At 64.7% G+C, this 56,405-nt stretch carries 52 protein-coding genes and 1 pseudogene (2 of these 53 running past the window's edge); 23 read left to right on the top strand and 30 right to left on the bottom strand.

Annotated features, from left to right (window positions below; genetic code table 11):
• The 3 genes from QLQ85_RS08240 to QLQ85_RS08230 form a co-directional block, all read right to left on the bottom strand.
• On the bottom strand, positions 1–353 hold the 5' portion of the coding sequence (locus tag QLQ85_RS08240) for a pseudouridine synthase (RefSeq protein WP_282738550.1). Its footprint begins 421 nt before the window's first position; only the first 353 of its 774 coding nucleotides appear in the window; it begins with the start codon at positions 351–353; its stop codon lies beyond the left edge, outside the window.
• 56 nt (positions 354–409) lie between these two features.
• Positions 410–1,591, bottom strand: coding sequence for a glycosyltransferase (locus QLQ85_RS08235; RefSeq protein WP_282738549.1), 1,182 nt, complete (start codon positions 1,589–1,591; stop codon positions 410–412).
• A 65-nt stretch (positions 1,592–1,656) separates the two neighbouring features.
• Positions 1,657–3,048, bottom strand: coding sequence for a CHAD domain-containing protein (locus QLQ85_RS08230; protein ID WP_282738548.1), 1,392 nt, complete (start codon positions 3,046–3,048; stop codon positions 1,657–1,659).
• Between the two features lie 152 nt (positions 3,049–3,200).
• On the opposite strand from QLQ85_RS08230, the gene QLQ85_RS08225 reads away from it, so the two are divergent.
• Positions 3,201–3,620 carry a SpoIIAA family protein gene (locus tag QLQ85_RS08225; protein ID WP_282738547.1) on the top strand — a complete coding sequence of 140 codons (420 nt, stop codon included), beginning with the start codon at positions 3,201–3,203 and terminating at the stop codon, positions 3,618–3,620.
• A 75-nt stretch (positions 3,621–3,695) separates the two neighbouring features.
• On the opposite strand, the gene QLQ85_RS08220 is transcribed toward QLQ85_RS08225, so the two are convergent.
• A complete protein-coding gene (locus tag QLQ85_RS08220) occupies positions 3,696–4,037 on the bottom strand; it encodes a hypothetical protein (RefSeq protein WP_282738546.1) in 342 nt (113 codons plus the stop codon).
• A 750-nt stretch (positions 4,038–4,787) separates the two neighbouring features.
• On the opposite strand from QLQ85_RS08220, the gene QLQ85_RS08215 reads away from it, so the two are divergent.
• The 7 genes and pseudogenes from QLQ85_RS08215 (at position 4,788) to QLQ85_RS08185 (ending at position 16,111) form a co-directional block, all read left to right on the top strand.
• Positions 4,788–6,230, top strand: a complete 1,443-nt coding sequence (locus tag QLQ85_RS08215; RefSeq protein WP_282738545.1) for a DUF2971 domain-containing protein — start codon at positions 4,788–4,790, stop codon at positions 6,228–6,230.
• Between the two features lie 1,087 nt (positions 6,231–7,317).
• A complete protein-coding gene (locus tag QLQ85_RS08210) occupies positions 7,318–11,169 on the top strand; it encodes a hypothetical protein (protein ID WP_282738544.1) in 3,852 nt (1,283 codons plus the stop codon).
• Positions 11,170–12,583: 1,414 nt separating this feature from the next.
• Positions 12,584–12,877, top strand: coding sequence for a hypothetical protein (locus tag QLQ85_RS08205; RefSeq protein WP_282738543.1), 294 nt, complete (start codon positions 12,584–12,586; stop codon positions 12,875–12,877).
• A 589-nt stretch (positions 12,878–13,466) separates the two neighbouring features.
• Entirely contained in the window at positions 13,467–13,883 is a 417-nt protein-coding gene (locus QLQ85_RS08200; protein WP_282738542.1) for a phasin family protein, read from the top strand.
• Positions 13,884–14,196: 313 nt separating this feature from the next.
• Entirely contained in the window at positions 14,197–14,655 is a 459-nt protein-coding gene (locus QLQ85_RS08195) for a general glycosylation pathway protein (protein ID WP_282738541.1), read from the top strand.
• 110 nt (positions 14,656–14,765) lie between these two features.
• Positions 14,766–14,950, top strand: a pseudogene (locus QLQ85_RS08190) (hypothetical protein); the annotation flags it as partial.
• Positions 14,951–15,307: 357 nt separating this feature from the next.
• Positions 15,308–16,111: a class I SAM-dependent methyltransferase gene (locus tag QLQ85_RS08185; protein ID WP_282738540.1), complete on the top strand. Its 804-nt coding sequence runs from the start codon at positions 15,308–15,310 to the stop codon at positions 16,109–16,111.
• Between the two features lie 187 nt (positions 16,112–16,298).
• Here QLQ85_RS08185 and QLQ85_RS08180 read toward each other — a convergent pair whose 3' ends face one another.
• Entirely contained in the window at positions 16,299–18,158 is a 1,860-nt protein-coding gene (locus QLQ85_RS08180) for a PHA/PHB synthase family protein (protein ID WP_282738539.1), read from the bottom strand.
• 195 nt (positions 18,159–18,353) lie between these two features.
• Here QLQ85_RS08180 and QLQ85_RS08175 point away from each other — a divergent pair, with 195 nt between their 5' ends.
• The 4 genes from QLQ85_RS08175 (at position 18,354) to QLQ85_RS08160 (ending at position 21,533) form a co-directional block, all read left to right on the top strand.
• The gene (locus QLQ85_RS08175) at positions 18,354–18,623 is read left to right on the top strand and encodes a hypothetical protein (protein ID WP_282738538.1); all 270 of its coding nucleotides are present in this window, start codon (positions 18,354–18,356) and stop codon (positions 18,621–18,623) included.
• A gap of 49 nt (positions 18,624–18,672) precedes the next feature.
• Positions 18,673–19,446 carry an ADP-ribosylglycohydrolase family protein gene (locus QLQ85_RS08170; RefSeq protein WP_282738537.1) on the top strand — a complete coding sequence of 258 codons (774 nt, stop codon included), beginning with the start codon at positions 18,673–18,675 and terminating at the stop codon, positions 19,444–19,446.
• Positions 19,447–19,558: 112 nt separating this feature from the next.
• Complete coding sequence (locus QLQ85_RS08165; RefSeq protein WP_282738536.1) at positions 19,559–19,867, top strand: hypothetical protein; 309 nt, start codon at positions 19,559–19,561, stop codon at positions 19,865–19,867.
• Between the two features lie 541 nt (positions 19,868–20,408).
• Positions 20,409–21,533 carry a Fic family protein gene (locus tag QLQ85_RS08160; protein WP_282738535.1) on the top strand — a complete coding sequence of 375 codons (1,125 nt, stop codon included), beginning with the start codon at positions 20,409–20,411 and terminating at the stop codon, positions 21,531–21,533.
• Positions 21,534–21,634: 101 nt separating this feature from the next.
• Here the strand turns inward: QLQ85_RS08160 and QLQ85_RS08155 are convergent, their stop codons facing one another.
• The gene (locus QLQ85_RS08155; protein ID WP_282738534.1) at positions 21,635–22,825 is read right to left on the bottom strand and encodes a cation diffusion facilitator family transporter; all 1,191 of its coding nucleotides are present in this window, start codon (positions 22,823–22,825) and stop codon (positions 21,635–21,637) included.
• A 234-nt stretch (positions 22,826–23,059) separates the two neighbouring features.
• Here QLQ85_RS08155 and aceK point away from each other — a divergent pair, with 234 nt between their 5' ends.
• From aceK to QLQ85_RS08140, 3 genes are read left to right on the top strand one after another with little or no spacing between them, the layout of a single operon-like run.
• Positions 23,060–24,817, top strand: coding sequence for a bifunctional isocitrate dehydrogenase kinase/phosphatase (gene aceK / locus QLQ85_RS08150; RefSeq protein WP_282738533.1), 1,758 nt, complete (start codon positions 23,060–23,062; stop codon positions 24,815–24,817).
• Between the two features lie 20 nt (positions 24,818–24,837).
• Positions 24,838–25,587, top strand: a complete 750-nt coding sequence (locus QLQ85_RS08145) for an SIR2 family NAD-dependent protein deacylase (protein WP_282738532.1) — start codon at positions 24,838–24,840, stop codon at positions 25,585–25,587.
• Between the two features lie 53 nt (positions 25,588–25,640).
• Positions 25,641–26,390: a tRNA-uridine aminocarboxypropyltransferase gene (locus QLQ85_RS08140; protein WP_282738531.1), complete on the top strand. Its 750-nt coding sequence runs from the start codon at positions 25,641–25,643 to the stop codon at positions 26,388–26,390.
• Here QLQ85_RS08140 and QLQ85_RS08135 read toward each other — a convergent pair whose 3' ends face one another.
• From QLQ85_RS08135 to def, 7 genes are all read right to left on the bottom strand, one after another.
• Complete coding sequence (locus QLQ85_RS08135) at positions 26,391–27,635, bottom strand: TraB/GumN family protein (protein ID WP_282738530.1); 1,245 nt, start codon at positions 27,633–27,635, stop codon at positions 26,391–26,393.
• A 77-nt stretch (positions 27,636–27,712) separates the two neighbouring features.
• Positions 27,713–29,161 carry a TrkH family potassium uptake protein gene (locus QLQ85_RS08130; RefSeq protein ID WP_282738529.1) on the bottom strand — a complete coding sequence of 483 codons (1,449 nt, stop codon included), beginning with the start codon at positions 29,159–29,161 and terminating at the stop codon, positions 27,713–27,715.
• Between the two features lie 97 nt (positions 29,162–29,258).
• Positions 29,259–30,632: a Trk system potassium transporter TrkA gene (gene trkA, locus QLQ85_RS08125; RefSeq protein ID WP_282738528.1), complete on the bottom strand. Its 1,374-nt coding sequence runs from the start codon at positions 30,630–30,632 to the stop codon at positions 29,259–29,261.
• 111 nt (positions 30,633–30,743) lie between these two features.
• Positions 30,744–30,950 (bottom strand): dodecin, encoded by a 207-nt coding sequence (locus tag QLQ85_RS08120; RefSeq protein WP_282738527.1) that lies wholly within the window; start codon positions 30,948–30,950, stop codon positions 30,744–30,746.
• 37 nt (positions 30,951–30,987) lie between these two features.
• Complete coding sequence (gene rsmB / locus QLQ85_RS08115; protein WP_282738526.1) at positions 30,988–32,340, bottom strand: 16S rRNA (cytosine(967)-C(5))-methyltransferase RsmB; 1,353 nt, start codon at positions 32,338–32,340, stop codon at positions 30,988–30,990.
• Positions 32,337–33,326 carry a methionyl-tRNA formyltransferase gene (gene fmt / locus QLQ85_RS08110; RefSeq protein WP_282738525.1) on the bottom strand — a complete coding sequence of 330 codons (990 nt, stop codon included), beginning with the start codon at positions 33,324–33,326 and terminating at the stop codon, positions 32,337–32,339. The genes rsmB and fmt overlap by 4 nt, the downstream gene beginning before the upstream one ends.
• 126 nt (positions 33,327–33,452) lie before the next feature.
• Complete coding sequence (def, locus tag QLQ85_RS08105) at positions 33,453–33,965, bottom strand: peptide deformylase (RefSeq protein ID WP_282722778.1); 513 nt, start codon at positions 33,963–33,965, stop codon at positions 33,453–33,455.
• Between the two features lie 224 nt (positions 33,966–34,189).
• Between def and QLQ85_RS08100 the strand changes: the two genes are divergently transcribed.
• From QLQ85_RS08100 to aroE, 5 genes are all read left to right on the top strand, one after another.
• Positions 34,190–35,242 carry a LysM peptidoglycan-binding domain-containing protein gene (locus QLQ85_RS08100; protein WP_407650371.1) on the top strand — a complete coding sequence of 351 codons (1,053 nt, stop codon included), beginning with the start codon at positions 34,190–34,192 and terminating at the stop codon, positions 35,240–35,242.
• A gap of 12 nt (positions 35,243–35,254) precedes the next feature.
• Positions 35,255–36,370, top strand: a complete 1,116-nt coding sequence (gene dprA, locus QLQ85_RS08095) for a DNA-processing protein DprA (RefSeq protein ID WP_282738523.1) — start codon at positions 35,255–35,257, stop codon at positions 36,368–36,370.
• 63 nt (positions 36,371–36,433) lie between these two features.
• Positions 36,434–36,991, top strand: coding sequence for an L-threonylcarbamoyladenylate synthase (locus tag QLQ85_RS08090; RefSeq protein WP_282738522.1), 558 nt, complete (start codon positions 36,434–36,436; stop codon positions 36,989–36,991).
• Between the two features lie 47 nt (positions 36,992–37,038).
• Complete coding sequence (hemF, locus tag QLQ85_RS08085) at positions 37,039–37,962, top strand: oxygen-dependent coproporphyrinogen oxidase (protein WP_282738521.1); 924 nt, start codon at positions 37,039–37,041, stop codon at positions 37,960–37,962.
• A 28-nt stretch (positions 37,963–37,990) separates the two neighbouring features.
• The gene (aroE, locus tag QLQ85_RS08080) at positions 37,991–38,818 is read left to right on the top strand and encodes a shikimate dehydrogenase (protein ID WP_282738520.1); all 828 of its coding nucleotides are present in this window, start codon (positions 37,991–37,993) and stop codon (positions 38,816–38,818) included.
• A gap of 220 nt (positions 38,819–39,038) precedes the next feature.
• On the opposite strand, the gene QLQ85_RS08075 is transcribed toward aroE, so the two are convergent.
• Together QLQ85_RS08075 and QLQ85_RS08070 are read right to left on the bottom strand one after the other, a co-directional pair.
• The gene (locus QLQ85_RS08075) at positions 39,039–39,296 is read right to left on the bottom strand and encodes a hypothetical protein (protein ID WP_282738519.1); all 258 of its coding nucleotides are present in this window, start codon (positions 39,294–39,296) and stop codon (positions 39,039–39,041) included.
• 42 nt (positions 39,297–39,338) lie between these two features.
• Positions 39,339–40,139, bottom strand: a complete 801-nt coding sequence (locus QLQ85_RS08070) for a M48 family metallopeptidase (RefSeq protein WP_282738518.1) — start codon at positions 40,137–40,139, stop codon at positions 39,339–39,341.
• A 138-nt stretch (positions 40,140–40,277) separates the two neighbouring features.
• On the opposite strand from QLQ85_RS08070, the gene QLQ85_RS08065 reads away from it, so the two are divergent.
• The 3 genes from QLQ85_RS08065 (at position 40,278) to QLQ85_RS08055 (ending at position 42,841) form a co-directional block, all read left to right on the top strand.
• Entirely contained in the window at positions 40,278–41,165 is an 888-nt protein-coding gene (locus QLQ85_RS08065) for an ATP-binding protein (RefSeq protein ID WP_282738517.1), read from the top strand.
• 94 nt (positions 41,166–41,259) lie between these two features.
• Entirely contained in the window at positions 41,260–41,718 is a 459-nt protein-coding gene (locus QLQ85_RS08060; RefSeq protein WP_282738516.1) for a hypothetical protein, read from the top strand.
• Between the two features lie 19 nt (positions 41,719–41,737).
• Positions 41,738–42,841 carry a PQQ-dependent sugar dehydrogenase gene (locus tag QLQ85_RS08055; protein WP_282738515.1) on the top strand — a complete coding sequence of 368 codons (1,104 nt, stop codon included), beginning with the start codon at positions 41,738–41,740 and terminating at the stop codon, positions 42,839–42,841.
• Between the two features lie 15 nt (positions 42,842–42,856).
• On the opposite strand, the gene QLQ85_RS08050 is transcribed toward QLQ85_RS08055, so the two are convergent.
• The 15 genes from QLQ85_RS08050 to trmJ all read right to left on the bottom strand — a co-directional run.
• Positions 42,857–43,477 (bottom strand): hypothetical protein, encoded by a 621-nt coding sequence (locus QLQ85_RS08050; protein WP_282738514.1) that lies wholly within the window; start codon positions 43,475–43,477, stop codon positions 42,857–42,859.
• A 196-nt stretch (positions 43,478–43,673) separates the two neighbouring features.
• On the bottom strand, positions 43,674–45,077 hold the full coding sequence (gene der / locus QLQ85_RS08045) for a ribosome biogenesis GTPase Der (RefSeq protein ID WP_282738513.1): 1,404 nt from the start codon (positions 45,075–45,077) through the stop codon (positions 43,674–43,676).
• Positions 45,074–46,219: an outer membrane protein assembly factor BamB gene (gene bamB / locus QLQ85_RS08040; protein ID WP_282738512.1), complete on the bottom strand. Its 1,146-nt coding sequence runs from the start codon at positions 46,217–46,219 to the stop codon at positions 45,074–45,076. The genes der and bamB overlap by 4 nt, the downstream gene beginning before the upstream one ends.
• The gene (locus QLQ85_RS08035; RefSeq protein WP_282738511.1) at positions 46,216–46,875 is read right to left on the bottom strand and encodes a YfgM family protein; all 660 of its coding nucleotides are present in this window, start codon (positions 46,873–46,875) and stop codon (positions 46,216–46,218) included. Before QLQ85_RS08035 ends, bamB begins: the two co-directional genes overlap by 4 nt.
• Before the next feature lie 172 nt (positions 46,876–47,047).
• The gene (gene hisS, locus QLQ85_RS08030) at positions 47,048–48,340 is read right to left on the bottom strand and encodes a histidine--tRNA ligase (RefSeq protein ID WP_282738510.1); all 1,293 of its coding nucleotides are present in this window, start codon (positions 48,338–48,340) and stop codon (positions 47,048–47,050) included.
• 29 nt (positions 48,341–48,369) lie between these two features.
• Complete coding sequence (ispG, locus tag QLQ85_RS08025; protein WP_282722790.1) at positions 48,370–49,485, bottom strand: flavodoxin-dependent (E)-4-hydroxy-3-methylbut-2-enyl-diphosphate synthase; 1,116 nt, start codon at positions 49,483–49,485, stop codon at positions 48,370–48,372.
• Between the two features lie 10 nt (positions 49,486–49,495).
• A complete protein-coding gene (locus QLQ85_RS08020) occupies positions 49,496–50,482 on the bottom strand; it encodes a RodZ domain-containing protein (protein WP_282738509.1) in 987 nt (328 codons plus the stop codon).
• Between the two features lie 30 nt (positions 50,483–50,512).
• Positions 50,513–51,259 carry a type IV pilus biogenesis/stability protein PilW gene (gene pilW / locus QLQ85_RS08015; protein WP_282738508.1) on the bottom strand — a complete coding sequence of 249 codons (747 nt, stop codon included), beginning with the start codon at positions 51,257–51,259 and terminating at the stop codon, positions 50,513–50,515.
• Between the two features lie 123 nt (positions 51,260–51,382).
• On the bottom strand, positions 51,383–52,510 hold the full coding sequence (gene rlmN / locus QLQ85_RS08010; RefSeq protein ID WP_282722793.1) for a 23S rRNA (adenine(2503)-C(2))-methyltransferase RlmN: 1,128 nt from the start codon (positions 52,508–52,510) through the stop codon (positions 51,383–51,385).
• A gap of 91 nt (positions 52,511–52,601) precedes the next feature.
• The gene (ndk, locus tag QLQ85_RS08005) at positions 52,602–53,027 is read right to left on the bottom strand and encodes a nucleoside-diphosphate kinase (protein ID WP_102629143.1); all 426 of its coding nucleotides are present in this window, start codon (positions 53,025–53,027) and stop codon (positions 52,602–52,604) included.
• A 222-nt stretch (positions 53,028–53,249) separates the two neighbouring features.
• Positions 53,250–53,576, bottom strand: a complete 327-nt coding sequence (locus QLQ85_RS08000) for a HesB/IscA family protein (RefSeq protein WP_282722794.1) — start codon at positions 53,574–53,576, stop codon at positions 53,250–53,252.
• A gap of 27 nt (positions 53,577–53,603) precedes the next feature.
• Positions 53,604–54,761, bottom strand: coding sequence for an aminotransferase class V-fold PLP-dependent enzyme (locus tag QLQ85_RS07995; RefSeq protein ID WP_282738507.1), 1,158 nt, complete (start codon positions 54,759–54,761; stop codon positions 53,604–53,606).
• A 44-nt stretch (positions 54,762–54,805) separates the two neighbouring features.
• On the bottom strand, positions 54,806–55,276 hold the full coding sequence (gene iscR, locus QLQ85_RS07990) for a Fe-S cluster assembly transcriptional regulator IscR (RefSeq protein WP_282722796.1): 471 nt from the start codon (positions 55,274–55,276) through the stop codon (positions 54,806–54,808).
• 113 nt (positions 55,277–55,389) lie between these two features.
• Positions 55,390–56,277, bottom strand: coding sequence for a serine O-acetyltransferase (gene cysE, locus QLQ85_RS07985; RefSeq protein WP_282738506.1), 888 nt, complete (start codon positions 56,275–56,277; stop codon positions 55,390–55,392).
• A gap of 87 nt (positions 56,278–56,364) precedes the next feature.
• Positions 56,365–56,405: the final stretch of a tRNA (cytosine(32)/uridine(32)-2'-O)-methyltransferase TrmJ gene (gene trmJ, locus QLQ85_RS07980; protein WP_282738505.1), read on the bottom strand. It continues 736 nt past the right edge of the window; only the last 41 of its 777 coding nucleotides appear in the window; its start codon lies beyond the right edge, outside the window — the gene reads right to left on this strand; it ends in the stop codon at positions 56,365–56,367.

Here is a 56,405-nt window from a genome sequence, read left to right as displayed (position 1 = left end):
TCGGCCTTGGGGCGGCTGCCGTCCTCCTCGCGCAGGGGATAGTCGAGCCACTCGTGCTCGGGGCCGAGGCCGCGCACCACCGCCAGGTAGCGCTTCGCCACCCGGCGTTCGGCAAAGGCCTCGGCCAGCGGTGTGGCGATCTCCGGCGAGAGGGCGAATACCATGATCCCCGAGGTGGGGCGATCCAGCCGGTGGACCGGATAGACCCGCCGGCCGAGCTGGTCACGCAGCCGCTGCAGCAGGAACGCGCGCTCGCCCCGCGCCAGGGCGGTGCGGTGCACCAGCAGGCCCGCCGGCTTGTGCACGACGACCAGGTGGTCGTCCTGGTGAAGTATTGTCAGCGGTGGCGCCATCATGGTTCCGGCCGGTGGGGCGAGGCTGGCCATTGTCGCCGTACCGGGCGACGCTGTCACCCATGGTCGGGCAGCGGGTCGAGCAGGCAGGGGGCATGATGCCGGTAGAACGCCAGCAGTTCGCCGGCCTTGGCGTCCTCATCCCAGCCGCTGGCATAGAGCTGGGCGCGGTGGGCCAGTTCGGTGTGCAGCGCCGCGTCCCCCAGCAGCCGGTTCACCTGGGCGGCGAAGTCGTCAAGGGTCTCCTCGGCGATCAAACAGCCTTCGCCTTCCCGAAGCACGTCCCGGGTGCCCATCACCGCCGTTGAAACGACCGGGGTGCCCAGCGCCAGGGCCTCCAGCAGCACCAGTCCCTGGGTCTCGGTGCGCGAGGCGAAAACGAAGGCGTCGGCGGCGCGATAGGCGGCCTGCAAGGGACCATCGCGGCCCAGGTAGCCGAGAAACAGCACCGCCCCAGCCACGCCGGCATCCCGAGCCCGGCGGGCCAGGTCGGCCTGGGCCGGGCCCTCGCCGGTGACGATCAGCCGCGTGGTGGGGTGCCGGGCCAGCACCCGGGGCAGCAGGTCGATCAGGAAACCGATGTTCTTCTCATGGGCCGTGCGGCCGACGAACAGCAGTAGCCGAGCATCGGCGGGCAGGTCGTAGCGGGTGCGAAAGTCGTTTTCCTCATGGGAATGACGGAAGCTCTCCAGCGCCAGGCCGGTACCGATCACCGATATCGGCGTCGTCACGCCGTAGTGGGTGAGCGCCTCCTGCATGGCTCGGGACGGTGCCACCAGGGCTTTCACCTGGTGGCACTGGCGTACCGAGAGGCGTCGGGCGGCGAAGCGCAGCCAGCCCCGCGGCAACCAGTGCACGTAGTGGTGCAGGTACTCCTCGAACAGCGTGTGGTAGGTGGCCACCACCGGAATGCCCAGCCGGTCGCCCAGGGCGATGCCGGCATAGTGGGCCACGAAGGGGGTATGGATATGGATCAGGTCGAAGGCGTCGTCGGCGAGCAGCGGAGTGAGGGCCAGCACCTCGCGATAGTGCATCATGCGATCCTCGGGGTCGCCCGGCACTCCGCGCGAGCGGATGCGCAGGACCGCGGGCTCGTCCACCTGGCCCACCGGGTAGTCGGGGCAGATCAGGGTGACCGAGTGGCCGCGGCGCTCCAGGGCGCCGCGAAAGCTGGCGATGGAGGTGGACACCCCGTTGACGCGCGGGAAGTAGACGTCCGAGAGCATCAGGATCTTCATGGCCGGGCCCTGGCTGGCGAGGTTCCGCCATCCTGGGGCAGGAGCGTGACGCGGCGGTGACAGTCTCAGGCGGGAGCGGGCTGGGCGTTGCTGCCCTCGGTCAGCGGCGAGAGGGCCAGGATGGCCTGCCGGAGCGTTGCCTTGCGCTCGTCAAGCCGAGTGCGCCAGTGCTGCAGCGCTTGCCGGGATGTTTCCGGTAGTGCCTGGCCCGGTTCCGCGTCGGTGAAGGCGTCGAGCCAGTCGAGTTGGCTGCAGAGATCCTGGAAGTCGCCGAGCCGTTCCTGGTGCGCCTTGAGGCCCTCGAGCAGCCGGCGGTGGCGCTCCGGCGACAGCTCCGCCAGGTAGCGGAGGCGCTTCACCCGTTTGCGCAACTTGTGCAGCGCGGCATCCGGGGAGGCGTCGGTCAGCGAGACCAACTGGGCATCGTGCCGGGCCAGGCGCTCCCGCAGCACCCGGTCGAGCTGCCGCTCCTGCAGGCCCGACAGCGCCTTGGCGAAGCCCTTGGAGGCGATGGCGTCACGCCACGCCAGCATGTCCCGGGCGTAGGCGCGGCGCTGCAGTTGATGGCAGAGCTCCCGGCGGGCCTCCCTGGCGCGCTCGTGGAGCCAGGCGACCAGCGGCGTGAGGGCGGGACCGGCCTCCGGCGGCGGTTGGCGGGTCAGGCGTTCCAGGAACACCTCCAGGTCGCGCAGCTCGCCGGTGGCCCGGGCGCGTCGCTTGAGCCCCTTGAGGGCCCGGCCGAGCCTCGGGATCTCGATGATGGCCAGCAGCGTCTCGGCCAGCGCCCGGCTGCGGCGCAGGTTGACCCGGTACTGGTGCAGGAACTCGGGGTCATGCCCGGCGGCCACCCCCGGCTCCAGCGCCCGGATCATGCGGTACTGGTGCTCGAGCTGGTTGATGATGCGATGCCGGGTCCCCAGGTCATCGAGCCGCGGTGGCTCCGGCGCCCTGCCCTGGAAGAGGATGTGGCTCGCGTCCCTGGGCGAGAGAGTGTGGATAATCTCTCCCTGGTGACGGCCCAGCTCTCGCCAGGTGGCGATGGGCAGGGTGATATGCAACAGGCCGCCGGTGGGTAGACGCTTCGGCGCCTGGGCGCTCAGCCGCTGGGCGAGCGCCAGCAGGGCCGGATTGTGGCCGATCAGCGTCAGATGATCGGTATCGAGATCGGCGGCTCTGAGCCATCGGCGCAATGGCTTCTCCTCGAAGGTGTAGAGCGCCTCGTGATAGTGGGCCCGGCCGGCCAGGCCGAGTTCGGGCAGGGTGGCATCCAGACCCAACAGCGTCTGGCGCGCGCGCAGGGCGGTGCTGACATGGATCTCGCCGGTGAAGGCGCCCAGGCGCTGCAGCGGCTCCGCCATGGCGGCCACCTGGCGCTGGCCGCGGCCGCTCAGCGGACGTTCGTGGTCGACATCGGCCCGCTTCGCGCGGGCATGTCGGATCAGGTAGAGATGCTTCATGGGCACCTCGCGATCATGGCTCATTCATCCCGATGGTATACCGATGCTAGCGCGACAAGATGACGGTGTCGTGACCGGCAGGGTGGTAGCGACGCGCTATGCTGGAAGCTAGCGAGGCGCCCCGTTCCTCCCATGATCCAAGGAGAACGTCCATGTTGGAATTCATTTCCCATCCGGCGGACCATGTCGTGGCGATGAAGGCAGGCGGCGTCGTGACGGCGCGGGAGCTGCAGCGCGCCATCGATGCCATCGAGGCCGCCAAGAAGGCGCATCCGACAATCAGCATGGTGGCCGAGATCGACGACCTGCGCTGGATGACGCTGACCGCCTTGATGAAAGATATCGGTTATGGCCTGACCCAGCTCGGCGACCTCCAGCACTACTACCGTGCCGCGGTGATCACCGACAGGGAATGGGTCAAGCATCTCGCCCATCTGGAAGAAAGGCTGTTCAGGGCCCTGGAGATTCGCACCTTCCCCAAGCGCGAGCGCTCTGCCGCCATGGCCTGGGCCGGCGAATTGCCCAGGGGCGCCCACGAGGAACCCGAAGAGGACGGCTATCACGGCGCCTGAGCGTTTCCTGCAGACCGAGCGTGCCATGGAGGGGCACCAACCGCTCCGCGGGCTAGAGGATGCCTCGGGGCGTCGTTACCGGCGCCTGGGTAGATGCCGCTGGAGCTGGTGCGTCCAGTTCCCCCCAGAGTGGCGTCGACAGGCCGCCTCGTTGTCGAACCCCACCCACCTGGCCGCGTCATCCACCCTGAGCCCGGCCTCGAACAGCGCCTGCCGCGACCACGCCAGCCACTGCGCCGGCGAGCGCACTGCCTCGGCCATCGCCTCCGACGTGTCGAACACCCAGACGATACAGGGCGTCCCGGCCTCGGTATCCACATGGGTCACCCAGGCGAAGCCAGGCACCTCCTGCTTCGCCTGCTCGCACGCCGCGGTCAGCGACCGGATCAACTTGCGCTCCTGATAGTGCCTCGCCACTCGCCTCTCCCTCGCTACCGATAACTCATGGGCCACCGCCCCGGAGAGGATACGGGACTCATCTCCCGGCTTCAGCCCGCTGCGCATCCCCGGCCAAGAACCCGATACACGGACCCGCGGCCGCCTGGCCCAGGAACTGACCATCGAGCCCTGGCACGCCCTACCCGAACACGGCTCCCTCGGCCAACAGAGCCGCTTCCGCAGCAGATTGACGACGAGACCTCGCGGGTGGGGCAGCGCCTAGACGGCGAGGAGCATTCCCAGCCACGAGGTATGAGAAAACTCAAGATTCGAGAGGGCAAGCCGAAGAAATCTTTAGTAGGCTGAGTGTTACTGGATGTGATCAGGCGGGTTTTCAATGTCGCCATTAGGCGACATTTTAGGCCGCAGTGCCAAGGGGGCGGCGTCAAGCGGGACTGCCTGGCGGTAGCGTGCCCGCAGATCGGAAAATCCATACCGGAGCGGGGTTCCGGTCAGTAGGACTTCTCGGGAGGGAGCTTGCGACCGGCAGATATCGACCCTAAGCGGCCGGTCCGGAAAATGCAGCCAGCCCGTTCATTGATGTTCTGCAGCCGGAATGATGATTGGTGTTATGCTGCCGAGCTAAACTTAATATTCAGGTATTTCAATAGGTTGGTCCATGGATGACGCGCTAGATAACATTGTTGAACGTGCCAACGCGTTCAAGTCAATAAACGTGCTGGCTGTCTAATACCTGTTACACCCCTGTTATATATAGAGCCTCTTCATATGAGCAATGAGTTTTACAGATTCAGACGCATTAGTAGTTTGATAGGTGAGTTTAAAGAGCTAGAAAACCAAAGTATTTATTTTGCGGAGCCAGACTCACTAAATGATCCTATGGAAGGGTTCCGAGATATGTTCTGGAGTGGTGACTATATAGTCTGGAAAAATCTATTTCGGCATTACCTTCTATGTCTTGAAAGGCTGTGTTCGTTATTGTTAATTTCGGGCGAAGAGCATCCCATATCTAAAGATGACATGCCGGTGTTCTCTGGCGAAGATGATTTCCCAACCCCGATATATAGGGAACTATTTAGCAATATAACGGATAGTTTTTTCGACAATGAGGGCCTTTCAGCTCTTATCAAATCTATATCTGATCGAACAACACCCGTTCGTAGAGATGAACTCTTTTTCTACCTCAGCAATGTACATGGCTTTGCACTTGAAACTATTTACAAAGCATATGAAACAAAAGGGCTAATACCAAAGAGAGAAAGCAAGAATATTGATGCTGACAAGGCTATAACTGATTTAATTTCTAAAGATTTCATTGGGGTTCTTGAGAAGGGGCTACGCGAAAGTTACGGAGATGAAAATATAGTCAGTGTAGTGTTTTCGGCACAGAAGCGTACCCACTCTCAGATGGATTTAATATATCGTCATAACGGCAATATTGATAATGATAGGAAGCATAGAAATCTAGTAATTGTAGAGTTCTCTGAAGAATATATCTCTCAACTAGAAAGGTTGGTTTTTCCTGAGTGGTATACTGCCTGCTTTATGTCTCAGTGTAAAAGCTCATCAGTGTGGGGGCATTATGGAGACAATCACTCTGGTGCATGTTTGATTTTCAGTTCTGAAATAATAGATGGAAAACCATTTTTAAGTTTAAAGGGTAGAAATGGATATAGCTCAACATCAGGTCCAGCATATGGATTCAGTAACAGGATGTTTTACCCAGTTGACTACATAAAGGGTTACGGTGAAATTGATTTCTTTCGAATGCTTGGCCGCCTCCCTATCCCAAAACTTAATTCTATGTGGTACTCCTTAGATGGCGAAATAAGCGAATGTGCAGATGATATGGTTAGCTCCGAAGAGCAATGGAGAGAGAATTATTGGAAGAACTTTTATCGTGACATAACCATAAAATCCAAAGATTGGTCTTATGAAAACGAACATAGACTAATTCTGTCTAGCTCGTTAGATAGCTTCTCAGATCCCAAGGATAGGTCTCTTAACTATGATTTCAAGTCTTTAAAGGGAATTATATTTGGCATCAAAACGAAAACAGAAGATAAGCTAAAGATTATAGAAATAATAGAAAAGAAGTGCAGTGAAACTGGTAGAGATGATTTTAAATTTTATCAAGCTCATTATTCGCCCGATGAAAAATGTATCACCCATTCTGAAATGAGTCTGCTTAAATTTACAAAACAGATGTAACAAGTTGCTGCACTCGGAAAAATTACTCGCTGCGCTCCCAATTTTCCGGTGAGCAAGGCGTTACATCAGCTCTCTCTGAAGGACCGCTTTTGGCCGAACGAGGAATTTTAGTCTATGTTGATGGATGACTTCCGACCCAATGCGGTCCTGCCGGCAAGCAGCAGGTTTGTTTGTCCGCGTGAGGGTGTGGCAACCCTTTCTGGATTGATCAATAGTGCCTATAAAGGAGAAAACCATGGGAATTAAACCAGGTCCAAAAAGAACTGCTAAATCAACTGGTAAGCCAGACAGGCGTCAACGGGACAACAAAAACACCCCAGGAAATACGCCATCACTTAAGCCTCACAAGCACAAGAAAGGTGATTAGCGAAGGGATATTTTTACCTAACAAGGCCAGCCAGAGGGATGTGGACTTCCCCCACTTCAGTAGACACGCATCGCTAACCGCTGTGGAGGTGAACGATGCCGGCCATGAACACTTGTGTCACCCTTCAGTAACTGGCGCAGATAGGGTTAAAAGTGAAATATTTTTGGTGTACCAAGCGAAAATCGTCAGCACCAAACTGCCGTCAGAACTCAATACTTAATCAGAGTATTATCGCCTATTGCGAAGCTGTAAAAAGGAGAAGGTTAATGGCTCCGCTCTCTGCTTGGGTCATCTGTATGAAACCGGTGCATGAAGCCAATGCAATTAACTCGTTACTCCAGCCCGTTCCGGCCCTCGTGGGTCTCCACCGGACGATCTTTTCTTCGCTTCGCTACGCAAAGGCAGCCACTGAACATTGGCATTATTTAAATCCATGCTGAAGGTCCGCTCTTGGCCGAATGAGGAATGTTAGTCTATGCTGATGAATGACCTTTCGACGGCTGACGACCCACACCTGCCGGTCGTGCCAGATACAGCGAGCAGTGCTGATTTGCGATCGCTCGCTACATCAGCGAACAAAACTGGCCGCAGAGTCAAAACATTTGTTCTCCCGAATAAACTCTAGTGGCAACCGTTTACAACAAGCGTTTCCGCGGGCAATATTGTTCATGTCGGCTGGATTATTGGAAAAAGAATAGAATGTTGTACTGAGGTGAGATCGTGGCAATCTTTGACATTGAGAAAGACGAATTACTCCGGCTGTCCGATACCCAGCTAGAAGAGTTGATTGCTCGCCTCGCCGAGGCCGAAGTGGCAGCGCATGGCCATAGCCCTGCATGGGTAAGCTGGTCAGGTTCAATCAATGCTCCTGACGAAGGAATTGATATCCACGTTCAGGTCCCAGTCGGTACATTGAGCACCGGATTTATTGAAAGACCTGATACGATTCTTCAGGCCAAGAAACACCCGATGCCAAAAGGTGCGATCACGCAGGAAATGGTCATCGACGGTGAACTGTCGGCGACAATCTCAGCGCAGGCATCGAAGGGGGCCGGCTACATTATCGTTAGCTTGGCTGATGATTGTTCGCCGCCGAACAAGAAGAAGCGTCTTAAGGCAATGCGAGAAGCTGTGAAGGATGATCCCAACAGCGGCAATATTCACCTAGACTTCTATGACCGCTCGAAGCTGATTCAATGGCTGCGTCAGCATCCGTCGGTTATGCTGTGGACAAAAGGAAAGCTCGGTCAGGGCTACTCCGGTTGGCAGCCATACGGGGCTTGGAGCAATCCACCTCAAGATGTCGACGATACGCTGATTTCGGCCCCAGGCGTGACGGTCATGCTGCCATCAGGGAAGGGCCAGAAGCTCAGTATTGAAGATGCCATTGAACCGATGCGTGACCTCATAAGGTCTACGGTCAAGGCCGTTCGTATAACGGGCTTATCCGGCGTAGGGAAGACCAGGATCGTGCAGGCACTCTTTGATGAAACGGTCGGCAAAAATGCTCTTGATCGGACTCTAGCTGTGTACGTCGATACTGGTGCTGAGCCGGATCCTTCAGCAGCAGCGATGCTGGACAGACTTATCGCTGAGGGCCGACATGCCGTCATGATCCTCGATAATTGCCCGTCAGAACTTCACTCTGCACTGGCCAGAAAAGTATCAGCTGCAGGCAGTGAGGTAAGCCTCATCACCGTTGAGTACGACATCAGGGATGACAAGCCTCAGACAACTGAGGTAATCCACATTGAAGCAGTTGGGCCGGAGGTGGCCGAGCAGCTTCTGATCCGTCGGTTCCCCGGGATCGGCCAGCACAACGCCCGCCGGATAGCAGAGTTCGCTGATGGGAACGCGAGGGTTTCCCTAGCAATCGCCGAGAGAGTGGAGGAAGGTGAGAGTTTGGCTCAGCTTTCTGACGCGCAGTTGTTTAACCGCTTGTTTGAGCAGCGTAATCATCCGGACGACGATCTGCGGCAACAGGCTGAAATACTGTCTCTGGTATATTCGTTCTCGGTCTCAAACCCTGAGGTCGGTCACAGCGAGTTAGAAGTTCTAGGCTCGATCTTGGCGCATTCCCGGAGCCAATTGTTTCGATCAGTCAAGAAACTGTTGGACCGTCATGTTGTGCAGAAGAGGGCACATTGGAGGGCCATCCTGCCCCATGCCATTGCGAACAAGCTGGCTGCCTCGGCACTTGATGGTGTCCCGGTTGATCAACTCAGGGCGACCTTTGAAGCCTCCGGTCGTCAACGCTTGCTATTGTCGTTCGCACACAGGCTGGGGCTATTACACGATCACCCCGTGGCGAAAGAGATAGTTGAGGCTTGGCTCCAGCCAGATGGGCTGCTGGGGCGGATATTAGCACTGGAGGAAATGCCAGCACGAATGCTGGGCTATATCGGCCCGGTCGCGCCTGAAGCACTGCTCGACAGGATTGAAGCAGAGCTTGCCGCGCCTGATTTTGGGGGTATGGAGCCGCGTCACAATCCACAGCGGACAACCATTCTCAATCTTTTGCAGTTGTTGGCATACGAAGCGGGTGCTTTCGACCGCTGCATCCGGCTACTAATCCGAGTGGCGGACTACGAAGATGAGAACAACAACTACGACGCGGTTCGAGATAAGATTACGAAGTTTTTCCAGGCGTACCTGTCGGGCACACATGCCTCTCTAAATCAGCGCATTGGGATCATGAATGAATGCCTTTCGTCAGACGTGGTTGGACGTAGGTCGCTGGGTTTCAGAATGCTCTCGACTGCCCTGGATGGGCCACCGTGGACAGGATTCGGGATGAATGAGTTTGGTGCTCGCCCAAGAGACTTCGGGTTCCAACCCAACCACGATGAACTTGTGGAGTGGCGCTGCGCCTTTATCGACGTTGCGGTGCGATTGGGAACCTCTGGCGATCCTGATCTTGAAGGCCCTGCACGGCTGACCCTTGCGAACGAATTTCGAGGGATGTGGCATCACAAAGCAATGAGGGAGAAACTCGTCGATGCGGCTCGCAAGCTACATGCTTATCACCCTTGGGGCGAAGGTTGGAAAGCCGTCCGATCAACGATTTATTTCGACCATACCAAGCGAAAAGACAAGGATGATTTCGAGCCGCTGCCAGATAACCTTGCCGGATTGGAGAGGGAGTTGGAGCCCGAGGGCTTGGTTCCGAAAATATTGACATACGTGCTAAACAAGGGGCACGACTATTGGGCGATAGACGCCGATTTTGATCATGAGGACACCAACAAGTATCACGAAGCTGAGAAGCGACTTGAAGCCAAGGCGCTCCGATTAGGTGAGGACTTCGCAGCATCAGACCATGAGCTCGACGAGTTGGGTCCTAACCTTTTCTCCAACGACTGGATGCCATATTGTACTGCATTCGGAAGAGGCTTGGCGAAGGGGGCACATGACTTGCGAGTTGGTTGGCAGCAACTCTTCGATCAACTTGAAAATAAGCCTGAAGCCAACAAGAACTTCGCAGTCTTTGGCGGTTTCATCGAAGAGGCTGACTCTGTTGATCTGGCACTAGCACAGGAGCTACTCGACCAGTGCGCACAGCACCCTGAACTTCGACATGTATTGGTCGGCTTGCACCCAAGGCGGGAGTTCACAGAAACCGACCTAGATCGCTGCATGGCGCTTCTGGATGATCCTGACACACGTCCGTGGATGTATGGTCCAATTTTATGGCGTGACGGGTATGCTAATTTGTCCAGTGACCGTGTTCTCGATCTTGCTCAGCGGCTCCTGAGTATACCTAACGGCGATGATGTGGTTTTGGATGCTCTAAGCATGAAGCTACATGGCAAAGATGACGCTGTAGATATACTTGGTTCCGACCTTCGACGGGTCGGGATAAGAGCAGCGGTCCAGAGGCTCCCAAGAGATCGCAGAGACCCCGGAGGGTCTAGGGATTATCACATGGAGCGCGTCATCAGTGTCGCATTGCGCTTTGACGGCAACGATGCCGAAAAGCTGGAGTGGCTGGACACTATCTTTGCTGTTATTGATGAGCAGTATGGCTTCATTCATGCGTTCGAAAGTGCTATCGAGACGACTATCGCTTTGATGCCAGAGGCGTTTCTCAATCGCGTTTTTGAGGGCACTGAAAAAGAACAACAGAGACGGCTGTTCTTTATTCTCCATGGTAGCTTGCGTCGCTCTCCTCTCGCCAAAATCGATATGGACGTTTTGATTGGGTGGTGCCGTTCCAGAAACGATACTAGCGTATGGGCGCCTGTCGCGGCGGGTATCAGTCTTTGGTCAAAGGATGGGGATCAGGGGGCAGTTACGATGTCGGAGTCAGCGATCAGGTTGCTGGAAGCTGCTCCTGAGCCAGAAGCCGTCCTGGAGGCATTCGCCGAGCGCGTCACACCTTCATCTTGGTCTGGTAGCCGATCTAACGTGATGCAACCTAGAGCGGATGCCATTGGTGTGTTGGTTGAACATGAGAGCGAGGAGATCGCTGTGACTGCTAAATCGGTGTCTGCAAAACTGGTTAAGTGGATCGAGCATGAGAGAGTGAGTGAACAGCGGGAGGATGAGGAGCGCGAACAGCGGTTTGAATGAAAGTAACTCTATCTGAACTTCGCTGTTCCAATCCCGAGAATGCCGTGACTTGTATAAATGTCAGTAATGAAAAGCTGCGCTGTAGCATCAGTTGAATTATTTATTATTAGAGATCTTCTGGCGCACAACCATTTAATAAAGATTTCATGCAAATGGGATAGGGCTGAAATTATGAAAAAGGACGGCTCGGCTAGAGTTAGTTCAGGGGGTGGGAAATTTTCAGGAAATGTGTGCATAGATACAGAAACACATTGATATTAGGTTTGAATGCAAACCTGCTTAATGGGCTATAAGGAGGCTTTAACAGTATTGGGGTGTGTGAAAGAATCTTATACCTCTTGAGAAAAAACGATAGAACTCAATGCTGCGTATCGCATCTACAAGTGCGTCACTAAGGGAATTGTATTAGAGTTTGTAAGGTCGTAGGCATGCCAGTGACTTTCACATAACGGTGCCAAGCGCAGCGAAAATTTTCCGTTTCGCCCTCACCTCCACGTCGAAGCTTCATGTTTTGAAGGCATTGCACAAGAGCATGCTGATGTTCCGCTTCTGGCCGAGTGAGGAACTTTAGCCTATGGTGATAGTTTGGTTGAGGGTGTTTAAGATCCAAAGCAGTCATGCTAGCAAATGCTGCTGGCACGTTCATTTTTATTAGGCTGCCGAGGGATACTTGATTCAAAGGAAGATTAGTGGGTTATGGGTGGCCGATCAGATGCGTTCATTGACATGAACGCATCGGCACGATAAATAAATAACAGAGTGTGAAGTCTAATCTTTTTTAAGCCGCTGGGAGACTGACATGGCAGGGACACTCGCTGATAAGATTCGCAGCCACGTGTACTATGCTTTTATCGCGCCCGCTAAGAAGGCGGGCGCTCGTGAGTTTTCTGTGCAAGCAGGAGACGTGCATAAGGATTTGAGACTTGAGAGCAGGATGCCTGCTGTATGTGGCGCGATAGATGCCGCGAAATTCCAAAAAGAGTACAGCGTCACATTGCTAAACCGATCTGGACCAAAGCAAGGGGCTTCCGTAGTATGGCGCTTCCGTATTGACACGTAAGGAATTGTAATGGCTATAAACTCTTTTCGCCCCCTGTAGCTTAAGAAGAGGGTATCAGAGGACGCGGCACTCATCCTGAAACTGGGGGTGAGATGCCTCAAGCGTTTTCACACAGCCTGGACCCAATGCCGACCTCAGGGAAAATGCTGCACGCATGTTTATTAGAGATAGACTGTCGAGGTGTTCTTGATGTCTGTGAGAAATAAAATCGTGGGTGCTTTAGGTGTGTGCATTAATTGACTTGGGCGTGTCGGTACGTTTATATAATAACAGAGCCTGCGTTCTAATCACTGCTCGGCGGCACGCGACGGATGCTTAGGCCTGGAAATAACCTCTACAAAATGAGGTGCGAAAATGACAGACACTGAGTTTGCGCAGGAAGTTGAACGAACGATCACGTTTTACGAAGAAATGACCGGCCACGCGGCTGCTCGTACACGCCCTATGATCGAACGATACGGGGAGATCAAGGCACTTTCCCGGCTTATGGTAAGTGCAGATCTTCAGCAAGGCTTCAAGGTACTGCGTGACAATAACCAATTGGAAAAAAGCTTTGAAGCTTTGGTTGTCAAGTACCAACATCTATTTCAAGCGCCCGCAGTGGAAGCAGCACAGTGGCGGTTGTCGAACCCTTATGAGTTGCTGTAGCGTGAGGCGTCAGACACTAAACAAAACTCTCAACCGGACGCTCGTACCTTGCTCCGGTTAGCTAAGCGTTATGAGTGCATTAGTACGTGCTGAATGTCAGCAATTGGCCGTTTCTTGTCCTTCCCCCAGACTCCGGTCTGGTCCGCATGCTGGGTGGCTAGGAGATCACTGGCACCCGCGAGGTGTTCCGCAGCACCTAGCCCCTCGGCATCCCGATCTGTTGCCGCAACATTTCACGGTCCTACCCGACGACTTTTGCCACCAGCCCTACCGCACCAAGCGTGTTGATAAGGGCCGGGACGTCTGCCATTTCTACCTCGACGACTACCGGAGACAACGTGGCACCGCCCTACGGCCGCCATGAACCGCCTGCGCCGCTACTGGTTACTGGACGGCGCTGACGCCGCATACCCAGCATCATCCAGAGTGATCATCGTGACCGTGAGGTAACCCCATTTCTTGGGAGGTGGTAGGCGCGGCGCCCAAGCTCCGATCTATGTTGCACTGCACAAAATTCCTTGCTATTGTGCACTGCAGCAGAGCGGGAATCTCCCGTTCCATGACATTCAGAACCCCGGAGGTTCCCATCATGACCAACGTCTTCGCATTCGATGCCAAGCAGTTTGACACCGCCCAGTTCGAGTCCGTGTTCTTCGCCCCGGCACGCGCCTTCGCCGCCCTGTCCATCGACGTCACCGAGAAGCTGGTCAATGCCCAGCTCGACGCCACCAAGGCCTATGCCGACACCGGCTTGACGCAGTTGCGTAGCCTGGTGGAGGTCAAAGACGCCGCAGGCCTGAAGAGCTACCTGGAAGGCCAGCAGGCCGTCGCCAAGGGACTCACCGAGCGTCTGAAGGGCGATGCCGGGAAGGCGGTAGCCCTGCAGCAGGAGTTCGTTCAGGAAAGCCAGAAGCTGACCGAGGGCAGCGTGAAGCAGGCCCAGGAAGGCCTCCAGCAGGCCACCGCGACCAAGGCGGTCAAGGAAACCGCTCCCAAGGCCAAGTAAGCCTTGGGCCCGCGGGCCGCGCTGACGCAAGACCCCAGGCCGCCGATTCATGATCGGCGGCCTCTTGGTATGTGAGCAATGGACATGGGGCGATTGCCGGCAGGCCTCCCCGAGTTCGACACTTCCAGCCCGATTTTGGCCTGAAATTGGCACATGACGACTGAAAATTTCAGTGAGTTAGAAACTCTCTGCCAGAATCTCTGTAGTGACACGTTTCGAGCCGCTTCCTTGCGGCCCAGACTAGTTGTGTTCCCTCAGGGAAAGACCCCGTTTTTATATATGGTAGGAATTCAATTGGCGGATCGGAGAAAAGATGAATAAGGTGAAAAGTATTTCTGATTTGATGGGGCGTGCTGTTTATGGGCTCATCAGCTTGAGCCTGGGTATTATAAGCCTCACAATGATGGGCGTTGCCTTATGGGATATATGGCTCTCGGTACACGAAAGAACCTTGCTTGTTGCAGCCCTTCTTAATGCCATCGGCTTGATTGTGATTGGAATGGCTGTCTTTGATGTATCCAAATTCCTGTTGGAGGAAGAGGTTTTTAGCAGCAGCGCTACAAAGTCGCCCGCAAAACAGAGAGAGGCTTTGTTAAAGTTCCTCGTCATAATTGCCATTGCCATAAGCCTTGAATCCCTAGTGTTCGTGTTTGACGCTGGGACAAAAGATATTACTACGTTGATCTATCCCACTTTATTGTTGGTTTCAGCTGTTTTGGTGGTAGTCGGTCTTGGTGTGTATCAGAGGTTGACTCGTGATGATGAAAAATAAGTGAATGCAAAAACCGGGTCTTCGTCGTTTCATGCGGATTTGACCTGATCCAGCAGGCGGCCCACTGGACTGCCAATCAGATAGATCCACATAAAACGCCGAAGAGCCTATTTTCGACCAATAATGTGGTTATCAATCTGGGGTTGTCCTCGCAGAAGTACTCGTTGCCTAAACTGTTTCCATCTATGCAGATCTGATCATGGGTTCCGTTGTAGGCATGGTTGTGCTTAACGGTGCCAGGCGCATTCTTGCTCTCAAAATTAAACTTTTTATGTATCGAGACTTGGGTGATTAACCACCCAGGCCTCGATATATTGTGCAAAGGTTTAGCGTATATGCGAAAGTGATCAAAGTCTGCTTCTGGCCGAATACCGAACTTCAGGCTACGCTGATGGATGGGGTACGGCAGATGACGACCCAAAGGCGATATGTTGTCAATGGCCGCTGGCTTCTCGCCCCGTGTTATGCAGCAGGCGCGGTGATCGATGTTATGCTGCCGAGCTATACTTAATGTTTGGTAACTTCAGTAGGTTAGGAGGCAGACCAGCGCACGGTATAACATTGTTGAACGCGCATGCGCGTTCAAGTCAGTAGCAAGCATGCCGTCTCATACCTGTTGGGCCTCATCCTACAGGCGAAGAGGGAGATAACCGTGGAACCGTCAGAGCGGAAAGATGTGTGGGCCGCCGGCGACCTCTATGAACCCTATGTGGGGCGCTGGAGCCGACAGGTGGCCAAGGCGTTTTTGGACTGGCTAGCGGTGCCAGAAAAAAAGGCCTGGTTGGATGTCGGATGTGGAACCGGTGCCTTGACCCAGACCATCATCGAGACTGGAAACCCAAGCTCGGTCATCGGCATAGATTCTTCGCCCGGCTACACCGAGTACGCGAAGGCGCGCATCGCGAGTCCATGCGTGCGCTTCGAGGTCGGGGACGCCCAGTCACTCCCCATCGATACAGCGAGTCTGGACGCCGCCGTTTCAGGCCTTGTCTTGAACTTCGTGCCACGGCCGCCCCAGGCAGTTGCGGAAATGGCTCGGGTTGTGCGTCCGGGCTCGGTCGTTGCGGCGTATGTCTGGGATTACGCTGGGAAAATGGAGCTGATGCGTTACTTCTGGAATGCGGCAGTTGCCTTGGACGCTTCGGCAATCGACCTCGATGAAGGCCGTCGCTTTCCGATCTGCCAACCGACACCGCTTACCGAACTGTTCGCGCAGGCCGGATTGAGCGAAGTCGAGGTATGTCCGATCGATGTCGCCACCGACTTCCGCGATTTCGACGATTATTGGTCCCCATTTCTCGGGGGACAAGGGCCGGCGCCTGGCTACGCAGTGTCGTTGAGCGACGATCGCCGCGCGGTGCTCCGGGAGCGGATTCGATCCGAACTCCCGCTTTCGAAGGATGGGTCTATCCACCTCATTGCCCGTGCATGGGCCGTTCGAGGGCGTAAGCCTTAGCGGCGGCCCAACCAGATGCTCCACCCGACGTCGCGCTGACGCGGCAACGCGCCTGAGCTTGGACGTTAAATCAGGTTTTTCTGAACGTCCAATTCTGGCCGAATGAGAACTTCAGGCGCGCATGCTGGCAGGGCTGGTACCCGGCGGTGGTCAGCCAGGAGCGGGGCACTTCAGCTCCACCGGCCCCTCACCCGCCAGGCGTGATCGCGTCGTCGACCCGCACCCGGACATAGGAACCCGGCGCCTCCTCGATGGGGGGAAAGCGCTCTCCACCGGGCTCGCGGGCGGGCACCTGGCCTCCGGCGTGGCGCTTGATCCAGTGGCGCCATTCCGGCCACCAGGAGCCCGGGTGGTGGGTGGCCGAGGCCAGCCAGCGCTCGGGATCTTTCGGCAGGTGGCCATAGGTCCGGTAGCCATACTTCGGCGAGCCGGCGGGGTTGATGACCCCGGCGATATGGCCGGAGCCGCCGAGCAGGAAGCGGGGTCGCCGGCCGAGCAGGTGCGCGCCGCGGTAACTGGACTGCCAGGGCGCGATGTGATCCTTCTCGGTCGCCACGAAGAACGTCGGGGTGCGCACCTTGCCCAGATCGATGGCTTCCCCCGCCAGGGAGATGCCCCCGGGTTCGGCGAGGCGGTTCTCCAGGTACATGTTACGCAGGTAGAAGCTCTGCATGCGCCGCGGCATGCGGGTGGAGTCGGAATTCCAGTAGAGCAGGTCGAAGGCCTGGGGCTCGCGGCCGAGCAGGTAGTTGTTGATCACGAAGCCCCAGATCAGATCGGCGGACTGCAGCAGGTTGAAGGCGTTGGAGAGATGCGTGCCCTCCAGGTAGCCGCGCTGCTCCATGTGCTGCTCCATGTAGCGGATCTGCTCCTCGTCGATGAACACCTCCAGCGGCCCCACCTCGCTGAAGTCGAGCAGGGTGGTGAAGAAGGTGGCGCTGTGCACCCGCTCATCGCCCCGGGCGGCTTGATGCGCCAGGGTGCAGGCCAGCAGGGTACCGCCGATGCAGTAGCCGATGGTGTTGAGCGTCTCCTCGCCGGTGACCTCCGCCACCACGTCCATGGCCTTGAGGGTGCCCCGGGTGAGGTAGTCGTCGAAGGCTACCTCGGCATAGCGTTCGTCCGGATTGACCCAGGCGATGACGAACACCGTCATGCCCTGTTCGACGGCCCAGCGGATGAAGGAGCGCTGCGGGGTCAGGTCCAGGATATAGAACTTGTTGATCCAGGGCGGGACGATCAGCAGCGGCCGGCGGTCGACCGTCTCGGTGGCCGGCGCGTATTGAATGAGCTGCATCAGCTCATTCTGGTAGATGACCTTGCCCGGGGTCACCGCGATGTTCTTGCCCAGCTCCAGCCCGGTCGCATCGCTCTGCTTGATGCGCAGCAACCCCTCGCCTCGGGCCAGGTCCTCCATCAGGTTGGCCATGCCCTGCAGCAGGTTGGCGCCGCCGGTGTGCACCGTGGCCTCGATCACCTCCGGATTGCTGGTGGCGAAGTTGCTGGGGGCGAGGGCGTCCATCAGCTGTCGGGCGTAGAACTCGACCTTCACCCGCTCGTCGTGGTCCAGGTCCTCGGTGACCTCATGCACCCCCTTCAACCACTGCTCGGCGGTCAGCTGGTAGGCCTGGCGCAGCGCATCGAAGAAGAGGTTCTCCTCCCAGCCCTTGCCCTTGAAGCGCCTGTCTCGCGGGGCGGGCTCGTGGGCCGGTGACGGCGCCTCGCCGAACAGGCGCTGTGTGGTGTTCTGCCACAGCGTCGTGTAGCCCTGCCACAGCTGCTGCTGGACCTCCAGGGCGCGTTGCGGATGGAGCAGGAACTGCTGGCCCAGACTGGTCAGCGCCTTGGCCGCGACCGCCGGGTCGGGCAGGGTGAAGAAATCCCCGCGCGTCTGACGCTCGAGCCAGCCCTGCCAGGCCCGGGACGACCCGGCCGACAATCGCTCGAGGGTCTCGGCATAGCGCCGTGCCAGCTCGTCGGGTGGCGTCTCATGGGGGGGTGTCGCCTGATCGCCTGACTTCGCTGATGACGGTTTCTGATCATTCATGGACTTGCCCCTTGGTGAGTACGACTCGATGGCGGCGGCGTCCGGCCCATGGCCGGAGGCAGGCCGACGAACCAGGGCCGATGCGCCGGCCCCATCTGCCGCCACCTACCGTTTCAGTATCGTAGGGGCTGGGTGAGACGCAACCGTAGCGCCGCCATCCAGCTAGGCTTGTGGTGAAGGGACCAGGAGGCGAACGTGGACGAAGACCTGAGCAAGATGACGCGCGAGGAGTTGCTGGACGAGGTCAGGACGCTGCGGCAGGCGATCCGCGAGCATCGCGACTGCAGCGGGCACGACCTCTGCTGGCATCATCCGGCGCTCTGGAGTCTGTTGCCCGAGAAGACGGATCCGGTGCCGGTGGTGCCGGAATGGCCGGCGTTCATGCGGGGCTGCATCAAGTATCGTCAATCCCTGGACGAGCAGGCGCCCGATGCCCCGCGCTCGGACGAGCGCTATCAGGAGTGATCGCCAGGGAGGGACGTCATCCACACCCGCCAGTCGGGAGGAGGTCGCCATGCTCGGCGCCATCGCCGGCGATATCATCGGCTCGGTGCACGAAGGGGCGGGCACCAAGCACCGGGACTTTCCGCTGTTCACGCCGCACAGCACCTTCACAGACGACAGCGTGCTCTGCGTGGCGGTGGCGGAGGTGCTGCTGCACGGCGGTGATTTCGTCGATGCCTACCACGACTACTTCCACCGCTACCCGGATGCCGGCTTCGGCGGCGGCTTCATGCGCTGGGCGGCGAGTCGGGATCGGCGGCCCTATTACAGCTGGGGCAACGGCTCGGCCATGCGGGTGCCGCCGGTGGGCTTCGCGGCCCGGACCCTGGACGAAGCCCTGAGCCTGGCCAAGCGCAGCGCCGAGGTCACCCACAATCACCCCGAGGGCATCCGCGGCGCCCAGGCCGTGGCGGCGGTGATCTTCCTGGCGCGCCAGGGGGCCGACAAGGCGAGCCTGCGCGAGGAGGTGGAGGCGCGTTTCGGTTACGACCTGTCGCGACGTCTGGACGAGATCCGCCCCGGCTATCGCTTCGACGTCTCCTGCCAGGGCTCGGTGCCGCCGGCGATCACCGCCTTCCTGGAGGCCGAGAGCGTCGAGGCGGCGATCCGCAATGCGGTCTCGCTGGGCGGCGACGCCGACACCCAGGCCTGCATGGCTGGGGGCATGGCCGAGGCCTTCCATGGTGGCCTGCCCGAGGAGTTGCGCCGCGAGACCCTCGCCAGGCTGACGCCCGACCTGCGCGCGGTGGTGGAGGCCTTCCAGGCCCGCTTTCTCTCCTCCTGACATCCCTACCGATACCGCTGGCCGGGAACCCACCGAAGCTTGGCTGCGTCCTTGCGGCCGTCGGGGTCGAGCCCCGGCGATTCGCAACCGGACATAGCACAGGAGGGTCGTCATGATCATTGCACGCTGGTATTGCCAGGCCCGCTTCGGGCACAAGCAGGAACTGATCGAGAAGACCCGGGAGTGGTGGTCGACCATCGGTCGCGAGATCGGCCAGACCGACTACACCATCACCACCGGCAGCGTGGGCGCCGCCGAGTCGGTGATCGCCGTGGACCTGCGGGTGGCGGACATGGCCACGCTGAATGCCCAGTGGGACAAGCTCGCCGAGCGCGCCGATCACCGGGAGTGGGGCAAGGCGATCGAGCCCCTGGTGGTGAGCGGCTCCACCCGTTGGGAGATCTATCGCGTGGTGGTGTGAGCACCGCTCAGCCGGCGGCCCTGAGACAGGCGAGCAGTTCGCCATGCCGCTCGGCATGCGCCACCAGCAGGCTGGTCCATTCGGCGGGCGCGGGGTCGCCGGCCAGGTCGGTGACCGTGCAGCCCGCCCCCCTTGACGACAGTGATGATGCGTGTGGCAGTGCGATGAAACGGCTAGGCCAGGTGTACTCCACTTGGCCGTGCTGGTCGGTCCTGTCGTTCCAGCTAGGCTTGCCCGGTTGCTCCTGGCCGCAGGTGGGCGAAGGGTTTGTTGCTAATAGAGGGTGAAGTCATGAGCCACAAGGTGTGTTGTGGCGCATCCGTGAGCGTTAATCCTGCTTGTTGGACATACAAGGCACAGTTGTGAGCAACAAGCCGTCTTGATCCCCATCTGTGAGTGACAACGCCTCTTGTGTTCAATTTTCCTTGAAATCTGAGCAACAAAGAGGGCTGTTGCTTATCCATGGGAGGCAAGCTGGTTTGTTGCTCATATTTGTCTCAGAATGGGCAACAAAGTCCTCTGCTCACGGGGTGACGTCGGGATGAAGCTCGATATCAGTAATGCCATACACTACCACACCGGCCAGTTTCCACCGGCGAACCTTGACTATGGCCAACTGCTTCCTGCCTTGCTGGAGGCCACCGATGCGCTGGCGCGCTATGACCAGATGCTCCAGAGTATGCATAACAGCGAGATATTTCTGGCGCCTCTGCGTGGCCAGGAGGCGGTAGTCTCCTCACGCATGGAAGGCACGATCAGCACCATGGATGAAATCTTCCAGTTGGAGGCCGAGTATGGCGACGATGGCGAGGATGCGGTCTGGGAATTTCGCTCCGATGTCATCGAGACCGCGCTGTACCGGCGTGCACTGAATACGGCCCAGCGGCAGTTGGAGGAAGGCCGTCCCTTCTCGGAGTCCCTGGTCAAGAGCATTCATCAGCAGTTGCTATCCTTTGGCAGGGGAGCTGGCAAGTCGCCAGGGGCTTACAAGGGGGAGCAGAACTACATCGGCGAGCGTGGCAGCCGTGAGATCAGCTTCGTGCCCATCGCTCCGGAACAGCTCGCCATCGGTATGGAGGCACTGTTCAATCTGATCGGTGACGACAGCATGCCGATCCTGTTGCGCACGGCCCTGGCCCACGCCGAGTTCGAGGCGCTACACCCCTTCAAGGATGGCAACGGCCGGGTGGGGCGGATGTTGATTACGCTGATGCTGTGGCGGGGAGGCGCGATTTCCGCCCCGCATTTCTATGTCAGTCGCTACTTCGAAGATTACAAGGACGAGTACATTCGGGGGCTGCGCGAGGTATCGGCGCACGGCGACTGGGTGGGTTGGTGTGATTTCTTCTTTACCGCCGTGGCGAAGCAGGCCATCGAGAACCTGAGGGTGGCCCAGGAGATCCGCGACTGCTACGAGGAGATGAAGCTACGCTTCGCGGAGCTTCTGGCATCCAAGTACTCGGTGGCGGCACTGGACTATATGTTCACCTCGCCTGTGTTTCTCAATAGCCGTTTCACCCGCAGTGCGGGCATTCCGTCAAAAACGGCGGCTCGCTTCTCGCGTGTGCTGCTGCAGGATGGGCTGCTGGAGACAGTACGTGAGCCCTCCGGGCGGCGTTCGGCCATCTACCGCTTTGAACCATTGATGGAAAAAGTCCGAGTCTGAGTACTGCGCTCACTTTCAATCTTCCGTGTGCCGCCCGCTTTCGCGGTTGAAGGGATATAGCGCCGCGCGTGTCACATGGAAGGGTAGCGTCTCGCCCTCGGCTACCGGGGGCTACCGGCGGTGCGGATCACTGCGGGCGGGTCGTTGCCGGCCAGCCGCCGTACCTCCACATGGGAGAGCCAGGGCAGGTCGCGGGCGCTGGCCTCCAGCTCGGCCGCCACGGCCTGGCTCTCCAGGTGCGCCTGCTCGTCGAGGCAGGCCACCACCGTCACCGCGCCGTCCAGGTAGTGCAGTTCCAGGTCGTGTAGCCAGGGCCAGGCGGCCAGGGACGACCAGCGGGCGGCGAGGGCCGCTTCCACTTCGGGGCGCAGCGGCAGGCCGGGGAAGCGACTGGGATCCCCTTCGCCGGCATCGTCTTCCGGGTCGATATGGAAGGTCAGGTCGGTGAGGGCGGGGTAGGCGCGGCGCAGCCGGCGGCTCACCTCGTTGCCGATCTCGTGGCCCTCCGAGACGCTGATCCGCGGGCCCACCACCACGTGCAGGTCGAGCATGGCGCGCCCCGCCGACTGGCGGGTGCGCAGATCGTGGACCCCCAGCACCCCCGGGACGTCCAGCGCCACCCGGTGCATCCTGGCCTGTTCCTCCATGGGCAGGGCGGTATCGACCAGTTCGCGCCCGGATTCCCAGAGCAGGTCCCAGCCGACCTTGCCGACCAGCAGGCTGACGATCACCGCGGCGACCGCATCCAGCCAGCCGGTGCCGAACTGGGCCGCGACCAGCGCCACCAGCACCACGGCGGTGGAGAGCACGTCGGAGCGGGAGTGCCAGGCGTTGGCTTCCAGCAGGCGGGACTTCACCCGCTTGGCGACCCGCATGGTGACATGGAAGAGCGCCTCCTTGGCGAGCAGCGCCGCCAGGGCCAGCAGCATGGCCCAGATGCCCGGCGGGGAGATCATCGTCGCCGAGAACAGGCGGTGCAGGCTCGACCAGGCGATGCCGCCGGCGACGAAGATCAGCACGCTGCCGAGCAAGAGGGTGGCGAGGGTCTCGATGCGACCGTGGCCGTAGTGGTGGTCCTCGTCCGGTCCCTGGCGGCCGTAGTGGGTGGCGGCCAGCACCAGGCCGTCGGTGACCAGGTCGGAAAAGGAGTGAATGCCGTCGGCGACCAGGGCCGCCGAGCCCACCAGGGCACCGACGATCACCTTGGCCAGGCCCAGCAGGCCATCCAGCCAGGCAGCCAGTAAAGTGACGCGCTGGGCATCACGGTAGTCGTCGGGGTGTGACGTCGCCATGGCAACTCTCGTCGGATCCGTCTCGGTTCGGCAGGGCACCGATTCTACCGCAGTCGAGCTGCCGGTATCAGGGGGCTCCGGCGCCGAGAGCCGAGCAACGGCGATGGGCCCGGTCGAGATGGCGGGAGCGTGCGGCCGGTGTGTCACGGCACTACAGCCCGCCCCACCATGGTCGGCTCGCCAAAGTCGCCGGAATCCGCGATGCTGGTCACTTCATGCTGCCCGGAGTCCGCCATGAAGCTCTCGCCCGCCTACCGCCTCGCCGCCACGATCCTGTACGGCTTCGACGAGTACCGTTCGCGCTTCAAGGAGATCACCGCGGATGCCAGCCGGCGCTTCCGCGATGCCGCCTGGCGCGAGGCCCAGCAGGCCTCGGCGGATCGCATCAACCTCTATGACGAGAAGGTCGAGGAGACCCTGGTGCGCCTGCAGCGGACCTTCGAGGAGGAGGTGCTGACCCACTGTGACTGCTGGCGCGAGGCGCGAGGCCACTACGCCGAGCTGATCAGCCAGCGGCTCGACTACGAGCTGGCCGAGACCTATTTCAATTCGCTGTTCTGCTCGATCTTCCACCACCGGCACATCCGCAATGACTGGATGTTCGTCTACAGTTCCCGCGAGGCCGCCGCCCGCCACTCCGGTCTCACCCTGACGCGCCGCCGATCCGTGGAGGGGGACTGGACCAGGGCGCTGCGCTGGGCCCTGGCCGAGGCGCCGATCGAGATCCCCTTCGAGAATCTCGAGCGCGATGTCCGCCTGGGAGCGGACTTCCTCTCCCACCACCTGCCGGCGGCGATCCTCGACGCCGTCGACGCCGAGGTCGAGCTGCTCAAGAGCGTCTTCTACCGCAACAAGGGGGCCTACCTGGTGGGGCGCATCCGCGGCGGCGGAGAACAGGTGCCGCTGGTCCTGCCGATCCTGCATGGCGAGCGCCAGGCGGCCAGCGAGGGCCTGCACCTGGATACGGTGATCATCGAGCCCGAAGAGATATCGATCATCTTCTCCTTCACCCGCGCCTACTTCCAGGTCGAGGTGCAGGTGCCCGGCGAATTCGTCGACTTCCTGCAGGAGCTGATGCCCGACAAGCCCGAGGGCGAACTCTACTCGGCCATCGGCTTCTACAAGCACGGCAAGACCGAGTTCTTCCGTGGCCTGAACCGCCAGGTGGCCAGGCGCGCGGATCGGTTCATCATCGCCCCCGGGGTGCGCGGCATGGTGATGGCGGTGTTCGTGCTGCCGTCCTATCGCACGGTGTTCAAGATCATCAAGGACCGCTTCGACCCCTCCAAGGAGATGAGTCGCGACAACGTGCGCGACAAGTACCACCTGGTCAAGCGCCACGACCGGGTGGGGCGCATGGCCGACACCCAGGAGTTCTCCAACTTCATCGTCCGGGCCGACCATTTCGCCCCCGAGTGCCTGGACCATCTGCTGGACGTCGCGCCCTCGACCGTCTACCTCAAGGACGACAAGGTGATCATCAAGCACTGCTACACAGAGCGCATGATGACGCCGCTCAATCTCTACCTGGAGCAGTGCGACGAAGCCGAGACCCACGCGGTGCTCAAGGACTACGGCAACGCCATCAAGCAGATGGCGGCGGCCAACATCTTTCCCGGCGACATGCTGCTGAAGAACTTCGGCGTGACCCGTCACGGCCGGGTGATCTTCTACGACTACGACGAGATCTGCTACCTCACCGAGTGCAACTTCCGCCACATCCCCGAGCCGATGTATCCGGAGCAGGAGCTCTCCAGCGAGCCCTGGTACTCGGTGGGACCCAATGATATTTTCCCCGAGGAGTTCGGCCCCTTCCTGTTCGCCGATATCCGGTTGCGCAAGCTCTTCTATGAGCTGCACCCGGAGCTGTTCGACGCCGATTACTGGAAAGGGCTGCAGCAGGCCATTCGCGACGGGCGGGTGATCGACGTCTATCCGTACCGCAACAAGCAGCGTTTCGCCGGCAGCGACGGCAATGGCCTGGTCTACTGAGCGGCAACCATGAGCGAATGATGGCCAGCAAGTCCACACGCGAGCACGACCGCCCCCATCTGGTGGTACTCACCGGTGCCGGCATCAGCGCCGAGAGCGGCATCCAGACCTTCCGTGCCGGCGACGGTCTCTGGGCCGATCACCCCATCGCGGAGGTCGCCACCCCCGAGGCCTGGCGGCGCGACCCGCAGCGCGTGCTGCGCTTCTACGACCAGCGCCGCGACCAGGTGCGCCGGGCCCGGCCCAACGCCGCCCACAAGGCCCTGGCGGCGCTGGAGCAGCAGGGCTTCCGGGTCAGCATCATCACCCAGAACATCGACGACCTCCACGAGCGGGCCGGCTCGCGCCACGTGCTGCACCTGCACGGCGAGATCCTCAAGGCGCGTTCCAGCATCGACCCACGCATGCGCTACCCGCTGCCCCGTGGCGGCATCGCCCTGGGCGACCTGTGCGACAAGGGCAGCCAGCTGCGTCCGGACGTGGTGTGGTTCGGCGAGGCGGTGCCGCATTTTCCGGAGGCCTGCGAGATCGTCGCCGAGGCGGACCTGCTGCTGGTGGTGGGCACCTCACTGGCGGTGATGCCGGCCGCCTCGCTGCTCGACCATACCTCTTTCGACGCCCCCTGCGTGCTGGTCGACCCCGAGGCCGAGGTCCTGGCGGCCCCCGGGGTGACCAGGCTCAGCCGGCTCGCCGGCGAGGGCGTGCCGGCGCTGGCGCGGCACTGGACGCGTGAAGGGCGGTTGTGGATACCGGAGACGCTGCTGGTCTGATGCCCGGGGGAGGGTGATAGAATGTCCGCCCCTCTCGCCACGATCCCCGAGCCATGCTGGACGATACCCGCCACGACGCCGTCATCGACCATGACCCCGCCACCGGTCATTCCCGCCCGCCGCGGCGCGAGTTCAAGGCACGCGGCAGCTTCGTCGCGCGCTGCCCGGGCTGTCACCTGCCCGAGCTCAACTGTCTCTGCCCCTACCGGGTCACCGCCGAGAGCGCGGCCCGGGTGTGGCTGCTGACCCACCCGCTGGAACATCACAAGCCGACCAATACCGGGCGGTTGATCCGCGACGTGCTGCCCGATACCGAGGTGTTCACCTGGTATCGCACCGTGCCGGACGAGCGGCTGCTGGCACTGCTCGACGACCCGCGCTTTTCCCCCTTCGTGATCTTCCCCGACGATCAGCCGGACTATGCCGACCGGGTGGTGGGAGTGGACGCCGTGGCCGGTGCCAAGCGGGAGGGGCGGATCCCGGTCTTCATCATCCTCGACGGCACCTGGCGCCAGGCCCGGCGGATCTTCCGCAAGAGCCCCTACCTCGACGACCTGCCGGTGCTGCCCCTGGCCACCGAGCGCCTGACCCGCTATCGGCTGCGCAAGCCGGCCTCGGCAGCGCACCTCTGTACCGCCGAGGTCGCCGCCGAGCTGCTGCGCCAGAGCGGCGATACCGCCGCCGCCGACACCCTCGACGACTACTTCGACGCCTTCAACGACAGCTACGCCGCCAGCCGGCGCTTCGAGAAACTCGAGGCGCCGACGGCGGCGATGAAGCGGTTAGTGGAGTGCCGGCGCTGATCAGGCAGGGCTGCCGAACAGCGCCCCGGCGATGCGGAAGCCGGCGATCCAGGTGCCGGCGGCGGAGCCGATGGTGGCGGTCAGGAAGACCAGCAGGGTGCGCGAGACCCGGTTGCGCCACCAGCCCTTGAGCTCGGTGACGTCATGGCGCAGGGTCGAGAAGTCGCGCACCTTGGGCTTGCGCATCCACAGCTCCACCCCGGCGGCTACGAAGCCGGCGCCGATGGTGGGGTTGAGCGAGGTGAGGGGAGCCGCGACCACCGTGGCGGCCACCGTGACCGGATGGGCCAGGGCCACCAGGGTGGCGAGCCCCGAGAGCACGCCATTGATCAGGAACCACTCGCCGACCAGTTGCCAGCCCAGGCCGGTGTTGCGCGAGAAGCCGATGGCGAAACCGGTCAGCACCAGGACGGTGATCAGCCAGGGCAGGGCCCGCCACACCCGCGAGGGGGGCGGCGTCGCCTCGAGTTGCTCTCGCTCCCGTGAGGCCTCGGCGGGCAGCGGCGCTTCCAGCTGCTCGGCCATGCCCTTCATGTGGCCGGCGCCGATCACCACCAGCACGTTGCGGTAGCGACCCGGCGGGGCGTCCTCCGCCAGGCGCAGCACCATGTAGCGATCCCGCTCGGTGATCAGCGGGAGGTAGAGGGACTCGGACTCGGCGGCGAACTCGCTGAAGGTGGACTCCAGCACGTCGCCCTCCTTGAGCCGCTCGATCTCCTCGGCCGAGACCTCCTGGCGCGACATCACGCTGCCGAGCAGCCCCGAGAACAACCCGAAGCGCTGCCACCAGGGGACGTTGTGGTAGATGCGCTTGAGGGTGACGCCGACGTCGCGATCGATCAGCAGCAGCGGCAGGTCGGCGCGTCGGGTCTCCTCCAGGGCGGCGCGCATCTCGGCCCCCGGCTCGATCCCCGACTGTTCGGCGACCCGTTGCTGGAAGGCGCCGAGTGCCAGGCTGGCGGCCACCATGCCGGCCTTGCCCTGACGGAAGATCTCGAACAGGTCCTGGCCGGCCAGGGCATCCGGGTTGTCGAGGCTCTGGTGGCGTGAGCCGCACAGTTCGATGGCCACGGCATCGAACTCGCCGGAGCTCACCAGCTCGCGCACGTCCGCGGCGCTCTCGGCGGAGACATGGGCGGTGCCCAGCAGCGTATAGCGGGTCTCGCCCACCTCGACGACCCGGCGCGGGCCGCTGATGGCGTCATCCCTGCGGGGGGCGATCACGGAGTCCTGGGAGTCGGTCATGGACGCTCGGTGTGACGGAGTGAGAAGCTGATTATCCATGAAGGAACCTGCCAAGCCAAACCCCCGGGACACCTGGGTCATTTTCTCCAGAAGGCCGGGGTAAACAGCACCAGCACGGTGAAGATCTCCAGGCGGCCGAGCAGCATGGCCATGACCAGGATCCACTTGGCGAGCACCGGCAGATCGCCGTAATTCGATGAGGCCTCGCCCAGGGCCGGGCCCAGGTTGTTCAGCGCCGAGGCCACCGTCGACCAGGCGGTGACCTGGTCGACGCCGGTGGCCATCACCCCCACCAGCATCAGGAAGAACAGCATCACGTAGACCGAGAAGAAGCCCCATACCGCCTGGGCGATGCCGTCGGGCACGCTCACCTTGCCCACCTTCACCGCGATCACCGCACTCGGGTGGATCAGGCGCATCACCTCGCGCATGCCCTGCTTGAGGATCAGGATGATACGAATCACCTTCATGCCGCCCCCGGTGGAGCCGGAGCAGCCGCCGACGAAGGCGGCGACGAACAGCAGGAAGGGCAGGGCGCCGGGCCAGGCCGAGAAGTCGGCCACCCCGAAGCCGGCGGTGGTCGCCACCGAGACCACCTGGAACAGGCCGTGGCGCAGGCCGCGCTGGGTATCGTAGGTGGCGGTCAGCCACAGCGTGATCACGGTGACCACGGTCAACCCGGCCAGGAACAGCAGCAGGAAGCGTGCCTCGGGATCCTGCAGGTAGTGGGTCAGACGCTTCTCGCGCCAGGCCATGAAGTGCAGGCTGAAGCTCATCGCCGAGACGATCATGAAGCCCACGCAGATCAGCTCGATGGTGGCGCTGTCGAAGTGGCCGATGCTGGCGTCGTAGGTCGAGAAGCCGCCGATGGCGACGGTGGAGAAGCTGTGGCCCAGGGCGTCGAACCAGTCCATGCCGGCGGCCAGGTAGGCGAGAAAGCAGGTGAGGGTCAGGGAGGCGTAGATGTACCACAGCGCCTTGGCGGTCTCGGTGATGCGCGGGGTGAGCTTGGAGTCCTTCAGCGGGCCGGGGATCTCGGTGCGGTAGAGCGCCATGCCGCCGACCCCGAGGGTCGGCAGGATGGCGACGGCCAGTACCACGATCCCCATGCCGCCCAGCCACTGCAGCTGCTGCCGATAAAAGCGCATCGACTCGGGCAGGAAGTCGATGCCGGTGATCACCGTGGCACCGGTGGTGGTGAGCCCCGAGAAGGACTCGAACACCGCATCGGTGACCGACAGCGCCGAGGCATCGGCGAGCATCAGCGGCAGCGAGCCGAACAGTCCCAGCACGCTCCAGAACAGCGCGGCGATCAGGAAGCCGTCGCGGGTGCGCAGTTCCTTGCGCGCGCCACGGTTGGGCAGGTACATCACCGCCCCGGTCAGCACCGTGATGGCGATGGCGATGGCGAAGGCCTGCCACAGGCCGTCCCGGAACAGCAGCGAGATCAGGATCGGCGGCATCATGGTCAGGCTGAACAGCATCAGCAGCAGGCCGAGGATGCGCAGGATCATGCGCAGGCTCATCGGGCGACTCTCCTTGCGTCACGGGGCCTGGCGGGCACCAGAGGGTGGGGCTCTCTCGGAAAGCGGGGTGACTCCATCGGGAAGTGCCGTGGCTCCATCAGAAGAAGGTCAGGCCGACCTGGAACAGCCGCTCCACGTCGCGCAGGCGGCGCTTGTCGATCACGAACAGGATCACGTGGTCGCCGGACTCCACCACCACGTCGTCGTGGGCGATCAGCACCTCCTTGCCGCGCACGATGGCGCCGATGGTGGTGCCCCGCGGCAGGTCGATGTCGCCGATGGCGCGGCCCACCACCTTCGACGACTGGGTGTCGCCGTGGGCGATCGCCTCGATCGCCTCGGCCGCCCCGCGCCGCAGCGAGTGGACGTTGACGATGTCGCCGCGCCGCACGTGGGTCAGCAGGCTGCCGATGGTCGCCTGCTGCGGCGAGATGGCGATGTCGATCTCGCCGCCCTGCACCAGGTCGACGTAGGCGGCGTTGTTGATCAGCGTCAGCACCTTCTTGGCGCCCATGCGCTTGGCCAGCATCGACGACATGATGTTGACCTCGTCGTCGTTGGTCAGCGCGCAGAAGATGTCGCAGTCCTCGATGTTCTCCTCCTCGAGCAGCCGCTTGCTGGTGGCGCTGCCGTGCAGCACCACGGTGCGGTCGAGGCGTTCGGAGAGCTGGGTGCAGCGCTCGAGGCCGTGCTCGATGATCTTGACCTGGTGGCTGTGCTCGAGGTGCTCGGCGAGGCGTTCGCCGATATTGCCGCCGCCGGCGATCATCACCCGGCGGAAGTCGCGGTCGAGGCGCCGCAGCTCGCTCATCACCGCGCGGATGTCGCGCCGGGCGGCGATGAAGAACACCTCGTCGTCGGCCTCGATCACGGTGTCGCCGCGCGGGATGATCGGCCGGTTGCGGCGGTAGATGGCGGCCACCCGGGTGTCGACGCTGGGCATGTGGCGGCGCAGGAAGCCGAGGTCCTGGCCGACCAGCGGGCCGCCGTAGACCGCCTTCACCGCGACCAACTGCACCAGGCCGCCGGCGAACTCCAGCACCTGCAGCGCACCGGGGTGCTCGATCAGCCGGCGGATATGGTCGGTGACCACCTGCTCGGGGCTGATCAGCACGTCGATGGGCACCGCCTCGTGGGCGAACAGCCCCTTGCGGGTCAGGTAGGCGGTGGCGCGCACCCGGGCGATCTTGGTGGGGGTGCGGAACAGGGTGTGGGCGACCTGGCAGGCGATCATGTTGACCTCGTCCTGGCTGGTCACCGCGATCAGCATGTCGGCGTCCTCGCAGCCGGCCTGGCGCAGCACCATGGGGTAGGAGCCGGGGCCGACCACGGTGCGGATGTCGAGCCGGGTGTGCAGCTCGCGCAGCCGTTCGCCGTCGGTGTCCACCACCGTGATGTCGTTCTCCTCGCGGGCCAGGTGTTCGGCCAGGGTGCCGCCGACCTGGCCGGCGCCGAGAATGATGATCTTCATTGTTGTCGTGTCCGCAACAGTTCCCGGCGGTGCATCTTGTGCGCCGCAACAGGGGCGTCAGCATAAACCAGGCGCCGTGCAGGGAACAGGGGCGACCCGGAATCCGGAAGGTCAGTCGAGGGTGAAGCCGATCTTGAGCGTGACCTGCCAGTGGGCGACGCGCCCGTGCTCGATATGCCCGCGGGTCTCGGTGACCTCGAACCAGCGCATGCCGTGAAGGCTCTCCGAGGCCTTGGCGATGGCGCTGTTGATGGCCTCCTCGAGGCCCTGTTGGGAGGTTCCGGTGAGTTCGACGTGCTTGTAGGTATGGTGGCTCATGGTGGTTCCCCTGGATCGGTACATGTAGCGGCGGGCTTCAGCTCGCCCGCCTCACCAGTCTGGCATAGAAGAAGCCGTCGTGGCTGTCGGTTGCCGGCAGCAGCTGGCGGCCGGCACCGGCGGGGCGGCCCCAGGCCACATCGTGAGGGGTGGTGGGGGTGGCGTCCGGGGTACGTGCCAGGAACGCCTGGAGCTGCTCGGTGTTCTCCTCGGGAAGCACCGAGCAGGTGGCGTAGAGCAGGGTGCCCCCGGGACGCAGCAGGGGCCAGAGGTTGTCGAGCAGCCGTGCCTGCAGCTCGGCCAGCTTGGGGATGTCCGAGGGGCGACGCAGCCGCTTGATGTCCGGGTGGCGACGGATCACGCCGCTGCCGGAGCAGGGGGCATCGAGCAGGATGGCGTCGTAGGGGGTGCCGTCCCACCAGTCCCGCTGCGTGGCGTCACCGTGGGTCAGGGTGGCGGCGAGGCCGAGCCGGGTCAGGGCATCCTCGACCCGGGCCAGGCGCACGGCGTCGCTGTCCACCGCGTGGAGGTCGATGTCGAACAGCTCCAGCAGATGGGATGTCTTGCCGCCCGGCGCACAGCAGGCATCCAGTACCCGGGCGCCGGGCCGCGGCGCCAGCACCGGGCCGAGCAGCACCGCGGAGAGCTGGGCGGCCTCGTCCTGGACGCTGACGTGTCCCGCCTCGAAGCCTGGCAGGGCGAGGACGTCGCAGGGGGTCTTGAGGGTCACCCCGTCCGGGGCGTGCGGGCAGAGCCTGGCGTCGATGCCGGCGCTGACGAGCCGGTCGAGATAGGCCTCGCGGTCACCGTGGCGACGGTTGACCCGCAGCGTCATGGGCCCCGGCGTGTTGTTGGCCTCGCAGATGGTGCGCCAGTCGTCGGGCCAGGCCTGGCGCAGGGCCTTGAGCAGCCAGCGTGGGTGCAGCAGCGCCACCGCCGGGTCGTGATCGACCTCGGCCTGCAGCGCCGTGGCTTCCCGCGTGAGCCGGCGCAGGCAGCCGTTGATCACCCGGGTGGCCCACTCCTTGTCGAGCAGGCGGGCGGCGCCGGCGGTCTCGCCCACGGCGGCGTGGCTCGGAATGCGCATGTAGAGCAACTGGTGGATGCCGATCAGCAACAGCGCCTGCACGTCGGCATCCCGGGCCTTGAAGGGCTTCACCAGCAGCTTGTCGGCCAGCGCCTCGAGCCGTGGCAGGGTGCGGCAGGCCCCGTAGCAGAGGGCCTTGAACAGCGCGCGGTCACGGGCCACCACCTGGTGGTCGTCGAGGTTGGTCAGCGAGCCCTTGCCGGTGATCACCGGGACCAGGGCGCGGGCGGCGGCGGCACGCAAGGCGAGGCCCCCGTCGTTGTGGAGGCCGCGGCGACGGCTGTCTCGGATATCGGCACTCATGCCGGGGTCTCCTCGTTGAAACGGCCCAGGACCAGGCCGGGGGGGAAGCGCTCGGCTCGCGCCTTGAGCAGCTCGTGTACCGCCAGCGGCTTGCCGCCGGGCAACTGGGCGCGTGTCACCCTCAGTACCTGTTCTCCCCGTTCGCCACAGGCGATGCGCAGGGCCCCGCTATCCTGGACGAGCAGGGTGCCCGGTGTCGCCGGCGTCTCACCGTCTTGCGGCACGCCGATCTCGGCCATCAGCAGTCGCAGGCGCTCGTCACCCAGGGCACACCAGGCCACCGGCCAGGGATTGAAGGCGCGGATCCGGGCCGCCAGTTCGGAGGCCGGACGGCGGAAGTCCAGCTCGGCCTCGGCCTTGGAGAGCTTGGCGGCGTAGGTGACGCCGGCTTCCGGTTGGGGCGTGGCGGTCAGCTCGCCGTCGGCCAGGGCATCCAGTGCCGTCACGATGGCCTCGCCGCCAAGCGCCGCCAGGGTGTCGTGGAGTTCGCCACCGGTGGTGGTGGCGGTGATCGGCGTGCGACGGACCAGCAGCATGTCGCCGGTGTCCAGGCCCGCGTCCATCTGCATGATGGTCACCCCGCTCTCGCTGTCACCGGCCTCGATGGCGCGCTGGATGGGCGCGGCACCGCGCCAGCGCGGCAGCAGCGAGGCATGGACGTTGAGGCAGCCCTGCCGGGGCGTGTCGAGAATCGCCCGGGGCAGGATCAGGCCGTAGGCCACCACCACCATCAGGTCGGCGTCCAGGGCCGCGAGTTCGGCCTGGACGTCCGGGGTCTTGAGGGTCTCGGGCTGATGCACCGGCAGGCCGTGTTCGATCGCCAGGGTCTTGACCGGGCTCGGGGTCAGTCTGCGCCCGCGTCCGGCCGGTCGGTCGGGCTGGGTATAGACGGCGATGATCTGGTGGCGGCTGGCCAGCAGCGCCGCCAGGCTCTCGGCGGCGAAGTCGGGCGTGCCGGCGAAGATGACGCGCAGGGATCGGGACATGATCTTGGAGGCCTTGCCAGTGGGCGATGCCTCCCATGATAACGGAGCCGACCCGAAACGACGAAGGCCGGCGCACCTGGCGTCGGCCTTCGCTGGCGATTCACTGCAAGGCGCAGGGCCCGAGGATCAGGCAGGCTGCATCTGCTTGTGGCGCTTCTGCATCTTCTTCAGCACCCGGTCGCGCTTGAGCGGCGAGAGGTAGTCGACGAACAGCACGCCCTCGAGGTGGTCGTGCTCGTGCTGGATGCAGTGGGCCAGCAGGCCCTCGGCCTCGAGCTCGTAGGGGGTGCCGTCGCGATCCAGTGCCTTCAGGTGCACCTTCAGGGCGCGGGGCACCTCGGCATAGTACTCGGGGATCGACAGGCATCCCTCCTGCATCAGGTCACGCTCGTCGCCGATGGGCGTATAGGTCGGGTTGATCAGCACCAGCGGGCTGGCCTGGGTGTCGCTGACATCCATGACGATCACCCGGCGATGGACGTCCACCTGGGTGGCGGCGAGCCCGATGCCGCGGGCCTCGTACATGGTCTCGAGCATGTCGTCGACCAGTTGGCGCACCTCGTCGTCGACCGCCTCGACCGGCGCCGCCTTCGTGCGCAGGCGCTCGTCGGGAAATTCGAGGATGGGTAATTTGGCCATGGCGTTGGAATCACCGTTATGCTGTCATTCAGGGAATGACACTATTCTAGAAGCGGGCGAGCGGTGGCGAAACCGCTCGCCGCGCATCGCATCGATAAATTATGACTATATCATGCCAACATCGTTCCAGGATGTCAGGCGTGACGCGCGCAACGCAGGGGGCGACAGGGATGAGGCAGACGAGGGGGGGAGTGCGCCGCAGGCTGGGCCACCTGGGGCAGGTGATGGTGCTCCTGGCCACGGCGCTGGTGGCGGGCACGGGGGCCGCCCAGGCGCAAGGACTGAGCTGGGAGGAGAGCCTGCAGCGGGATGCGCCGGAGCGCTATACGGTGGTGCGGGGCGATACCCTCTGGGGTATCTCCGGTCGTTTCCTGCGCCATCCCTGGCAGTGGCCCGAGGTGTGGCAGGTCAATCCACAGATTCGCAATCCGCACCTGATCTACCCTGGTGACGTCGTCTACCTCTATGACTGCAACGGTCGCCCTTGCCTCGGCCTGGAGCGTGGCCAGGGCGAGGTGCGGCTGTCGCCGGAGGTCCGCACCACGCCGCATCGCGAGGCGATCGAGCCGATCCCCCTCGAGGCGATCCAGCATTTCCTGCGCGAGCACCGCGTCATCGACGACCCGGACGATCTCGACGCGCTGGCCTACGTGGTCGGCGCCGACGACCACCGGCTGGTCAGCGGTGCCGGCGATCGCCTCTATGCCCGGGGCCACCTGGAGGGCAACGGCCGGGTCGGCCTCTACCGCGTCGGCGAGCGCTATCAGGATGCGACGTCCGGTGAGCTGCTGGGCCTCGAGCTCGAGCACGTGGGCCAGGCCCGGCGCGAGCGCAGCGAGGACGATATCGTGGTGCTGGAGGTCACGACGTCCCGCCAGGAGGTGCGCAATGACGACATCGTGCTGCCGCTGGAGAGCCGCGAGCTGATCACCCAGTTCTATCCCCGGCCGCCCGAGGGCGAGGTCGATGGCCGCATCCTGGCGGTGCCGGGCGGCGTGCGCTTCATCGGCCGCCTGCAGGTGGTGGCCCTGGACCGCGGCCGTCGCGACGGCCTGGAGCCGGGCCATGTGCTGATGGTCGAGCAGCAGGGCGAACTGGTCAGCGACCCGCGTACCAATGAGGCGTTGCGCCTGCCCGGCGAGCAGGCCGGCCTGGTGATGGTCTTCCGGCCCTACGAGAAGATGAGCTACGGCCTGGTGATGCAGGCCACCCGTACCCTGGCCGTGGGCGACCGGGTGCACAACCCGCGCCGCGCCCTGGGCACCGCCCTGCGCTGAGGGATGCGGAAGATGCAGGCCAGGGAGTGGCTGGTGCTGTCCCGCCTGCCGGGCGTCGGTAGCCGGCAGCTGGCGACGATCGCCGAGCGCGCGCTGGCCTGGCCCCAGGGGTGGCTGGCCACGCTGCCCGGCGAGGCGGCCACCGCCCTGCGGCTGTGGCTCGAGCACCCCGCCCGCAGTCCCATCACCACGCTGCTCGAGGCCGATCAGGCCTGGCTCGCCGCCGACCCCGCCCGTCACCTGCTGCATGTCGGTCATCCTGCCTGGCCCGACCTGCTCGGCCAGATCGCCGATCCGCCGCCGGTGCTCTGGGCGCTGGGGGACCTCGCGGCGCTGTCGCCGCCGCGACTCGCCATGGTCGGTACCCGTCGCCCCACCCGGGAGGGCCTCGGCAATGCCACGGCCTTCGCCCGGGAGCTGGCCAGTCGTGGCTGGTGCGTGGTCAGCGGCATGGCGCTGGGCGTCGACGGCGCCGCCCAGCAGGCCGCCCTGGAAGCCGGCGGGCGCAGCGTGGCGGTGCTCGGCTGCGGCGTCGACCTGGTCTATCCGCCTCGCCATCACCGTCTCTATCGCCGCCTGCAGGAGCCCGGCGGCCTGCTGCTTTCCGAACATCCTCCCGGTACCCGGGCGCGGCCCGGCTTCTTCCCGCGTCGTAACCGCATCGTCACCGGGCTCTCGCTGGGCGTGCTGGTGGTGGAGGCCGCCGAGAAGAGCGGGTCGCTGGTCAGTGCCCGCCTGGCCACCGAACAGGGCCGCGAGGTCTTCGCGCTGCCGGGATCGATCCACAACCCCCAGGCCCGGGGCAACCTGCAGCTGATCCGCGACGGCGCCGTGCTGGTCCGCGATATCGACGATATCCTCGCCGAACTCACCCAGTGGCGGCGTGCGCTGCCCGATCCCGACGCGGCGACACCGCCACCGGTATCGACCGGCGAGGGGGCATCGTCGTCGGCCGACCCCCTGCTGCGCTGGCTGAGTGGATCCCCGACCCCGGTGGATGCCCTGGTGGGACTCTCGGGGCTGGGCATCGCCGAGTGCCAGCGCCGACTGCTCGAGCTCGAGCTGGAAGGGCGCGCCACCCAGGCGGTCGGGGGCTGGGTGCGCCTGCCGTCGCCACCGGGAGCGTGATAGCATAGGATCCCGGCATCGGGGCGTCGTCGCCACGTCGATCGTTTCCATCCGAGGAGTTCCATGACCGAAGCCTGTACGCTCGAGACCACCGTTGCCACGCTGCGCGCCGGCGGTGTGATCGCCTATCCCACCGAAGCGGTCTGGGGGCTCGGCTGCGATCCCGACAATGACGAGGCGCTGGCCCGCCTGCTGCGCCTCAAGCAGCGCGACCCGGCCAAGGGCATGATCCTGGTGGCGGCGAGCATCGGGCAGTTCGCGCCCTGGCTCGAGGGTGTGCCGCTCGAGCTCCACGCGCCCCTGGTGGCCAGCTGGCCCGGCCCCCATACCTGGCTGGTGCCCGACAACGGTCGCTCCCGTGCACTGCTGCGTGGCGGCCACGACCGGGTGGCGCTGCGGGTCAGCGACCATCCCCTGGTGGTGGAGCTCTGTACGGCCTTCGGCAAGCCGATCGTCTCGACCTCGGCCAACAAGGCCAGCGAGCCCCCGGCGATGAGTGCCGACGAGGTGCGTACCATCTTCGGCGACCAGCTGGATGCCCTGATCGAGGGGGAGCTCGGTGGCCTCGAACGCCCCAGTACCATCCGCGACCTGATCACCGGCCGAGTCTTGCGCTCCTGACCCGGGAGCCACCGATCCCCGTCCTATCCTTGCCTTCAGGAGGCCCCGTGGCCCACGCCTACCTCGATGACGTCAAGCGCTACCTGCTCGACCTCCAGGATCGTCTCTGTGCCGGCCTGGCCGCGGAGGATGGCGGCCCGGGGTTTCGCGAGGATGCCTGGGTACGAGAGGAGGGGGGCGGTGGCCGCTCCCGGGTGCTCGAACATGGGGCGCTGTTCGAGAAGGGCGGCGTCAACTTCTCCCATGTCTTCGGCGAGCGGCTGCCGCCGTCCGCCACCGCGGCCCGGCCGGAGCTGGCCGGGCGCAGCTTCCATGCGGTGGGCGTCTCCTGGGTGCTGCACCCCGAGAACCCCCATGTGCCGACCAGCCACGGCAACGTGCGCTTCTTCATCGCCGAGCAGGCGGGCGAGGCGCCGGTGTGGTGGTTCGGCGGCGGCTTCGACCTGACGCCCTTCTACCCGGTGCACGACGACGTGCTGCACTGGCATCGGGTCGCCCGCGACGCCTGTGCGCCCTTCGGCGACGACGTCTACCCGCGCTTCAAGGCGTGGTGCGACGACTACTTCCTGCTCAAGCATCGCGACGAGACCCGCGGTGTCGGTGGCCTGTTCTTCGACGACCTCAACGACTGGGGGTTCGAGAAGTGCTTCGCCTTCCAGCGTGCCGTGGGCGACGCCTTCCTGGAGGCCTACCTGCCCATCGTGCGCCGCCGCCGCGACACGCCCTGGGGGGAGCGCGAGCGCGACTTCCAGCTCTACCGCCGCGGGCGCTACGTGGAGTTCAACCTGGTGTGGGACCGCGGCACCCTGTTCGGCCTGCAGAGCGGCGGACGCACCGAGTCGATCCTGATGTCGATGCCGCCCCTGGCGCGCTGGGAATACGGCTGGAACCCCGAGCCCGACAGCCCCGAGGCACTGCTCTATCGCGACTATCTGCGCCCCCGCGACTGGCTGGGGGAAGGGGCCAACTAGACGCTTCCCGAGACACCAAGGAGATCTCGTGACCGACCGCTACTGTGTTTTCGGCCATCCCGTTGGCCACTCGAAGTCACCGGCCATCCATGCGGCCTTCGCCGACCAGACCGGTGAGGCCATCGACTACACCGCTATCGAGGCGCCGCTGGACGACTTCGCCGGCGCCTGGCGTGCCTTCATCGCGGCGGGTGGTCGCGGCGCCAACGTCACCGTGCCGTTCAAGGAGGAGGCGTTTCGCCTGTGCGAGGTGCTGAGCCCGCGCGCCCGGCGGGCCGGGGCGGTGAACACCCTGATCCTCGGCAGCAACGGCCAGAGCAACGATTTGAAGGTCTATGGCGACACCACCGACGGCGTCGGCCTGGTGCGGGACCTCGAGCGCCACGGCGTCACGCTCGCCGGCGCGCGCCTCCTGGTGCTGGGCGCCGGCGGGGCGGTGCGCGGCGTGCTCGAGCCGCTGCTCGCGGCGGCCCCGGCCAGCCTGGTCGTCGCCAACCGTACCGCCGAGAAGGCCGAGGCCCTGGCGGCCGACTTCGCCGACCTGGGCGCGATCCGCGGTGGCGGCTTCGATGCCATCTCGGGGCCTTTCGACGTGGTGATCAACGGCACCAGCGCCAGCCTCGCCGGCGACCTGCCGCCGCTGCCCGACGACCTGTTTGCCGACGGCGCCACCGCCTACGACATGATGTACGGCGCCGAGCCCACGGTGTTCCTGCAGTGGGCCGGCGAGCGCGGCGCCCGTACCGCCGATGGCCTGGGCATGCTGGTGGAGCAGGCCGCCGAATCCTTCTTCCTGTGGCGCCACCAGCGCCCCGACACCGACCCGGTGCTCGAGGCGCTCAGGCGGGCGTTGTAGGCGTAACTGGCGGGTAGGACTTCATTCGGCTAATTACCACGCGGTATGTGGTTGATCTCCAGCGCCGGCGGTCCCTTTGGGGTCAGACCCTAGCCAAACCAGAAGGCCTATCGTTGTGCACATGGCAAGCGGATTCGACACCGTCAGGGTCTGACCCCAAAGAGGCCATGCCGCCGCCATATGCGACAAAAATGCGCCATCGTCGAGAAAGATGGGGCCATTACCGCCGTTTCGTGTAGAGCCCCACCATGCACAGCGCCACGCCGGCCACCGAGAGCAGCATGCCGCCGTTGACCAGCCAGGGATGGCGGTCGAGCCAGGAGGCGAAGGGCTGCGGCGTGTCGCGGCAGCCCCCCTCGAGGTAGTCCCAGTAGCCGCCGGAGAGGGTGCACTCGCGCACGTCACCCAACTCCCAGAAGTAGACGCCCATCAGCACCAGGATGGGCACGATCAACAGCAACAGTCCGAGTCTCAGCATTCGCTTTCCGGTTCAGGGGGTGAGGTGCTGGCGTTGGGCCATTCAGGGCCGCGGGCAGTTGGGAGTGCGACCGGCCTGGCGGGCCTGCTCGTAGCGTGCCATGGCCTCGCCCATGCCGGCCTCCAGGCCGCCGATGCGCTGGCCGTGGCTCGGGTGGGTCGACATCCAGGCCGGCGGCCGGCCGCCACCGGCGGCCCCCATGTTCTCCCACAGGGCAATGCTCGCCCGCGGATCGAAGCCGGCATCCGCCATCAGGTTCAGCCCAATGGTGTCGGCCTCGCTCTCATGACGACGCGAGAAGGGCAGCAGGATACCGTACTGGGCGCCCATACCCAGCGCGGCCATCATCTGCTCGCCACCGGGGCCCTGCAGGCCCGAGGCGGAGGAGATCACCGACAGACCCAGTTGGGTGGCGCTTTGTGTGGAGGCGCGCTCATTGGCGTGACGGGCCATCACGTGGCCAATCTCGTGGCCGATCACCGAGGCGAGCTGGTCCTGGTTCTCGGCGATCTCGAGCAGGCCGGTGTTGATGCCCACGTAGCCGCCGGGCAGGGCGAAGGCGTTGGCCTGCTCGGACTCGAAGACCTTGACCTGCCAGTTCTGGTCACGCTCGCCGGCCGGTAGGGCCTGGACCACGGCATCGGTCACGCACTGCACGTAGCGCAGCGGGGCACCGCCGACGGTGGGCAGCTCTTGCTGATACTGCTCGAAGGCCTGGGCGCCCATCTGATTGAGCTGGTCGTCGGACATCAACGTCAGCTGCGAGCGCCCGGTGGGCGAGGTGGTGCAGGCAGTCAGGGCGATACCGAGGGTACCGATGGCGAGGCAGTGCATCCAGCGCATGGGAGGTCTCCTGTGACCAAGCTCCTGTGTCCAGGTTTCTATGACCCTGGACGGGACATGAGGGTTCGCCACAAGATACCCGTAACGCCTGCCAGGTCAACACCGGCCTGCCACATCACGAGTCGAAGGGAGAGCGCCATGGATGCGGAGCTGTCGCGCCGCCTGCTGCACCTGCTGGATCACGTCGAACACTGGCTGCCGCCGCCGCCCGAGGCGGTCGACTGGGAGCGCGACATCGCCGCCCTGTGGCAGCGCCATACCCTGGGCGGGCGGCTGCTGCCGGTTCCCCCGCGGGATGCCCTGGCGCTCGACGACCTGCTCGGCATCGAGCGCCAGAAGCTGGCGCTGGTCGACAACACCCGCGCCTTCCTCCAGGGGCTGCCGGCCAACCACGCCCTGCTGTGGGGCTCGCGGGGCAGCGGCAAGTCGTCGCTGATTCGCGCCCTGCTCAATGCCCTGGCACCGGAGGGCCTGCGCCTGGTGCAGGTCGACCGCCACGACCTCGCCGGCCTGCCGCTGCTGGTGACCCAGCTGCGAGATCAGCCGCATCGCTTCGTGGTCTACTGCGACGACCTCTCCTTCGAGGGCCACGACGACGCCTACAAGGCGCTCAAGAGCGTGCTCGACGGCGCCCTCACCGGCCCGCCGCCCAATGTGCTGCTCTACGCCACCTCCAATCGTCGCCACCTGCTGCCCGAGTCGATGAGCGACAACGAGGGCTCGCGGCTGGTGGGCGACGAGCTGCATCACGGCGACGCCGTGGAGGAGAAGATCTCGCTGTCGGACCGCTTCGGCCTGTGGCTCGGCTTCCACCCCTTCAACCAGGACGTCTACCTGGAGGCCTGCTGCCACTGGGTCGGCCAGCTCGGCACGGCCGCCGACTGGAACCGCGAGGCCCGCGCCGAGGCGATTCGCTTCGCCACCCTGCGCGGCGGACGCAGTGGCCGGGTCGCCTGGCAGTTCGCCTGCCAGTGGGTCGGTCAGCAGCGCTTGAGAGATGGTTCCCGGGGCCAGGAGAGTCAGTGAGAGCATGCGACCATGCGATGAGCCTGTGCACTGCTGGCAATTTTGCCGGCTCGAAGGCGTGGCGCTGCTATCGAAGTCTTCATGAGAGGTCATCGTGACGAGGCGATGGCGACCGCTGCTGGCTTATGTCGCGGCCGTGCTCGACGCCACACTGCTGGGGTCGATCGTGCAGACCCAGTTCAACCTGGCGGCGCTGTCGGCGTTGGGTGCCGATATCTCGTTCTCCACGCGCCTGGCGACCACGGCTCACGATCTGCTGGGGTTCACACCGCTGTACGGCAGCCTCGTCGCCATCATGATGCTGGGGGCCATGCCGGTGGCCAGCGTGGTGACACGCTGGCTGGGCTTCGGAGCATGGCCGATTCATGCGCTGGCGGCGGCGCTCGGGCTATGGATCATGCTGTCGATCGTCGATGCCCTGGCGCCCATGCCGACCCTGATCGCGGCCACTCGCAGCCTGGAGGGAACCCTGGCGATGATGGCGACCGCCGCCCTGGGCGGCTGGGGCTATGCCATCCTGGCGTATCTCGACTGGGACGGGGCTTCCGGGTGACCCGGCAGAGGAGCGCAACATGCGTCGATTCGGTCGTGTCCTGCTGACCGCCGTCGGTCTGTCGGCGTGCACCATGGCGCTCGCCGTGGACTACCGGATCGAGACCCTGGCCGAGGGGCTCGACCATCCCTGGTCGCTGGCCTTCCTGCCCGGGGGCGGCATGCTGGTCACCGAACGCGTCGGGCGGCTGCGCCTGATCGACGCCGATGGCACGCTGCGCGAGGCGCCCGTTGCGGGTGTGCCCGAGGTCTTCGTCGGTGGCCAGGCGGGGTTGTTCGAGGTGGCGCTGGCGCCGGATCATCCCGACAGTGGGTGGGTGTACCTGAGCTATGCCTGTGGCACGCGTGCCGCCAACACGACCTGCCTGGATCGCGCTCGCTTCGACGGCCGGCGGTTGGTCGCACGAGAGACGCTGTTTCGCGCCGAGCCGGACAGGCAGGGACGCTCCCACTACGGCGGCCGCCTGACCTTCCTGCCGGACGATACCCTGGTACTAGGGCTGGGCGATGGCTTCGACTACCGTGAACAGGCCCAGAATCCGGGCAACCACCTGGGCAGCCTGGTCCGCTTGACCCCTGCTGGCTCGGTGCCCGGCGACAACCCCTTCGTCGCTGCCAGTGAAGCGCGAGCGGAGCTCTACAGCATCGGCCATCGCAATATTCAGGGGGTCGTCTTCGACGAGACGCGAAGTGAGCTGCTCATTCACGAGCATGGCCCCCGTGGCGGTGACGAACTCAATCGTATCCTTCCCGGTGCCAACTATGGCTGGCCTCTGGTCACGCATGGCGTCGACTATACCGGGGCGCGTGTCACGCCCTTCACCGAGCTGCCGGGGTTCGAGCCGCCCTTGCTGCACTGGACACCATCCATCGCTCCTTCGGGCATGACCGTGTATGACGGGGAGCGATTTCCCGAGTGGCGCGGCGACCTGTTCGTCGCGGCGCTGGCCGCTCGCCAGGTGCGCCGCCTGATCCGCGAGGATGGCGGGATCGTGGGCCAGGAAGCCTTGTTCACGGAACTCGACGAGCGGATTCGTGACGTCCGCAGCGGGCCGGATGGCGCCCTCTACCTGTTGACTGACAGCGCCGAGGGGCGGGTGTTGCGTGTGATGCCGGCCCCTTGAAGCGGCGCCGGCGGATCAGCGCTGGGGCGTCAGCTCGCCGTCCTCGCCCACGGCAAAGCGCAGGGCCGGCGTCCACAGGCCGGCGGGCAGGGTCATGCCCAGCCCACGCAGATCCCCCGGCGTGATCTCCAGTTCGCTGCCGGTGGGCAGCTCCCCCTGGCTGGCCATCTGGCTGGCCAGCTCCACCAGCGGCGCCAGGCGATTGCGGTCGGTGCCCAGCAGGTCGAAGGCGATCGGCAGCCGCAGGTTGGCGTCATCGCCTGAGGTCAGGGTGACCTCCTCCTGGTAGTTGCCGCTGATCGCCTCGGCGCCGGGCACGTTCAGGGTCCAGCGGAAGCCCGACATCTCCACCGCGGGCATGCCGGCGGGCAGGCCGAGGCCCATGGCCAGGGTGGCCTGCACCGGCAGGCTGCCCATGCCCAGGCTCGAGGCGATCAGCGAGGTGATGTCGCTGGTATCGAGGCCGGCCTGGATCGAGTAGGGACCGATGCGCACGTTCTCGACACCCAGCGAGGTGATCGCCAGGCGGAAGGCGAACAGGCCGGTCTGGGGGATCGCCAGGCAGCCGCCGAGCAGTAGCGCCAGACAGAGCGGGGCGAGCAGGCGCCAGCGGCGCGGCGAGGGACGGGGGAGCATTATCAGGTCCTCGGGGACAGGGTCGGTGCTGCATTGCAGCGAGAGGCGTATTTCAGGGCTACCGGGCTTCCCTGTCAAGGCGTTGTGTGCCCTGCCGGCTCGCCGGGAAAGCGAAACTGTCGGCCCGGAACGACACCGCCCGGCCAGTCGTGGATGACGGGTCGGGCGGGCGGTATGGGGGTGAGGCGGAAGTGACTCAGCGGCGGCTCTTGCGCGCCTCGCGGGTGCGGCCCAGTTCGCGCTTCTTGGCCTTCTCCTTGTCGCTGGCGCCGGCCATGCTGTCGAAGGGGTTCTTGCCCGAGCGGAACTCGAAGCGCAGCGGGGTGCCACGCACCTTGAGCACCTTGCGGAAGGTGTTGGTCAGGTAGCGACGGTAGGCCTCGGGCAGCGACGATGTCTGGTTGCCGTGGACCACGATGATCGGTGGGTTGCTGCCGCCCTGGTGGGCCATGCGCAGCTTGATGCGCCGGCCATTGACCAGCGGTGGCTGGTGTTGCTCCACGGCGTCCTGGAGGATGGTGGTCAGGCGGTTGGTCGACCAGTGGCTGTTGGCCGAGGCGAAGGCGCGCTCGATGGAGGGGTAGAGGTCGCCCACCCCGGTGCCGTGCAGCGCCGAGATGAAGTGCAGCTCGGCGTAGTCGGCGAAGCCCAGGCGGCGCTTGACCTCGGCGCGCATCCTGTCCTTGGCCTCGCTTTCCAGGCCGTCCCACTTGTTGACCGCCAGCACCAGGGCACGGCCACTGGTCAACACATAGTCGAGCAGGTGCAGGTCCTGTTCGACCAGGCCGCTGCGGGCATCCAGCACCATGACCGCGACATGGCACTCCTTGATCGCCTCGAGGGTCTTGATGATCGAGAACTTCTCGGCGATCTCGCGGACGTTCTTGCGTCGCCGCACACCGGCGGTGTCCACCAGCACGTAGGGCGTGCCGCGGCGCTCGAAGGGGATCTCGATGGCGTCGCGGGTGGTGCCGGCCTCGTCGAAGACCACCACCCGCTCCTCGCCGAGCAGGCGGTTGACCAGCGTCGACTTGCCCACGTTGGGGCGACCGATCACGCCGATGCGGATGCCCTTGGTGCCGGTGTCGGCAGGGATGCTCTCGTCGCGTTCGGGGAAGGGCTCGAGCACCGCCTCGATCAGGCCGGTGACGTTGCGGCCATGGGCGGCGGCGATGGGGTGCGGGTCGCCGAGTCCCAACTGCCAGAAGTCGGCCATGGCGGTGTGCTCTTCCAGGCCGTCGGTCTTGTTGACCACCAGCCAGGTCTTCTTCTGGTTGACCCGCAGGTGGTTGGCGATGGCCTCGTCGGCGACGTTGAGGCCGGCGCGGGCGTCGACCATGAACAGCACGATGTCGGCCTCGTCGATGGCCTGCAGCGACTGCTCGGCCATGGCCGCATCGATGCCTTCCTCGTCGCCGCTGATGCCGCCGGTGTCGATCACCGTATACGCCTTGCCGCCGAGCACGCCGTTGCCGTACTTGCGGTCGCGGGTGAGCCCCGGGAAGTCGGCCACCAGGGCGTCCCGGGAGCGGGTCAGGCGGTTGAACAGGGTCGACTTGCCCACGTTGGGGCGGCCGACCAGGGCGATCACGGGGGTCATTGGATGTCCAGGGTCTCTAGGCTGCCGTCGTCGGCCAGCACATGGATGCGGCGTCCCTCGGTGAGGGGGCGCACGCTGATGCCCGAGCGGTCGACGCGGGTGCGGCCGGTCAACTCGCCGCTGCGCGCCTCGATCAGGTGCAGGTAGCCCTCGAAGTCGCCGAATACCAGGCTGCCGTCGGCGAAGGCCGGAGCGGTGATGCGACGTCCCTCCAGGGACTCGTTGCGCCAGATCTCGTCGCCGCTGTTGGCGTCCAGGGCGATGACATGGCTGGCCTCGTTGACGGTGAACAGGAAGTCGCCGACCAGGATCGGGGTCAGATAGCTGGAGAGCTCGCGCTCCCACAGCACCTCGCCCTGGGTGGCTTCCAGGGCGACCAGGCGACCGTTGTAGCTGGTCACGAAGAGGCGGCCGTCCGGGGTCAGTACCGGCTGGGCGGCCAGGTCGACCAGCCGGTCGATGTCGCTGCGGCCCTGGGGCACGGCGATGCGCATGTCCCACAGCGGTTGGCCGTTGCGGTTGTCCAGGGTCACCAGGCGGCCGTTGGGCATGCCGGCGAAGGTGACCGGGTCGATCACCATGGGGGTGCCGGTGCCGCGCAGGGTCAGCGCGGGCCGGGTGGTGCTGTAGGTCCAGCGTCCCTCGCCGTTGGCCCGGTCCAGGGCGGTGACGCTGCCGTCGACGCTCTGCACCACCAGCAACTGCTGGCTGGGCTGGGGCGCGGCCAGCACCTCGCTGGGGACCCGGGCGCGCCAGAGCACCTCGCCATCGCGCTGGTCGATGGCCAGCACCTCGCCGTTGCGGGTGCCCAGGTAGACCCGGTTCGCCACGGCGGTGAGGCCACTGGAAACGGGCACCTCGAGGTCGACTTCCCAGCGGGTATCGCCGTCATCGGCATCCAGCGCCATCAGCCGGCCGCGCTCGTCGGCGGCGAAGACGGCGTCGCCGTCCCGGGCCGGGGCGATGGGGTAGCTCGCGCGGCCGAGGCCACTCCCGACTCGCTCGCTCCAGGCGGTATTCAGGCTGACGCTCTCCTCGAAGCCCTCGAGGTCCTTGGGCGGGTACTGCGGTTCCACCTTGCCGGCGCATCCGGCCAGCAGGGCCAGGCTCGCGGCGGCGGCGATCAGGAGTGTCGGTTTCATAGCGTGGCCTCGTCAAAACCCAGGTTGTCGAGCTTGAGCTGGACGCCATAGAGCGGTTGATCGCGCTCCTCGGCGAGTCCCAGTGCCTCATTCCATGCCTCGCGGGCCTCGTCCTCGCGGCCCAGGGCGTGATAGGCGTCGCCGCGGACGTCGGCGCGTTGGGCGGCCAGGGCCTCCGGGACACCGGCGTCGAGGGTGGCGAGCGCGGCCTCGGCATCGCCATCGGCGACCTGCAGTCGCGCCAGGCGCAGCCGTGCCAGGCCCTGCACGTAATCACGGGAGCTGGCATCGATCGCCCCTTCCAGGGCGTCGCGGGCCGCGGCCTGGTCGCCCTGGGCCACCGCTAGCCGGGCATCGACCAGTCGTGCCAGGTCGGCATAGAGCGTCTTGCCGTGGCTGTCGATGATCTCCGCCACCAGTGCGCGGGCCTCGCCGATGTCGGCCTCGTCGAGTTCGTTGCCGGCGGTCTGGTTGATCAGCTGCTGGTAACGCATGGAGGCGGCCTGGGCCTGGTTCTCCTGATAGTTCTGCCAGGCGTTCCAGCCGAACACGCCGGCCGCGGCGATGGCGACCCCGGCGATCAGCGAGGTGCCGTTCTCCTTCCACCAGCGCTTGATCGCATCAAGCTGCTCTTCTTCGGTTCTCAGCTCCGCCACAGGCGGTCTCCTTCTGTCCTGGAGGATCCGGTTCGGGATCCTGCACGGATCGGTGTCGGGATCCTGATTGGATCGGCGTCGGGATCCTGAATTGGATCGGCGTCGGGATCCTGAATTGGATCGGCGTCGGGATCCTGAATTGGATCGGCGTCGGCATCCTGAAACGGGTCGTTCAGGCGTTCTCGCCTGCCAGCAGCGATGCCAGGGTGGCTTTGAGCTCCGCCTGGGGCAGGCTCAGCTGCTCGCGCTCCTCGCGCAGGAACTTCAGCGTGGCCGTGCCCTGGGCCAACTCGTCCTCGCCGAGCAACAGCGCGAGGCGGGCGCCGCTGCGGTCGGCCTTCTTGATGCGGCTCTTGAAGCTGCCGCCGCCGCAATGCAGCTGGGCGCGCAGCCCGGGCAGTTCGCCGCGCAGCCGCTCGCCGAGCAGCAGCGCCTGGCGGGTGGCGGCGTCATCCATCGGCAGCAGGTAGAGGTCGAGCTCGCCGCGGGCACCCTCGGGCACCAGCGCCAGGGTCTCGAGCAGCAGGATCAGGCGCTCGATGCCCATGGCGAAGCCCACCGCGGGGGTCGGCTTGCCGCCGAGCTGCTCCACCAGGCCGTCGTAGCGGCCACCGGCACAGACGGTGCCCTGGCTGCCCAGCGCCGTGGTGGTCCACTCGAAGACGGTGCGGCCGTAGTAGTCCAGGCCGCGTACCAGGCGCGGGTTGATCACGTAGTCGATGCCGGCGGCGTCGAGCAGCGCGGTGAGCTGCTCGAAGTGCTCGCGGGAGGCGTCGTCGAGGTGATCCATCAGCTTCGGTGCCCCGGCGAGCATCTCGGCCATGTCGGGGTTCTTCGAGTCGAGGATGCGCAGCGGGTTGCTCGTCAGGCGCCGGCGGGAGTCCTCGTCGAGCAGGGCATGGTGGCGCTCGAAATAGGCCACCAGCAGTTCTCGATAGGCGGCCCGGGCCGCTGAGGAGCCCAGCGAGTTGAGCTCCAGGGTGACGTGCTCGAAGAGCCCCAATTGCTGCCACAGCCGGGCCGAGAGCAGGATCACCTCGGCGTCGATGTCGGGGCCGTCGAGGCCGAAGGTCTCGACGCCGACCTGATGGAACTGCCGGTAGCGGCCCTTCTGCGGGCGCTCGTGGCGGAACATCGGGCCCTGGTACCAGAGCCGCTGGGTCTGGTTGTGCAGCAGGCCATGCTCCATGGCGGCGCGCACGCAGCTCGCCGTGCCCTCGGGGCGAAGGGTCAGGCTGTCGCCGTTGCGGTCCTCGAAGGTGTACATCTCCTTCTCGACGATATCGGTGACCTCGCCGATGGAGCGGGCGAACAACGCGGTCTGCTCGACGATGGGGGTGCGGATCTCGTCATAGCCGTAGCGCTGCATCAGCACGCGCACCTGTCCCTCGAAGTACTGCCACAGCGCCGACTGGCCGGGCAGCAGGTCGTTCATGCCACGAATGGCCTGGATCTTCTTGCTCAACGGTAACTCCTTGATGGGTCGTCGGCGGGTCAGGCCCCGCGGGCGATCAGGTCCTTCTCGGCCTGCTCCTTCTCGCGCACCTTGTCGCGGATCAGCCGCTCCAGGTCGTCGACCAGGTGATCGTTGCGCAGCTTGGAGGCCGGCTTGCCGTCGATGTAGACGAGGTTGGCGGGGCTGCCGCCGGTGAGACCGACATCGCTCTCCTTGGCCTCGCCGGGACCGTTGACCACGCAGCCGATCACCGAGACATCCAGCGGCGTCATGATGTCCTCGAGGCGCTCCTCGAGGGCGTTCATGGTGCCGATGACGTCGAAGTTCTGCCGCGAGCAGCTGGGGCAGGCGATGAAGTTGATGCCCTTCGAGCGCAGGCGAAGGCTCTTGAGCATGTCATAGCCGACCTTGATCTCCTCGACGGGATCGGCGGCCAGCGACACGCGGATGGTATCGCCGATGCCGTCCATCAGCAGCAGGCCCAGGCCGATGGAGGACTTGACGGTGCCCGAGCGCAGCCCACCCGCCTCGGTGATGCCCAGGTGCAGTGGCTGCTCGATCAGCCTGGCCAGTTGGCGGTAGGCGGCCACGGCCATGAACACGTCCGAGGCCTTGACGCTGACCTTGTACTCCTGGAAGTCGAGACGATCCAGGTGGTCGATATGGCGCATCGCCGATTCCACCAGCGCCTCGGGGGTCGGCTCGCCGTACTTCTTCTGCAGGTCCTTCTCCAGCGAGCCGGCGTTGACCCCAATGCGGATCGGGATGCCGTTGTCGCGGGCGGCCGATACGACGGCCCTGACCCGGTCTTCCCGGCCGATGTTGCCGGGGTTGATGCGCAGGCAGTCGACGCCGAGCTCGGCGACGCGCAGGGCGATCCGGTAGTCGAAGTGGATGTCTGCCACCAGGGGAACGTCGACCTGGCGCTTAATGCGGCCGAAGGCCTCGGCGGCGTCCATGTCGGGCACCGAGACGCGCACGATATCGGCGCCGGCGGTCTCGAGCTGGCGGATCTGGGCCACGGTGGCAGCCACGTCCAGGGTGTCGGTGTTGGTCATGCTCTGCACGGAGATGGGGGCATCGCCGCCGACCGCTACCCTGCCGACATGGATCTGGCGTGACAGGCGTCTCTGGATGGGGGATTGAGCATGCATGATGACGGAATCATTCTCCCAGGGTGAAGCGGGCGACGTTGTTGGCACCGGCGCGAGCGCTGAGATCGATGGATTCGCCGCCCCAGAGGAGCTCGACGCCGGTGGCGTTGCCCACGGTCAGGCGGAACGGCGGTTCGCCTTCGACGCTTGCCGTGGTGCCGGGTTCCTGAAGACCGACGAGGATGCGCTGGTTGTCGGCATCGAAGATCTCGGTCCAGGACTGCTCGTTGAAGGTCAGCTCCAGTACCCGCGGGTCGGCGGCTGTCGCCGGAGCCGCCTCGGCTTCGGTGGCCTCCTCGGCCGGCGTCTCCCGCTCGGCCTCGTCGGGTGCACCGCGATCGGCGGCGACGATATGGGCCGGACCGGCATCCACCTCGCCGGCGGGGAGCTCGCCGATGGCCTGGGGATCCTCGACCAGGCCCAGGTCACTCTCCTCTTCGGGCAGCGGTGGCAGGGCACCGAGTTCGCCCGACTCCTCCGCGGTGGCCGGTGCCTCGTCGCCCTCGGTGATGGTGGTGCTGCCGTCGAGGCTGTCCACCGACACCGGCCCGCTGTCGCTGACGCCGGGGGGCTCGTTGCCGCCACGGCTCTGCCACCACAGCAGCGTCAGGCCGATCAGCCCGGCGATCACCAGCAGGGTGACCAGCCGGAACAGCCAGGCGCCGATGCGTGACGGCGGCCGGGTGACATGCACCGGTGTCACCTTGCGCTCCTGCTCCTCGCTGCCGAAACGCGCCCGGTAGGCTTCCAGCACCGGGCGGTCGTCGATGCCCAGCAGGTGGGCATAGGAGCGCAGGTAGCCCCGCCGATAGGCGGCGACGGGGACCTCTTCATAGTTGTCGTCCTCGAGCCCCTGGATCACCGCAGGGCGCAGGTTCAGGGTCTCCGCGACCTCCTCGCGGGAAAGGCCCTGCGACTCGCGCTCGTGCTTGAGCTGTTCGCCCGGCGAGACCGTGAGGGCGACGTCGGCGGCATCGGTGATATGGGTGTCGCTCATGGCTGAGCTTCCTTCGTCAAGAATCGGTGGTCAGGGAGCGCCATTGACTGCATCCAGTTGCTCGGTGTAGAAGGCAGCGGCCGCCTGGTCGCCCTCGGCCCGGGCGATGTCACGGGCCAGCAGGAGTGCCGCGGGGCTGGTGCCGGCCAGGCGCATGAAGCCCTCGAGCTGGTTCCGGGCGCGAGCATGATTGCCCTGGGCATGCTCGAGTTCGGCCAGCGTGAAGTAGCTGCGGGCACTGCGCGGGTCGATCGCCTGGGCGCGGGTCAGGCTGGTCCGGGCGGCGTCGAGGTCGCCGAGTTCCTGCTGGCACTGCCCCAGGTTGGCGAACAGCTGGGCCCGGTTGGCATACTGGGTATCTTGGGTGGCCTGCTCGAGCTGGTCGCAGGCCTCGCGGATGCGCCCACGATCATACAGGAAGGCCGCATAGTTGTTGCGTGCCCGAGTGAAGCCGGTGTCGGCGTCGAGGGCACGCCGGAAGGTCTCGTCGGCGAGCTCGCTCTCCCCCTGGCGCTGGTAGACCATGGCCATGGCCTGCAGGGCCTCGGCGTCGTCGGGCGCCCTCTGCAGGGCCCGGTCCAGCGAGCTCATGGCGCGCTGCAGGTTGCCTCGCTCGAGGTAGGCGATGCCGAGTTGGGTGTAGGCGTCGACGGGGCTCTCCTCGCTGCCGTTGAGCGGGCCCGCCTGGGAGGCGCAGCCGGCCAGCCACAGCGTCCCCAGCAGGACGGCGACGGCAGGGGCCTGCGTGAGTCCGGGCGAGCGTGGGCAGCGAGTCATGGCGTCCTCTCGATAGTGGGCACGACACCACCGGTGGCGTGTCGCAGGCGAACCGCCGCCAGTGGGGAAAAAGGCCTGTCCATCAAAGCGCCGAGCCCGGTTGAAGTCAAGGTGACCCCCGGCTCAGTCGGCGTCGATCTGGATTGACCGGATATAGCGCTCGTGACGCCTGGTACGATCCTTGACGCGCCCTACCAGCTGGCCGCAGGCGGCATCGATGTCGTCGCCGCGGGTGGAGCGGATCGGGGCCGTGTAGCCCAGCTCATAGAGCCACTGCTGGAAACGCATCGTCTGGTTGCGCGATGGTTTTTCATAGCCCGAATGGGGAAAGGGGTTGAACGGAATCAGGTTGATCTTGCACGGCAACTCCTCGAGCAGGGCGGCGAGTTGTTCGGCGTGCTCCTGCTGGTCGTTGACGTCCTTGATCAGGGTGTACTCGATGGTGATCATCCGGGTGTCGGCGCACTTGGCGAGGTAGCGCTGACAGGCATCCAGCAGGGCGCGGATGTTGTACTTGCGGTTGAGCGGCACCAGCTCGCTGCGCAGCTCGTCGGTGGCCGCATGCAGCGAGATGGCCAGGCTCACGTCGAGTTCGTCGCCGAGCCTGTCGAGCATCGGCACCACCCCGGAGGTAGAGAGGGTGACGCGACGCTTGGAGAGGCCGTAGCCGTCGTCGTCGAGCATCAGCTTCATCGCCGGCACGACGTTGTCGTAGTTCATCAGCGGCTCGCCCATGCCCATCATCACCACGTTGGTGACCGGACGGTTGGCGGTGTCCTTGCGCGGGCCGACGCTGCGCTGGGCGACCCATACCTGACCGATGATCTCGGCGGCGGTGAGGTTGCGCTGGAAGCCCTGCTTGCCGGTGGAGCAGAAGCTGCAGTCCAGCGAACAGCCGACCTGGGAGGAGACACAGAGGGTGCGGCGCTTGCCGTTGTCGGCCGGGATCAGCACCGTCTCCACGTAGCTGCCGTCCTCGACCTCGAGCACCCACTTGCGGGTACCGTCGCTGGAGGAGCCCTCGTAGACCACGCCGGGACCCCGGATCTCGGCGACCTCGGCCAGTCGCGCGCGCAGTGCCTTGGACAGATTGGTCATGGCCGCGAAGTCGTCGCAGCCCTCGTGGTGGATCCACTTCATCACCTGGGCGGCACGGAACTTCTTCTCGCCGATGGAGAGGAAGAATGCTTCCATCTCCTCGCGAGAGAGGCCGAGCAGGTTGGTGCGTTGGGGAGCGATCGTGGCGGTCATGGCGGTCAGCGGGTCGTTGGGGCAAGGAGGGCGGCCGGAAGGGCGGGAGTGGCTATCACTCCCGCCAGGAAGACCGCGGGAAGGGCGTTCCTCAGCGCGGGCAGATCTCGTCGGCGCCGAAGAAGTAGGCCACTTCGCGCTCGGCGGATTCCGGCGAGTCGGAACCGTGCACGGCGTTGGCGTCGATGGTCTCGGCGAAGTCGGCGCGGATGGTGCCCGGCGCGGCGTCCTTGGGGTTGGTGGCGCCCATCAGGTCGCGGTTCCTGGCGATGGCGTCTTCACCCTCCAGCACCTGCACCACGACCGGGCCGGAGGTCATGAAGCCCACCAGGTCCTTGAAGAAGGGGCGCTCCTTGTGCTCGGCATAGAAGCCGCCGGCCTTCTCTTCGGAGAGCTGCAGCATCTTGGCGGCGACGACCTTGAGGCCGGCTTTCTCGAAGCGCGCGATGATCTCGCCGATGGCGTTCTTGGCGACGGCGTCGGGCTTGATGATGGACAGGGTGCGCTGGGTGGGCATGGGCGTGTCTCCGGTAGGGGTGGTTGACATGGCTGTCGATGGATAGCGCCGCGCCGCCCCGGGGCTCCTGAATCGGGAGCGGGGGCGGCGCGGCGAATCGGATGATGCGGCCGGCGGTCCGGCGGTTCGGCGAGTTCGCCGACTGGGCGGGGATTATAACGCCCCGGGGAGGCGTTGAACAATCGCCCCGCGCATGCGTGTTCCGGCTGGCGTCGGCAGGGCTCAGACGCTGAAGCTCTCGCCGCAGCCGCACTCATCCTTGACGTTGGGGTTGTTGAAGCGGAAGTAGCGGTTGAGCCCTTCCGAGACGTAGTCGACCTCGCTGCCGTCGAGCATCTCCAGGGCGTCGGGGGCGACGAACACGGCCACGCCGTGCTCCTCGAAGGCCACATCGTCATTGGCGGCCTCGTCGGCGAAATCGAGCACGTAGCTGTAGCCGGAGCAGCCGCTCGGCTTGACCGAGACGCGCAGGCCGAGGCCGTGGCCGCGCTCGTCGAGGACCCGGCGGATCTGGTCGGCGGCGGCGGTGGTGATCGTAAGGTGCGCCATGGTCTTTCTCCTGCACGGGGTGAGTGGTCAGATCGCCTGGCGGCGAAGGCCCTCGAGGGCGTGGGTCAGGGCGTGCAGCGTCCGGTCGATGTCGGCTTCGGTGGTGAAGCGACCGAAACTGAACCGCAACGAGGCCAGTGCCAGGGAGCGCGGCACGCCGATGCCCTTCAATACATAGGATGGTTCGACGCTCGCCGAGTTGCAGGCCGACCCGGTGGACAATGCGATGTCGCGCAGCGCCATCAGCAGCGACTCGCCATCGACCCCCTCGAAGGCCAGGTTGAGGATGTTGGGCACCGACACGGCGATATCGGTGTTGCGATGGACGCCGTCGAAGCCGGCCAGGCCGTCGAGCAGCCGATCCCGCAGCGTCGTGATGCGCTGCTGGTCGGCCTCGCCTTCGGCGGCGGCCAGGGCGAAGGCCTCGCCCATGCCGACGGCCTGGTGGGTGGCCAGGGTGCCGGAGCGCATGCCGCGTTCGTGCCCGCCGCCATGGATCAGCGCCTCCAGGCGGATATCCGGGCTGCGCCTCACGTAGAGGGCGCCGACGCCCTTGGGGCCATAGGCCTTGTGGCCCGACAGCGACATCAGGTCGATGCCCAGCCGTGCGACATCCAGCGGGATGCGGCCGATGGCCTGGGCGGCGTCGACATGGAAGGCCGCGCCGCCGGCATGGACGACCTCGGCGAGCGCCGCCAGGTCGTGAACGCAGCCGAGCTCGTTGTTCACCGCCATCAGCGAGACCAGCACGGTGTCCGTGCGCATGGCCGCGCGCAGCTGGTCGGGGGTCACCCGGCCGTCACGGCCGGGCGTCAGCCAGGTGACCTCGAAGCCCTCGGCCTCCAGGGCGTGGGCGGTGTCCACCACCGCCTTGTGCTCGATGCAGGAGGTCACCAGGTGGCGCCCCCGTGCCCGGTTGGCACGCATGAAGCCGATCAGGGCCAGGTTGTCGGCCTCGGTGGCGCCGCTGGTCCAGACGATCTCGCGGGGGTCGGCACCGATCGCATCGGCGACCTGGCGGCGAGCGCTCTCCACGGCCTGCTCCGCCTGCCAGCCGAGCATGTGGCTGCGCGAGGCGGGGTTGGCGAAGAGGCCGTCCAGGGTCAGGTGGCGGCTCATGACTTCCGCGACCCGCGGATCGACCGGGGTGGTGGCGGCATAATCGAGGTAGACGGGTATGGTCATGGGCTCGCAGTGGTGACGGATGTTGGAAACGGCTGCCCGACGCCTCAGGGCGACGATACGAGGATGCCGTCGTTGTCCTGCCGGCGACGCTGGCGGTTGGCGATGCCCCGCACCTCCTGGCGCTCGGCCAGCTGCCCCAGGGTGATGCCGTCGAGGAAGCCGTGGATATGCTCCGACAGCTCGCACCACAGGTGGTGGGTCAGGCAGGTATCGCCCTGCTGGCAGTCGGAGAGGCCGCCGCAGCGGGTGGCGTCCACCGACTCGTCGACCGCGTCGATCACCCTGGCCACCGAGATGGCCGCGGCGGGCTGTGCCAGCAGGTAGCCCCCGCCGGGGCCGCGCACGCTCTCCACCAGGCGGGCGCGGCGCAGGCGGGCGAACAGCTGCTCGAGGTAGGAGAGCGAGATCTCCTGTCGCCGCGAGATGTCGGCGAGGCAGATCGGACCCTCGTCGGCGTTCATCGCCAGGTCGAGCATGGCGGTGACGGCATAGCGTCCCTTGGTGGTCAGGCGCATGCGGATCTTCACCTCGGCGCCGACGATGGGTCGGGTTCGATGGATCGGGTGCGTCTCCCCATGGAGAAACGGCACGGGCGAAGAGGCATTATGGTAAAGACCGAGTGTCGCGGTCAACCATTCTCCCGGTGCTTGTCGGGTCGGGCATCACCGGCGGCGTCGCCCCGGGGCTTATCCTCGCTCTCCGGCTCATCCTGGTCGACGGGGGGGCAGCAGCTGTCCACGTCGGCGAGGATATCGGCGAAGTCCTCGTCGCGCAGCTCGGGCAGCTTGCCCTCTCGATAGCTGGCGTCGAGCTTGCGCAGCGTGCCGCACATGCGCTCGATGCGTTCGTCGACGGCGTGCATGTGGTCGAGCATGGCCTGGATCGAACGGGCCACGGGGTCGGGCATGTCCTGACTGATGCCGTAGGCGTCGAAACCGAACTTGCGGTGCATCGCCTCGCGCCGCGCCGGGTCGACCTCGAGGGTCGCCGCGGCGTCCGGGTCGACGCGCTGGACGACCTTGCCGGGGATGCCGACCACGGTGGCGCCGGCAGGTACCTCCTTGGTGACCACGGCATTGGAGCCGATCTTGGCGCCGGTGCCGACGGTGAAGGGGCCGAGAATCTTGGCGCCGGCGCCGACGATCACGCCGTCCTCGAGGGTGGGGTGGCGCTTGCCCTTGTTCCAGCTGGTGCCGCCCAGGGTCACGCCCTGGTAGAGGGTGACGTCGTCGCCGACCTCGGCGGTCTCGCCGATCACCACGCCCATGCCGTGGTCGATGAAGAAGCGCCGGCCGATGGAGGCTCCGGGATGAATCTCGACGCCGGTCAGCCAGCGGGAGAAGGTCGACAGGCTGCGGGCGAGCCACTTGAGGCCCTTCTGCCACAGCCAGTGACTGAACCGGTGGATCAACAGGGCGTGTAGCCCGGGATAGTTGGTCAGCACTTCCAGGAAGTTGCGCGCCGCGGGGTCGCGGGCGAATACGCTGTTGATGTCCTCACGCAGATGTTGAAACATGCAGCGGTCCTTGGGTGGCGGAGGGGCGCTGCGCGTGGATGGCAAACGCCGGAGATTCCTCCATATTGGGGGCGCCGGCCGGCGGCTTCAAGCCGGCGGGTCCGGTTCGCCGCGGTCGACCGGCGTCC

The organism is Halomonas kalidii, assembly GCF_030010475.1.
In the GTDB taxonomy this organism is placed as follows: domain Bacteria; phylum Pseudomonadota; class Gammaproteobacteria; order Pseudomonadales; family Halomonadaceae; genus Halomonas; species Halomonas heilongjiangensis.
This window is presented reverse-complemented; position numbering and strand designations above follow the sequence as displayed.

What these genes read in the sequence shown, in the direction of transcription:
- QLQ85_RS08235 (WP_282738549.1), bottom strand. Translation starts at nt 1,591, where the DNA reads ATGAAGATCCTGATGCTCTCGGACGTCTACTTCCCGCGCGTCAACGGG.
- QLQ85_RS08230 (WP_282738548.1), bottom strand. Translation starts at nt 3,048, where the DNA reads ATGAAGCATCTCTACCTGATCCGACATGCCCGCGCGAAGCGGGCCGAT.
- QLQ85_RS08225 (WP_282738547.1), top strand. Translation starts at nt 3,201, where the DNA reads ATGTTGGAATTCATTTCCCATCCGGCGGACCATGTCGTGGCGATGAAG.
- QLQ85_RS08215 (WP_282738545.1), top strand. Translation starts at nt 4,788, where the DNA reads ATGAGCAATGAGTTTTACAGATTCAGACGCATTAGTAGTTTGATAGGT.
- QLQ85_RS08205 (WP_282738543.1), top strand. Translation starts at nt 12,584, where the DNA reads ATGACAGACACTGAGTTTGCGCAGGAAGTTGAACGAACGATCACGTTT.
- QLQ85_RS08200 (WP_282738542.1), top strand. Translation starts at nt 13,467, where the DNA reads ATGACCAACGTCTTCGCATTCGATGCCAAGCAGTTTGACACCGCCCAG.
- QLQ85_RS08195 (WP_282738541.1), top strand. Translation starts at nt 14,197, where the DNA reads ATGAATAAGGTGAAAAGTATTTCTGATTTGATGGGGCGTGCTGTTTAT.
- QLQ85_RS08180 (WP_282738539.1), bottom strand. Translation starts at nt 18,158, where the DNA reads ATGAATGATCAGAAACCGTCATCAGCGAAGTCAGGCGATCAGGCGACA.
- QLQ85_RS08170 (WP_282738537.1), top strand. Translation starts at nt 18,673, where the DNA reads ATGCTCGGCGCCATCGCCGGCGATATCATCGGCTCGGTGCACGAAGGG.
- QLQ85_RS08165 (WP_282738536.1), top strand. Translation starts at nt 19,559, where the DNA reads ATGATCATTGCACGCTGGTATTGCCAGGCCCGCTTCGGGCACAAGCAG.
- QLQ85_RS08160 (WP_282738535.1), top strand. Translation starts at nt 20,409, where the DNA reads ATGAAGCTCGATATCAGTAATGCCATACACTACCACACCGGCCAGTTT.
- QLQ85_RS08155 (WP_282738534.1), bottom strand. Translation starts at nt 22,825, where the DNA reads ATGGCGACGTCACACCCCGACGACTACCGTGATGCCCAGCGCGTCACT.
- aceK (WP_282738533.1), top strand. Translation starts at nt 23,060, where the DNA reads ATGAAGCTCTCGCCCGCCTACCGCCTCGCCGCCACGATCCTGTACGGC.
- QLQ85_RS08145 (WP_282738532.1), top strand. Translation starts at nt 24,838, where the DNA reads ATGGCCAGCAAGTCCACACGCGAGCACGACCGCCCCCATCTGGTGGTA.
- QLQ85_RS08140 (WP_282738531.1), top strand. Translation starts at nt 25,641, where the DNA reads ATGCTGGACGATACCCGCCACGACGCCGTCATCGACCATGACCCCGCC.
- QLQ85_RS08135 (WP_282738530.1), bottom strand. Translation starts at nt 27,635, where the DNA reads ATGACCGACTCCCAGGACTCCGTGATCGCCCCCCGCAGGGATGACGCC.
- QLQ85_RS08130 (WP_282738529.1), bottom strand. Translation starts at nt 29,161, where the DNA reads ATGAGCCTGCGCATGATCCTGCGCATCCTCGGCCTGCTGCTGATGCTG.
- trkA (WP_282738528.1), bottom strand. Translation starts at nt 30,632, where the DNA reads ATGAAGATCATCATTCTCGGCGCCGGCCAGGTCGGCGGCACCCTGGCC.
- QLQ85_RS08120 (WP_282738527.1), bottom strand. Translation starts at nt 30,950, where the DNA reads ATGAGCCACCATACCTACAAGCACGTCGAACTCACCGGAACCTCCCAA.
- rsmB (WP_282738526.1), bottom strand. Translation starts at nt 32,340, where the DNA reads ATGAGTGCCGATATCCGAGACAGCCGTCGCCGCGGCCTCCACAACGAC.
- fmt (WP_282738525.1), bottom strand. Translation starts at nt 33,326, where the DNA reads ATGTCCCGATCCCTGCGCGTCATCTTCGCCGGCACGCCCGACTTCGCC.
- def (WP_282722778.1), bottom strand. Translation starts at nt 33,965, where the DNA reads ATGGCCAAATTACCCATCCTCGAATTTCCCGACGAGCGCCTGCGCACG.
- QLQ85_RS08100 (WP_407650371.1), top strand. Translation starts at nt 34,190, where the DNA reads ATGGTGCTCCTGGCCACGGCGCTGGTGGCGGGCACGGGGGCCGCCCAG.
- dprA (WP_282738523.1), top strand. Translation starts at nt 35,255, where the DNA reads ATGCAGGCCAGGGAGTGGCTGGTGCTGTCCCGCCTGCCGGGCGTCGGT.
- QLQ85_RS08090 (WP_282738522.1), top strand. Translation starts at nt 36,434, where the DNA reads ATGACCGAAGCCTGTACGCTCGAGACCACCGTTGCCACGCTGCGCGCC.
- QLQ85_RS08075 (WP_282738519.1), bottom strand. Translation starts at nt 39,296, where the DNA reads ATGCTGAGACTCGGACTGTTGCTGTTGATCGTGCCCATCCTGGTGCTG.
- QLQ85_RS08070 (WP_282738518.1), bottom strand. Translation starts at nt 40,139, where the DNA reads ATGCGCTGGATGCACTGCCTCGCCATCGGTACCCTCGGTATCGCCCTG.
- QLQ85_RS08065 (WP_282738517.1), top strand. Translation starts at nt 40,278, where the DNA reads ATGGATGCGGAGCTGTCGCGCCGCCTGCTGCACCTGCTGGATCACGTC.
- QLQ85_RS08055 (WP_282738515.1), top strand. Translation starts at nt 41,738, where the DNA reads ATGCGTCGATTCGGTCGTGTCCTGCTGACCGCCGTCGGTCTGTCGGCG.
- QLQ85_RS08050 (WP_282738514.1), bottom strand. Translation starts at nt 43,477, where the DNA reads ATGCTCCCCCGTCCCTCGCCGCGCCGCTGGCGCCTGCTCGCCCCGCTC.
- der (WP_282738513.1), bottom strand. Translation starts at nt 45,077, where the DNA reads ATGACCCCCGTGATCGCCCTGGTCGGCCGCCCCAACGTGGGCAAGTCG.
- bamB (WP_282738512.1), bottom strand. Translation starts at nt 46,219, where the DNA reads ATGAAACCGACACTCCTGATCGCCGCCGCCGCGAGCCTGGCCCTGCTG.
- ispG (WP_282722790.1), bottom strand. Translation starts at nt 49,485, where the DNA reads ATGCATGCTCAATCCCCCATCCAGAGACGCCTGTCACGCCAGATCCAT.
- QLQ85_RS08020 (WP_282738509.1), bottom strand. Translation starts at nt 50,482, where the DNA reads ATGAGCGACACCCATATCACCGATGCCGCCGACGTCGCCCTCACGGTC.
- pilW (WP_282738508.1), bottom strand. Translation starts at nt 51,259, where the DNA reads ATGACTCGCTGCCCACGCTCGCCCGGACTCACGCAGGCCCCTGCCGTC.
- rlmN (WP_282722793.1), bottom strand. Translation starts at nt 52,510, where the DNA reads ATGACCGCCACGATCGCTCCCCAACGCACCAACCTGCTCGGCCTCTCT.
- ndk (WP_102629143.1), bottom strand. Translation starts at nt 53,027, where the DNA reads ATGCCCACCCAGCGCACCCTGTCCATCATCAAGCCCGACGCCGTCGCC.
- QLQ85_RS08000 (WP_282722794.1), bottom strand. Translation starts at nt 53,576, where the DNA reads ATGGCGCACCTTACGATCACCACCGCCGCCGCCGACCAGATCCGCCGG.
- QLQ85_RS07995 (WP_282738507.1), bottom strand. Translation starts at nt 54,761, where the DNA reads ATGACCATACCCGTCTACCTCGATTATGCCGCCACCACCCCGGTCGAT.
- iscR (WP_282722796.1), bottom strand. Translation starts at nt 55,276, where the DNA reads ATGCGCCTGACCACCAAGGGACGCTATGCCGTCACCGCCATGCTCGAC.
- cysE (WP_282738506.1), bottom strand. Translation starts at nt 56,277, where the DNA reads ATGTTTCAACATCTGCGTGAGGACATCAACAGCGTATTCGCCCGCGAC.